The organism is Thiocapsa roseopersicina, from assembly GCF_900106925.1.
Classification (GTDB): Bacteria; Pseudomonadota; Gammaproteobacteria; order Chromatiales; family Chromatiaceae; genus Thiocapsa; species Thiocapsa roseopersicina.
Genome location: NZ_FNNZ01000005.1, coordinates 57,037 through 114,707, shown reverse-complemented (window position 1 = coordinate 114,707; position 57,671 = coordinate 57,037). Strand labels below are relative to the sequence as shown.

Sequence of the window (57,671 nt, the reverse complement as noted above, 5' to 3'; positions counted from 1 at the left end):
GCCCGGTCAAACTGGCTGTATCCGAATACTATGCCTCGCATGGCCGTCTGCCGAGCGCGACGAATTGGCTGACCTTGCTCCGAGAGCTGGGTTTGAGCGCCGACACCGACACGGGCGCGGCATCCGGCAGCTATGTCAAGCGGGTCTGGTGGAACAACACCGCACGCGAGATTCGTATACGCTACGGCTTCGATCCCGTCGACGACAAGGTCATCTATCTGCGTGCGGATTTTAATCCGGCCGGTCAGGCGATCTGGACCTGTTTCGCTCCCGGGGGCAACGAGGGTGTGCCGTCTAAATATTTGCCGGGAAGCTGCCGAGCTTGATCGCCTCGGCCTCGATCTCCCGGTAGGCCGCAGCCAAGCGCTCCACCCAGGCATCGATCTGCGCCGTCGTTCTAAGCCCGTCGTTGCGGATCTCGATCATGACGGCGTGCAGCCCGCGGCCTTCGCCATGCACGGGGACCGTGTAGTCGATGGCCTCCTCGATCGGGTAGGGCTGGTTGTCGCCGACGATGCCGTCCACCCGGTGACCGAGTGCTGTCGACATGAGGGCCGCGAAGCGACGGTCGCGCCAGTGCGAGACACCGACGGGCCAAGGCCGTTGTTCGCCGCTCAAAGCCGGCGTGAAGCTATGGATACTGAGCAAAATGCTCGGGCGATTCGAGCGGGCGTCCAAGAGTCGCTCGATGGCGTCGTGGTAAGACCGGAAGAGGGCCTCGACGCGGGCCGCTCGCGCCTGCGTGGTCAGTCCGAGGTTGCCCGGAACGAGCACGCCTGCACTCTGCTCCGCGATCGATGCCGTGTTGGCGAGCGGGCGGTTGCAGTCGATCACCAGGCGCGAGTAGCCGCTCAGCACCAGCGGCGCATCCAGATGAGCCGAGAGTCCGCGCGCCACCTCCGCGGCACCCGGATCCCAACCGATATGATCCGCCAACTGCTCGGGGGCCAGACCGAGTGAGCCCAGTCGACGGGGTATCCGATTCGAGGCATGGTCGCAGACCAGGACGGCGCTGCCGGCGCCCTGCGCATTGACGATCTCGAAGGCCGGCGGCTCGTCCGGGTCCAACAACGTCGCCGTCCAGCCCCGGGGCGCTGTGCTCATACCTCGTCGGTCCAAACCTTGAAGCTCTTCAACACGTTCGGGCCGAACGCACTGCTGATGGCGACGTCGGCTGCATCCCGGCCCTGTGCGATCAGGATTCGGCCGATGCGCGGGATTTTGTTGCGCGGATCGAAGGTGTGCCAGTGCCCGCCGAGATAGACCTCCATCCAGGCCGAGAAGTCCATCGGGTCCGGCGAGGCGGGTACCCCGATGTCGCCGAGATAGCCCGTGCAGTAGCGCGCCGGGATGTTCATGCAGCGACAGAAGGCGATCGCAAGATGGGTGTAGTCGCGGCAGACACCCTTGCGCTCGTTGTAGGCTTCGAGCGCGGTCTTGGTCGCGCGCGCATGCTGGTATCCGAACTCGATATGGCTGTGGACGTAGTCGCAGATCGCCTGGACACGCGCCCATCCGGGCGGTGTCCGGGAGAAGAGCTTCCACGCGATCTCGGAGAGGCAATCGGTCTCGCAGTAGCGGCTCCCGAGCAGGTAGACCAAGGTCTCCCCGGGCAGGTCCTCGACCGCGTGCTGCATCGCGTCCGCGTGAATCGGATCAGGAAGACCGTTGTCCATGACGAGCGCATCGGCTGAGATGCGGATCTCGCCGGCTGGAGCCACGATGCGGGTGCACCAGTTGCCGAAGCCGTCGCGGTAGGCGGTCATCGGGACCGACGGGCGGGTGACGACTGGGTCGGCCCTGACCATATCGGAGACCCTACTGAAATGGACGTTCAGCGTCAGGATCATGGGTGTCGGCTGGGGACACTCGAAGATCATCTCGTATCCGATCCGGATCTGCATCCTGAACCTCCCGTGGGCATGGAGAGCCCGTCAAAGCGTATGGATGGCGACCTTTAGTCGTCGCCGATGATTGTTCAAGCGCATTCGGAGCAGCGATCGTCAGCATAGCACCGAAATCGTTGCGCTCGATGGCGGCACCGAGTCCGAAGTCGGCCGGACGGATCGCTTGCCGGACGCGCTCTGTGCGATTGCGACGACCGAGACGACATGGGCTGAAAATAGTTACACTCGCCGTCCATAGCGGCTCGTCGATCAGGGCATTTCAATGAAGAACAGGCGTCGCGATGACGGGGTGGTGGGAGCGGGCGAGGCGACGGTATCGGATCGGTCCGGCGGCAGCGAGCCGGTGAAGGCCGATGCCCGAGTCTTCGACAGTCGCCTCGAGGCGGCTCATGAGGCGGCGTCCTATGTCCGGGCGTTCTGCGACGGCTTGGGTTTGGGCGAGGTCGAGCTCTCGCAGGTCGAGCTTTGTGTGTACGAGGCATTCGTCAATGCCGTAGAGCACGCCTATCACAAGCAACCGGGACACGAGGTAAGGGTCGTGACCGAGGCCGACGCCGGCTCTTTGCGGGTGCGTGTCTGTCAGCGTGGTGTGCTGCCGGATGCGGCCCTGGTGGCGTCGACGCCCGCCGGTTTCGACGACCTGCCGAGCGGGCTCGATGCGCTCGATTTCGAGCTGCGCGGACGCGGTATCCGGATCATCAAGTCCATCATGTCCGACTGCGAGGTGGAGTCCGACGGGGACACCGCCTGTTTGCTGATGACGAAGTCCCTTGCGGCGCAAAGGTCCTAGTCGAGACCCGGTCGCTGCGGCGGCGGACGCCAGCTCGCCGGGCGTAGGATGGCGAGCAGACCCCTGAGCAGATAGACGAGATCGCGTCCGATGCGTCTCTGTCGGGCGTAAAAGACGTCGCTCATGAGCTTTTCCTCGAACGGCGCATCCCTAGGGACGTCGAGCTGCGTCGGACCGAAGAGCCCCGCGGGGGCCTCTTCGCGGATCCGCTCCCAATCATCGCCGAGCCCGTCCGCCGCCTCGGGCGACAGGGGCGTGACCCCGACCAGCCGGAGATCGCCCGACGCCACCGCCAGCAGACGCGGGAGTGCCCGCAGGATCGGTATGCGGGTGCGCCACTCCCGGGCGACGAAGTTCCTGCGTGTGGCCTGACCGAACGCGTCGATGTCGCGTTTGTTGCCGCGCAGGGTGATCGAATCGAACCAGCCTCGGTCGCGATTCGGGAGTGCGGCCAGGGCAGCGATCGGCCACAGCGGGAGCGATAGGATCAAGCCTAGGGTTCCGAGCAGGCGGTGGACGGGGTCGGCGATCCCGCCGCTCAAGGTTGCCTGCTTGAGATCGGCCAAGAGACAGGCATCCGTCACCTGAAGGACGGCGCCCGAATCCACTCGAATCATGGTGTTGGCACTAACGATCGCATTGGTGATCTCCACCAGTTCGCCGACATAGGTGTGAGGGAGGATGACGCTGGAGTTGATGGTCGCACGCCGATCGACGATCACGTCGTCGCTGATCACGACCTCGCCCGTCAGCTCGGCGTCGGGTGCGATCCGACATCGGGCACCGACCAGACAGACGCCCTGTTTCAGTGAGCGCGGCGAGACGCGCGATCCGCGCCCCAGCGTCAATCCCAAGGCGGCCTGTCGGCCGGGCAGGATGAGACCGGGCAGGCGTTTCGCGATCGCATCCAGGTTGACCCGGTGATACTCGGCGAGACTCTGCACTGTGCGAACCTGCTCGGCCGCTACGGGGATCCAGGCGGTTTGCGTTGCCGACGCCTCTCGGCGGGTCGGCGGCCAGGATAGCGGGGTCAGGTCGAGCGCACCGGCGCGATGGATCCCGCAGGCGGCGGATACGCCGTCGGCATCGGCCCAGACCGAATCGCCGGGGGTCGTCTCGGCCGCGGAGATCCAAGCGGGGACATCGAAGCCGTGAATCAGGTCGCCGCGCAGCGCGACGATGGGTCCATCCAGGCGTGTACCGAGTCGGTCGATCACCGCAGTCGGGTCCTCTTCACCGCGGGTCAGGGTGTAGGTCAGGCGTAGTCCCCAGCGTGTTCCGTCGCCGATCACCCGCTGGATCTCGTCGGCAAAGGGCGAGACCACGACGAGAATCCGTCGGATGCCTGCTTTGGCGAGCGATTCCAAGGCGTGCTCGATCATCGGCTTGCCGGCGACCGGCAAGAGGGCGACGCTGGTGCGCTCGGTCAGCGGTATAAGCTCGGAGCCGAGACGGTCGGCGAAGAGGACGGCCTGGTCCATATCCATTACCCCGGAAGAAGGATTCGAGAGGGTCTGAAGGGCGTCGGCCACGACGATCGTCGATGTCTGCGAGGTCGCACGGACGCAAGAAAGGTGGGTGTCATGGTCGGAAGCGCTTAATAGGCGCCCCGCCCGAACAACACGGCAGGCACCGTCTGCCAGAGGAGCTTGAGGTCGGTCAGCAGCGACTGGGACTCGATATAGCGCACATCCAGCTCGACCTGCTCGGGGAAGGGGATATCGGATCGCCCCGAGACCTGCCAGATGCAGGTGATGCCGGGTGTGACCTCCAAGCGCCGCCGGTCGGAGAGCGAGTATTCGTCGACCTCTGCCGGCACGGGCGGACGCGGACCGACCAGCGACATATCCCCCTTGATCACGTTCCACAACTGCGGCAGCTCGTCGATCGATGCCTTGCGGATGAATCGGCCGATCCGGGTGATGCGCGGGTCGCGCTGCATCTTGAAGGTGACCCCGCCGGACATCTCGTTCTCGGCCAGCAGCTCGGCCTTGCGCGCCTCGGCGTCCATGTACATGGAGCGGAACTTGTACATGGTGAAGATCTGTCCCCAGCGTCCGACGCGTGTCTGTTTGAAGAGCGCCGGACCGGGCGATTCGAGCCGGATCGCCAGCACCAACAGCCCGAAGATCGGCAGAAGCAGGATGAATAAGGGGCCGGCCAGCAGGATATCCAGGGTGCGCTTGAGCAGATAGGCCGAGCGTACGACCGCCACCCAGGCGAGCCGCTTGGCGCCGATGCGCAATCGGATCAGCCACGCGGGCTGACCCGCGCGGCTGTAGCGGTGCAGGAGCAGCTCTTCCATCGAGGTGTGGCTCGGTCGTTCGTCGCTGCTCGTCATGAGGTCTCGCCGCCTCGCGCCTGTCGCCACACGCGGTAAAGGAATAAGGGGTTGCCGATCACATAGCGTCGCCACATTCGCCCGGGCTCCTGCATCAGCCGCCAGGTCCATTCGAGCCCGATCTCGCGCATCCACACCGGCGCCCGGGGGATCCGGCCCGAGTAGAAGTCGAAGAGACCGCCGACCCCCATGCGCACCGGCGGCGTCAGGCGCGTATGGTTACGCATGAGCCATTTCTCCTGACGCGGCACCCCGAAGGCGACCAGCAGGATGGAGGCGCCCGAGGCGTTGATCCTGTCGATGACGGCGTCCTCGTCGGCCGGGTCGAAATAGCCGTCTTGAACCCCGTCGATGTGCAGACCCGGAAACTGCGCCTGCATGTTCGCCGCCACCGCCTCGGCGATCCCCGGGCGCGCGCCGAGCAGGAACAGCCCGAGTCCCGATCGGGCGGCCCGCTCGCACAGCTGCGGGAAGAGGTCGGTGCCGTTGACGTTGGCCTGCAGGGCGACCCCGAGCATCCGACAACCGATATGGATTCCGATCCCGTCGGGCAGCACGCGCGCGGCATCGAGGAGGATCCGGCGGTACTCGGCATCGACATAGGCGATGTTGAGGCAATCCGGGTTGACGAAGGCCAGCAACCCGGGATCCCCGGCGACGGCGCGAGCCGCGATCCAGTCCACCGCCTCGGGCATGGTGGTGTTGACGATCGGGACACCGAAGAACTCGAGGACGGGAGGCGTGGGTGCCTCGCCTCCGCCGAGAACCTCTCCGATCAGGGAGCGCACCACCAGGCCGGCATCACCCCGCGCGCTCTGCCCGTAGGCATAATCACGGTCGATCAGCGCCTCGGGCGCATAGGCCACACCGGTGCGGCTCTTGAGTCGATAGGGCGAGAAGACACCGGGTCTGACCGTGAAGCGCACCGCCGCCTCGACATCGACCTGTGCCACCTCGAGCGCACTCAAGGGGCGTGGTCCGGCGACGGCCAAGTCTCCGCGCAGGATATTGAGCAGCACCGCGAGATCGCGCCCCGGCGCCGGACCGGCGAAGTAAAGCCGCTCGAAGGGTGCGCGGAAACGCCCGACCAGTGGCTCGCGATCGAAGATCCGACTCGCGCTCGCGTGGGCCACCGCGCCTCGCAGCAACAGCAGCGGAGCGAGTATCACCAGGAGCAACAGCGCGACCGTCAGGTCGAGTGCCCGCGAGAGGAGAACCCCGAGGACCGTGAGCGGCGGCAAGAGGCTCCGCAGCCAGAGTGCGCGCCACGGCCGCTGCCGGCGGCCGAGCGGACCCGGGATCTTCAAGTCGGGCTTGCGCTTCATGATGTCGTCGCCCCGGCGTCGGAACGGGCGTCTGTCCCGGACGAGATCTCCGCACCGGCCGAGGCGCGGGTCGATGTCGCCTCGCCTCGGGAAATGATCCGGGCCGGGACCCCGACCGCGAGACAGCCGTCGGGGACGTCCTGAATCACCACCGCGTTGGCCCCGATCGCAACATCGTTGCCGATGCGGATCGGGCCGAGCACCTTGGCGCCGGCCCCGATGTCGACCCGGTCGCCGATCCTGGGCGCTCCGCGCACCCCGCGATGACGCAACCCCACCGTCACCCCGTTGCGTACCACGCAGTCGTCGCCGAAGACGGCGTCCCCGCTAATGATGATGCCGCCGAAGTGCTCGATCAGGAAGCGCCGGCCGAGCCGCACCTCGCAGGGCAGGTCGATCCCGGTCATGATCTGCGAGAGCACCTTGAGGAGCTTGTAGAGAAAGGAGAATGGCCAGCGCAAGACGCGGTTCTCGATCCCGTAGCGCCAGCGCCCGAAGCGATAGACGAGCATGACCCAGAGCCCTTGGCGTGCCCAGTCGCGTTCGTAGGTCTGCCAGTCTTCACGGATGTTGTCGAACATGGCGTGCTCCCGACTCGCTGCCTACCAAGGTCTCGGCGGCGAGCGACGCCCGCCGGCCGTCTCGCGCCAGGCCCGATCGAGCAGGCCGACGATCGCCGACGACTCGGCGCGCTTGGCTTCGCGCTGCGGGTCGCCGCCGCGGTTTCGCCAGGCACGCACCCGATGCCAGCTCGACTCCAGTTGACGCATCGCCCAAGCGCCGAGCCAGCCATGGTGCTTGCGATAGTAGAGCAGGCCGCTGCGCATCCGCCAGAGTGTGAGCTGTGCGCCTTTGCCGGCCGCACTCATGTCCAGGTCGCCGTGTGTGCGCGAGGACTCGCCGCCGATATGGACCACGACCACATCCGGCCAATAGCGGATTCGCAGTCCAGCTGCGCGGATCCGCCGGCATAGATCGACCTCCTCGTAATAGAGAAAGAATGCCTCGTCGAAATCGCCGATGCGGGTCAGCAGGTTGCGGCGGACGATCGAGAAGGCGCCCGGGACCCAGTCGACGTCGGCCGCTTCCATCGGGTCTGCCCAGGTGCGGTCGAAGCGCCCGAAGAAGCGGCTGCGCGGGAAGCGTGCCGCCAGCCCGGAGAGTGTCAGAAGCTCGATGAGCAACGACGGAAACATCCGGGCCGAGGGTTGCCATTCGCCGTCGCGTCCGATCAGTCGTGCCCCGCCCAGACCGATCCCGGGGTCCGCATCCATGTAGCGCACCGCGCGCTCGAGCGCACCCGGTTCGAGGAAGGCATCCGAGTTGAGCAGGACCAGATAGCGCCCGCGCGCCGATTTGAACCCCAGGTTGTTGGCCGCCGCAAAGCCGAGATTGGTCGCGCTGCGGATCAGGGTCGCCTGCGGGAAACGCTCGGCGACCCGGTCCGCCGAGCCGTCGCGCGAGGCGTTGTCGACCACGATGATCTCGTAGCTGACCGGGCCGACCTCGGCGATCAGGGTCTCGATGCATTCGACAAGCAGGTCGCGGGTATTGAAGGAGACGATGACGACCGAGACGTCGGGTGTGGTTGGATCGGACATCGGCATGGCTCCCCCTTAATCCTTCGGCTCGGTGTCGTTGCGCTCGGTGCGCACCCAGGCTGCATCGGTCCGGGAGGCCCGTCCGATGGCGCGCAGGATGGTGAGCTTCCAGAGGATGTAGAAGGGTGCCGTCGCCAGGGCGAGCAGATCGCGCCAACCGCCGCCCCCGATACGAATCGCCGCCAAGACATGCAGTGCGACCAGGGTCAAACCCAAGAGCGCATAGATCCTGGTGGGTCCAAAGGGCGGTACCAAGGCGACGAGCAGCAACAACACATGAAAAGCCAATGGCAGCAGCAGGAGCTCGAGCAGCGGCTCGGTCAGGCGCCGCTCGCCCGCAAGGATGCGTCCGAGCAGCCGCGGCGACCAGTCGATGATCATCCGGAAACGCCCGCCTTCCCAGCGTGCGCGCTGGCTGGCCCCGCCGCTGCGCGTCATGGGCGCGTCGGTCTGAACCTCGGTCGCCGCGGCGTAGACCACCCGCCGACCGCTGGCGACCAGCCGCAGGTGATATTCCAGATCCTCCACCACGCTGGTCGCCTCGTAGGGCACCGCCGCAAGGGTCTCGCGGGTCAGCCCGAACCCGTTGCCGAGGATGCCGACCGAGAGCCCCCAGCGCTCGCGCCCGCGCAGGCGGAGCACGTTGAAGGCCATCCAGGCGATGCCCATCAGGCGCGCGCGCAGGCTGGACGCCGGGTTGTCGATCCGATAGCCGCACTGGACCGCCGCGGCGCCGCGGCGCATCAGTCGTCGCTGCTCGGTCACCAGATTCGGCGCGACCCGGGTGTCGGCATCGACCACGATGAAGCCATCGAAGGGCTCCTCGAGCAGGATGCCGAAGGCGAAGTCGAGCGCATAGCCCTTGCCGCGGCGCTGCAGATCATGACGCTCCAGGACGCGCGCCCCGGCCGAGCGTGCCCGCTCGGCGGTGTCGTCGGTGCAGTTGTCGGCGATGACCACGACCTCGAAACCCGCATCGCCGGGGTCGCAGGCGCGCAACGAGGCGACGGTTTGCGCAATGCCCTCGGCCTCGTCATGGGCCGGGACCAGGAGGGCGATGCGTCCGATGGGTGTCGTTGTCTTCGGATCGGTTTCGCGCCGCGGCGAGAGGATTCCGCCGAGCGTCAGGAGCAGCAGCTCGATCGTGCCGGGCAGGCTCGGCAGTGCGAGCAGGATGCCGAACAGCATCCAGGGCCAGACAAGCGCGTCGTGCGTCACGGCAGCACCTCCGCCGGGCCCAGGACGACCAGGCTATATGCAGGAACAGTGACCCGGATCCGGTCCTTGCCGATCGCCCGAACGGCGAGGGATTGGGGCTGGACCTCGTCGGCGGTCTCGTTGCCTTTGAACGGATCGGAGGCATCCAGGACGCGCCCGAGGGTCGGCCGTGGGCTCTGCGTATCGGGAAAGCGCAGGGTCAGGCGCCGGGGCTCGGGTGCATCGGAGACGATGGCGACCGACCAGCCCTGCGGGCCTCGGAAAGGTACGACGAGCAATCCGCTGCCCTCGTCGGCCATGGATGTCCGGTGGAGATCTCCGCCGATGACCTGATTGAGCAAGGCGACCGCCCATCCGGTCGGGCGCAGTCGATCGCCGCGGGTGAGGTCGCGCGTGACGCCGAACAGCGGGACCAGGCTCGAGCTGCCTTCGAGCCGCGTGTCGAAGCCGGCGAGGGTATAGACGCACTGGCGTCGTGCGCCGAGCGCCATCGCTTCGAGCAATCGCTTGGCCAAGGCGGGGCCGGAGGCGGCGCCGGTAACGATCGCGGCGCGATCGTCGTCGTCGGCGTCGCCGCGTGTCGTGTGTAGGTTGACCTCGTAGACGGCCAGCTCCTGCTCGGCGGGTTGTCGTGCGACGATCTCGGTCAGACGCCCGCCGTCATCCGCGAACAACAGCTCGAGCGCGCGATCCCGATCCGCCGCATCCAGGCTCGGCAGCATGTAAGGGGCGACGGCGAGGATGTCGGCCTTCGTGCTGGCCGCGGCGACCTTGCCTGCCGAGTAGGGGTTGGCGTGCTGGGCGTTGACGACATGGCGCAGCGCCGGATGGTTGTCGGCGCCCTCTTCGAGTGCCGTGAAGAGTCGGTCGGCCGCGGCGCCGTGGTGCGTGTGGTCTTGGATGCCGGCCGGGCGGAAGATGGCGTTCCAGTTCTCGTTGCCGAATTCGACCAGGACCTGCGAGAACCCGTCGGCCTCGATGCGCTCGGCGAGCCAGGCGCCGAGACGTCGCGCCTCGTCCGTCGTGAAGGTCGTGGGCATGACCAGCCAGGGGTTGGTCCCGACGGTACGGCTGAGATCGAGAAATTCGGGTAGGCCATAGCCATACTCCGCACCGCTGCCCGGTCGATAACGGCTTGCACGTCGGGCATGCGGCTCGGCCAGACGGTTGTCGAGCGTGTCGCCGAGCTGGTTCTGCCAGTCGCGCAGATAACCGGGGCGCAGCTGCTTCAGGGCGGCGACGACCTCCGGGCGGAAGGCGCTCATGTCCGGGTCCAGGGGACTGCCTAACCCCGTGGGCATTTCGTTCTCCGCCGCGATCGGGCCGAGCCAGATGTCGTCGAGATGGACCTGCCCCGGACCGCTGACCTCGATGGCGAGCTCCAGCGCACCGATCTGACCGGCATCCGAGGCATCGAAGGCGTGTTCGATGCGCTGCCAGCCCGGCTCCGGGCGCAGCGTCAGGTCGAGAAAGGGCACCGAGCCGTGCCGTCGAAAGAGGATGCGCACCCGCGGCGGATCGCCGGTCTCGGTGTGGATCCAGAGCGAGAACAACCAAGGCCCCTCGACCGGGAGGAGTTTCCCGGCACGCGCTCCTATAGTGTCGAGATGGCTTGCGAGCCGCAAGGTCGCGCCGGACAAGGGTGTGAGTGCCAGAGAGCGCCGACCGGGGCTATCCGGGGCGATCCGAGCCGGATCCACCTGTACACGCCCCTTGGTGCCGTCGGGCAGCCACCAGTGTGTCGGGGGAAGATCGTCGCGAATGCGTGTCAAGGCGACGATATCTCCGGGGGCGAGTCGATCGTCGAGCCCGTCGGTGATCAGCTCGGGCAGCGCATGGCGGCCCGCGGCGCGCGAGTCGAAGAGGGTCCCCTGTGCACCGGCCGCGGCGCCGGTCAGGATCTCGTAGGTCGCGCCGGACCAGAAGCCGTCCTCGCGGGCGAGCCAGGTCTGATCGTCGCTGAAGCGGTCGTGATCGACGTAGGCAACCCGTACCAAGGCGCGGTCGATGATGCCCTCGAAGCCCGGATTCCCGAGCACATTGCGTCTGAGCTGCTCCGCGCCCCAGTAGGTCGAATGGCCGAGGTTCATCCCGATGCGCTCGACGTTTGCCGCCAAGGGGATGGCCTCGACGCGGGCCTCGACCGAGACCGGAGCAGCGCTCGGGATCCGCGGATCGGTCGGCGCTTCGAGCAGGGACTCGGTCCGGGCGACGCCGGTCCCCGCGATCAGGGCGGCCAGCGCGGCCGCACTCAGCGATCGCAGCGGTGTCATGGCGTCTCTCCCAGGCGGCGCTGCAGGATGTCCGCCAAGCGTCGGGTGTTGGTCTCGAGGTCATACTTGTCGATGACCCGTCGGCGTCCGGCCTCGCCGAGACGGCGGCGACGCTCCGGATCCGCGATCAGACCCGCGATCGCCTCGGCCAGTGCGGCCTCGTCCGAGGGCGCGACCAGCATGCCGTCGACCCCGTCGCGGATCAGCTCGGGATGCCCGGTGATGAAGGTGGTCACGCAGGGGATCTCCATCGCCATCGCCTCCATCAGAACGACCGGGATGCCCTCGGCGAAGCTCGCCAGCGCAAAACAGTCCGCCTCGGCATAGATGGCACGGATGCGATCCTGGTTGACGACGCCTTCGAAGACGACGCGCTCTCCGAGCCCGAGCCGGCGCACCTGCTCCTGGAGCGATGCACGGTCGGGACCGCCGCCGACCAGGCGCAGGCGCACGTCGTGACCCGCACGCACCAGGGCCGCGACCGCATCGACCAGGACGTGCTGCCCTTTGGCCGGGACCAGGCGTCCGACGCACAGGATCTGGAAGGGCGACGGATGCTCGCGAAAGGGCCGTGGGCTAAAAGCGCTTGGGTCGACCCCGAGCGGGGCGATCTCGAGCTTGGACCAGTGCGCGGGCGGCGAGAGCTTCATGAGCTGACTGCGGCAGTAATAGCCGATGCAGCAGATGAAGGCCGCACCCTCGATCTTTTCGGTCAAGCGATAGCCGGGTGCGTCATAGAACTCGTCCGGACCGTGGACCGACATCGAGAATCCGATGGGGAAGATGCGTGCGGCAATGAGCCCCACGGTGGCGGCCGGGGTCGCAAAATGGACATGGAGGTGACCGAGTCCGCGTCCGGTCAGCCAGTGGCCGATCATGACGGCCTCGACGAAATAGAAGAGGCTGTAAACCAAACGCTTGATGTCGGTGCCCCCGAGCCGCAGCGCAAAGAGCAAGCCCTTGGCATAGGCGCCGGGGCGTGCGCGCAGGGTAGCCCAATGGGCATGCACGGCCCCGCGCAGGCCGTCGGCCTTGACGTAATAGGTCGTTGCGGCTTCCTCGCGCTCTTCCGCGGCCAGGTTCTCCGCGGGTCGATCCGGACTGTTGATCGAGGCGACGTCGATGCGCATACCGAGCCCGCGCAGACGGCGAACCTCGCGCAGGATGAAGGTGTGCGAGGCAGCCGGATACTGGCTGACCAGATAGGCCAGCGCCAGAGGCGTGCGTACGGTGTCGTTCATGTGTCTTGCGTCCTTGGCGATTCGAGAGTGCAAAGGTCTGCCGTGGCTCATGAGCCGGATCTGGTCCGGCGCCGGTTGCGGGCTGCGACCGGGTCGGCGAGCAGATCCCGATAGAGCTCGATGGTCGATTCCACCTTTGCGTCCCAGGCGTAGCGCTCTTCGGCGCGGCGGCGTCCGGCCTCCCCGCGCTGTCGCCAGATCTCGGGGTTGCGGACCAGATCGCGCAGTGCGGCGACGAGTCCCTCGACGACCGCCTCGGGTCCTGTCGGCGGCAGCGCCAGACCGACCGCCGAGTCGATGATCTCCGCCGGACCGCCGAAATCCACGGCGATCACCGGACGGGCGCAGGCCATGGCCTCCAAGAGCACGGCACCGCCGGACTCGCGCACCGAGGGCAGACAGAAGACGTGCGCCGCGCGGATCTCCGCTGCCACCTCGGGGGGCGGGAGGTTGCCGGTGAAACGCACCTGCTTGCCGAGCCCGAGCCGCGTGGCCTGCTCGCGCCACTCGCCCGACAAGGGTCCATCCCCGACGATGCAGAGCCGGATCGGCATCTCCGGGGCAAGCCGCGCAACCGCGTCGAGCAACATGCCAACCCCTTTGAAGGGCACCAGACGTCCGACGAAGACCAACCGCAGGGGCTCGCCCGCGACACCCGGCGCGGTCGGCCAGGGTTCAGCCGGAAAGGTTTCGAGCTCCACCCCGTTTTCCAGCACCGGTACGCAGAGGTGATGATAGCGGCGCGGGATGCCGGCGATTGTGGCGCGTGTCGCAGTCAGGATGGCCGTCGCATGACGGGTCCCGCCGGCCAGTGCATCGATGACCCGCCCGAGATGGCGCACCGGGTAGAGCCAGGCCGAGTCCGCGCGGAGGATGTCGCGGAACCCGGGCGGCAGACCCAGGTTGCCGTTCCAGGGTCCAAGCACGACGGGTAGCCCCAGACGGTGAAGGCGTGTGGCCGCGAGCGGCGAGACCGGGGTCGGGGCATGCACGATGTCCCAGGGCATGCTGTCCCGTGATTCTGTCCGGGCGATGCGCAACGCCTCGCGATCGTAGACATAGAAATCCAGCGACGAGACCAGGAAGACCGCATGCTCGCTCTTGGGGAAGATCCGCGAGGCCACCCGATACAGCGGGCCGGCAAACCACTCGGTATCGACATAGAGGATGCGGCCCTCGCCCACCGGCCCGCCGGCCGCCTCGATGGCCGGGCGGTTGCGAACATGGGTGAGCAAGGTCGTCGGCAGCCTGCGAGCGAGCCGGCTGTACCAGTGCCAACCGATCTGCGAGACCGAGCCCATGCCGGGGCCGCATTGGTAGGCGGACAGCAGTAAGCGCGGTCCTTGTGCTGCAGTCATGAGCCTGCCCCTTCCGCCTTTGTTGTTCTCATCCTTCCGTCCGGTCAGTGTAAAACGCGCCCAGAGCAAAATGCGTCATTCTCGTTTTGTGTTCAGCGTCGGAGACGTCCTTGATCTCGGCGAGACGCGGTTTAGATCACTTTTCGATCGGCACCCTGCCTCCGGTGCAGTGCGGACGCTCGTTCAGGTCAATCCGCGGAGATAAGACGTGACACGCGTGTGAATCGGCAGCAGGAGCGCGCCGCCGGAGGTTGGATCGCCGGGGACCGGCGGTCGAATGCCGTCGAGCTCTTCCCAGCGCCGGGCAAGATAGCTGAACCAAAGCGCCGTAGCCTCGCCGGTCGGGATGTGCATGCACACGAGATAGTCGCCGAGACAGCGGCGTGCCAGCGCCTTCGGGGCGCGAGCGGAGCAGAGCAGATAGGCGAGGTCGCCGAGCGGGATGCCCGCGAAGGTCGAGGAGCCCCAGTCGAGCACACGAAAATCCGAACCGTCGGCGTGCGTCAGGCGGATGTTGTAGATGCCCAGATCGCCGTGCTCGAGCACCACCGGGAGCGACGGCGCGAGCCGCTGCAGGTCATCCAGCGCGGCCTCGGCCCTGTGCTGGACGCTGCGGGGCAGGATGCGCCGCGCAACCAGGCGCCGCAGGGGTGCGACGTGACGGGTCTCGATGGTTGCCCGCTCGGGCCGTTGTCGGGTCGTGAGTCCGACCGCCGCCAACCAGTCGGCCATGGCGAGACAAAATCGCGTGCGGCCCCGCAGACGCCAGCGGATCCCGAAAAAGGGGTGGGTCGGCTCGTAGGTATAGGCGAGTGCCCAGCGCCCCGCGACCACGGCGGAGTCGGTCGGGCGGATGACTCGGGCGGCTTCGGCCGGACCCAATGCCTGCTCGATGCGATCGAGCTGCTCGGCCTCGGCGTGCAGGTGCTGCCCGCCCGGAAAGCGCGCGGCCTTGATCAGGCGTCGAGGACGTCCGTCTTCGTCCAGGCTGAAGGCCAGGATCGGGTTGCCGGGCCCGAGGCGACCCGAGGCCAGCAACCAACGCTCCGGAGGCGTCGAGCGGATCGCATCGTCTCCGATGGACGCCAGGGCTCCGCGCAGGGCGGCGAGCAGAGTCGGGTGCGGCTCGCCGCCATCGCGACGATAGAGCGCAATCCCGTGCTCGGGCAGGAGTCGAGCCGCCGCCCCCGGCGACAGACGTGCGCGCAGACCTGTCGCGGAGCGCGAGGGAAAGAGCCGAAGGTCACGCGCGGCGGCCCGCCAGCCGGCGGGATTATCGGGGATCAGCACCCGGAAGGCCGGCCAGTCCGGATAGGCTCGCCAGCGGCCGACGGGTGTCAGATCGGCCGGTATCGCGCCGGCCTTCCGACCGAGGAATCGGCACAGGACACCACCCGGTCGCAGATGACGTCCGGCCGCGATCTCGTCGGAGAAGACGAGGTCATAGGTGCCCTCGGGCGCCTCGATTCGGCGCACGCGCTCGGGTGCCGCAAGGGCGGCCATCGCCGCGAGCGTCGTCTCCTGCAATCTGTCGTGCGGCGGCTCGACGACCAGGTCGATCATGCCGAGCTCCCCGGCGAGATGGGGGAGAAAGGCCGGCTCCCGCGTGCCGAGCACCAGGGTGCGGATCTCGGGCCCGAGCGGAAGGAGCAGCTTGAAGTCGGCGAGACGATAATCCTCGACGCGCGCCGAGGCCCGCAGATCAGTGCTCATTCGGATGGCCTCTCTTGGGTTGACGTCGAGCACCGCCGAAGCGTCCGACCAAGCCCCCGACCTTGCCGGCGACATAGTCTTTTTCGCCCGAATCGAGCTGGAAGAACCACAGCATGGCGGCCTGGAGTGCGCAGTAGGCGATGCCGGCAACCAAGACCAGCAGGACACTGCCCCAACGGTCGTCGCCGACCGACTCGACCCAGGGTCGAGCCAGCAGATAGAGGGCGAATCCGGTCAAATAGGGCCAGAGACCGGGCAGCAGGGCGCCGCGCACGAAACGGGACTGATCCAGCGCCAGGAACCGATTGGTATAGGCCATATAGATCAGCGCACTCAGGATCATGGCCAGGGCAACCGCCAGGGTGATGACCACCACATCGATGCCGAAGACCAGGAAGCCGGCGCCGACCAGGACGATCACCAGCGCAAGCTGCGACAGCGGGTAGATCAGCTCGCGCGCCGGGATGCCCATGCCGCGGTAGATGTTCGAGGCCGGACCGGTCAGGACGTTGAGCTGGAAGGGCAGCGTGAAGCAGGCCAGGATCAGCGGCGCCAGGGCAAATTCGGGGTTCGGCCCGAGCCAGGCGACCATCAATGGCGCGGCGAAGGCCGCCATGAAGCCCATCATGAAGCCCGTCACCAGATTGATGTAGCGCGCGCCCTTCAGATAGAGCCCGAGCAGCTCGCCGCGGCGCTCCTGGGTGTGCATGTAGGAGGTCGCCGGCAGGAAGACGGCGTTCATGGAAGACGGGATCGAGGTCGCCATCACCGGGAATTTCTGGGCGACGTCGAAGAGTCCGGTGGCCTGCACATTGATGAAGAGCCCTGCGATCAGCTTCTCGATCGAGCGCAGGAACATGCCGAGAAAGCCCGAGAGCTGCACGATCCCGCCGTAGCGATAAAAGAGCGCGAGATCGGCCCGGTTGAAGCGCCGCAGCGAGATCCTCAAACCGGGGATACCCCGGAAGCAGAGCCAGACGTTGAGGGTGATCGACACCGCATAGCGGATCGCGAAGGCATACAGTAGGCCGTAGACGCCGAATCCGGCGATCAGGAAGACGACGACCAGCAGGGTCTCGAGCAGGAAGGTCCCGACCCAGACCTGGTTCTGCTGCACGATCCGTTGCAGGCCGGTGAGGACATAGGCAAAGGCGCCCCAGCTCAGCTCGAGCACGAAGACGGCCGCGCTGCCGAAGATGAGCACGAACGCCGTGTCCTGAAGCTCGGGCGAGACAGAGAGGGCCTCGATCAGGGTCGGCAATCCGACCCAGAGGATCCCGAGCGCCACGACGCCGACGAGGCTGACCACCGTCAAACCGGTCGACAGCAGATCGCCGATCCGGTGCTCCTCGCCTTGGGCGTGATACTGGGCGACGTAGCGGATGTAGACGTTGGAGACCCCGAAGGCGCTCATCCCCAAATAGCCGATGAGGATGAAGCACATCGCCCAGATGCCGTATTCCTCCAGGCTGATATAGGCCAGGGTGATCGGCGGGAGAAAGAAGCGGGTGACCAGATAGAGGAGCTTGGCCCCGATCGAGCTGAAGATGTTGCGGCTCACCAGGCGGTTCATACCGCCCGCGTCGAGCGTCTCGCCACGTGCGGCGACAGGGGTGTTGTCCTTGGGTGCAACGCTGTCCGTCATGGCTGTCGGCTCGCTGTGCTGCCGCCTCGGTGATCCGGCTCGGTTGCCCTGAATCCCTGTACTGCTGCCGATGTCGGTGTCGGTCGCCCCAGATCCGTTCCGTACCGGAGTCGCCGTCCGGACGCGACCCTGGCTGCGGACCTAAGGATACATGATGCCGACGGCATCGAGAGGTGACTCATGTCATGACTCGGCGGAACCGATGGGCCGGCGTCGGCTCGGGCGGCGCGGCGGTTTCCGTGCCGATCCCTTCCACCCCGGAGTCCATATAGGCGATGCCCCAGCCGGTGATCAGGAAGAGGAGCGGAACGGTCTGCAGCCCGAGGTAGACGGTGGCGATCGAGAAGCCGATCGCCAGGTAGAGACTCGCAAGGGTAAAGGCCAACGAGCTGCCACGAGGCTCGGCCAGTGGTTGGCGCATGCCGTGCGCGGTCAGACGCACCAGCATGATCAGGATGATTGCGAGCAGGCAGGCCAGCGCGATCAGTCCGTGCATCAAGAGCAGCAGGAGATAGTAGTTATCGATCGACGGCATGCCCGGCACTTTCGGCCAAGCGGTCAGGCCCCATCCGAACCAAAGCTGTTCGGCGGCGATCTCGGAGTACTCGGTCAAGAGCTCCCAACGGTAGGCGGCCGATTCCTGGGCGACCGTTTCCGCGCCCTCGCGCCCGACCGAGACATAGTCGAGGAACCAAACCACACCGGGGATGCCGACGAAGAGGAGGATCGCAACGACGGCCCCGATCGCCGCGACCCGTTGGCGCGAGCGTCCGATCATCACCAGCATCGCCGCCAGGATGGCCCCCATCCAGGGTCCGCGCACCATCGTCATGATGACGCCGGCGAGCAGTCCGAGCGTGATGAGCCGGCCCTGACTGATCGGCAACCACGGGGCGAAGCGGGATTTCGGCTCCCAGGCGCCGCTCCATTCGAGCCAGCGCTGGATGCGGTAGCCGATCACCATCAGGATCCCGGCCAGGATGGCATGACCATAGGGGCCGGCGACCCGTGCGAAACCCCAACGAAAGGTCGTAACCCAGCGCGCCTGACCGGGAAAGAAGGGGTCCAGGATCATGCGCCAAGGCGTGGTGCCGAAGCGAAACTCGTAGACCGAGACCGCCGAGATGATGAAGAGACAGACCACCAGGGTCTTGGCGAACCGGACCCGATTCCCGGCGGGCTCGATCAGGCTTTTTGCGAAGATGTAGGGCAGCACCACCCAGGTCAGCATGTTGAACATGAGGTTCTGGGCATCGCTGTAGCCCGATGCACGGTATTCCGAGATGCTCGCGGCGAGCGCAAAGCCGTAGACCAGGAGATCCATCGCGTGGAAGCGGAAACCGGGCGTTCCGCGCGCGAAGAAGGCGACCGCCGTTCCGACGGCAGCGGCTTGACCGAAGGTCGGGTCCGGCAGCCCCGGGGCGTTCCACCGATAGTATTCCGGCAGCAGGAGCATGGTCGGGAGATAGACCATCAGGAATGCCGCGTGGGGTCCGCGGGTCAGTCCGATCCACGCCGCCAGAAGGCCCGGAATCAGCGCGATGATCGCAAGCACCGGTTCGGCTCGCTCGGGCGAGGCGGGGGCTTACCTCGACGCCTCGACCGGTCGGTCCGTCGAGGCCGACTTGACGACGCGTGCCGGGATCCCGACCGCGACCGCGCCGGCCGGGATATCCTGGGTCACGACGGCGTTGGCGCCGATCACGGCACCGTCGCCGATCGACACACCGGGCAGCACGGTGACCCCGCGCCCGATCCAGACCTGACGCCCGATGGTGATCGGGCGGCTCTCATGTCCGGACCAGCGCAGCGCTCGATCGGTCCCGGTACGATGGTTGGCATCGCGGATACCGCTGTATTCGCCGATCATGCTGCCCTCGCCGATCTGGATCCGCTCGAAGGCGACCAGATGGACCCCACGCGAGATCACCACCTCGTCGCCGATTCGGATCTCGCCCGTCCCTTGGGTCTCGAGGTAGAGGCCGGGGTAGAGATAGAGCTGCCTGCCCAAGCGGATGTTGCCGGTGCCGTGGATCTCGGGGACGCCGAGCACGACGACCGAAGGATCCAGCGGGAACCTGATCCGCTCGCGCAGACGTGTATGACTCCAAAGGCGTCCGAGGGGCTCGAGAAGCCGACGTTGCAGCCGTGCGAGGGGAGTCAGCGCGGCAACCGCGAGACCTTTGATGCCTTTGCTCATTGCGCGTCCTCCAAGGCCTCGTGCTCGACCGACATTCGGATTACTTATACTCGATCAGGCGTCTTCGGCGTCCGGCGCGCCGATCGCGGTAGTAGCTCAACTGGCCGATCAGAATCGGGATCTGCTGCAGGTGCGAGTGCACCCCGTAGAGCAGCCGTGTGACCAGGCTCGGATCCTTCCACTCCACTCGGCGTGCAGTGCGCACGATCAGGCCCAGGTAAAAGGCCACCGGCAACAGCAGCGGCCAGAGGCTCTCCTCGACGACGGCGAGCACGATCCCGCCCAGCGCGGCAAGGATCAGGATGGCCGCGTGGATTCGATTCCGACGAACCTCTGCCGACCAGAGCGGATAGTCGCTGTCCCGAAATCGCGACGCGACCTCCGCATAGGCATGGCCGGCCCGTTCGGCGCGACGCCAATACTGGTCCCAGCGGGTCATCGCCAGATCGTGCAGGGTCATGGGCTGGTCGATATGCTCGATGCGGTAACCCAGCGTGCGCAGCCGCTGGCAGAGCTCCGGCTCCTCCCCGGCAATCAGGCGCTCGTCGAAGCCGTTCACGCGCTCCAAGGCGGCGCGGCGCATGAGTGCATCTCCGCCGCAGAACTCGCTCGGTCCCGGCGGATAGATCCAATCCAGATCCAGCACCCGGTTGTAGACCGACGCCTCGGGATGCAGCTCGCGTCGGTGCCCCCAGACGACGGCGACGTTCGGATCCTTCAGCAGCGGCAGGGCGCTCGCGACGAAATCCGGATCCAGGATGGTGTCGCCATCCAGAAAGAGGATCACCGGCGCCTGTGCCGCGCGCCAGCCGGCATTACGACCGAGCGCGGCGGAGGGCCGTTGCGGATGCACCACGATCACCTGTGCTCCGAGTGCGCGGGCCCGCTCGGCGCTCCCGTCCTTGGAGTCCGAGTCCACGTAGATGATCTCGATCCTGCCGCGGACCCCGCGAATCGCCTGCACGGAACGCAGGCAGCGCATGAGGCGCGATCCTTCGTTGCGGCCGATGACGACGACTGAGAGTGCACAGCCGGATCCGTTCGGGTTCATGTCTCTACTCCATTGAAAAGACGACGATAATCGGCGATGCGCGCTGCAGCGGAGAAACGGGTCGCCAGTTGCCGGTCGCCGCCGGCGACCAGACGATTTAGTGTCTCCGCGTCCGCCGTCTGAAAGGTCGCGAGGCGGCGAGCCAGGTCGTCGGCGTCGTCGGCGCGAAAGCGCAGGCCGCTGATCCCGTCCTCGACCAAGGATCCAGCGCCGCCGCTGTCCGGGACCAGTACAGGGATCCCCGCGGCCATCGCCTCGAGGATCGCGAGCCCGAAGGGCTCGACCGGACAGAGGTGCAGCAGGAGATCGCTCCGGGCCAGCTCTCCGGGCACGTCGTCTGAAAAACCCGCGAAGGTGACGTTCGAGTGGGTCGCGCGAGCCCGATCGCGCAAGGCATCCAGATCCCAGCCCGTTCCGAGAATGCGAAACTCGAGTGAGCTCGGCCCCGCATGGCGGTCGAGCGCGTCCAGCAAGAGATCGACCCGTTTGATCGGATCGACGCGGGAGACGATCAGGACACGGCGAACGCCGGGCATCGCGAACGACGGGCGCCGCGGGCGCGAGGCGACGTCGTCCGAGCCGAGAAAATTCTCGATGACGGTGATTCGGTCGGCACGCACGCCGTTGGCGACAAGGCGCTCGCGCACATAGTCCGAGACCGCGACGAAGCGGACCCCGGTCAGGTTGAGCACCTTCTTTCGCCCGTAACTGTCGCGCTCGTCGGTACCGCCGTGCACCATGTGGATGTGCACGCCGCGCCGCCGATAAAGCGCGTTCAGGGCGACGAAGAGGAGCGAGTGGGTGACCGCCGTCGCGGCAAAGGAGACCGCGCGGTGAGCGGAGAGCTCGCGGCGCAGCACGCGGGCGAGATCCCGCGGGCTCGTGAAGGCGATGCCGGGGACGCCGCGTCGCCGCGACTCGGCAAGGACCGGGCCGGGCGGCGCGCAAAGCAGCGGATCGATCTCCGCTCCGAGACCCTCCAAAGTTGCGAGGGCCATCCGCTCCGTGCCGTAGAGGTTGCCACTGTGAAGAACGTACAAGAGCCGGGGCGTCATCGCGTTCCCCTGGTCGGGATGTCGTTTGGGGTTGTCTACGGTATTGCGATCGATTTCGAGTTCGGCTCCGTTCGAGCCGGTCGGCCGGCATCGCGCGTCGCCCCATCATCCGCGACCGGAGCCATCTCGCGAGGCCGGTCGATTCAAACTCGGCGAGCAATGCCGATCGGCGGCGCGAATAGAGCGCGGCGGGAATCCGCGTTCCGAATAGTAACAGAACGCGAACCGCGCGCCCCTGTCGGGCTGAAGTCCGACCCCGGGCCGGTTGCTCGGAGGGGATGTGGTCTTCCGGGAATCGTCTTCAAGACGGGATGGTCATGTAACCCGGCGTGGGCGGGGTCGTCGCCGACCCGGACATCCGGGCCGACTCGGGCGGGTGGACTGCCGGCTTACTGCCCCCAGCCGAACAGCAGGCTGACCTCGTCGCCGCCCGGCGCGATGGCGACGTCCGGATGGTCCGTGCGCAGGCGAATCCTCACGCCCCGATCGCTCTCGATCCAAAGATCGTCGGTGCTGACCTCCGTCTCCGAGGGGTCGGCCAGTGCCGTGACGAAGATGCCTTCGAGATCCATCAGATCGGTCAGGCCGTGGACGTCTCCTGTCACGGTCACCGTGACACCGGCCGCCCCGCCGATGCCCAAGCCGTTCACCCTGACCTCGTAGACCTCGTCGCCGTAGGTCAGAATAGCCCGTTCCAGCTTTGCGCCGGAGGCCTCTTTGAGACGGATGGGCTCGAACGCGAGCAGGCCGACGGCGCTCGGCGAGGCGCCCGAGGCGCCCGCGGCGATCAGCAGGGCGAGTGCCGCCCCGGTCCATTGCTTGATCGATTTCAACGTCATCATGGGGTTGAATCTCCCGAGTATCCGTGAGTGGGGTTATTCGGCGTAGGCGATCACGTTTTCGCCGACGACGAGGTCAAGGGTGTCCTGCCGATCGGCCGTCCGCACCACGACCACGACCTCGTCGAGGTGAGCCGGCAGCTGCAGCTCGCCGACGTAGCGGCCGTGTGCGTCGGTGAAGGCATTCTGCAGCAGCCGCATGCCGTTTGCTCCCTTGCTGTAGATGCTGAGCAGCGCCGGGTTGCCGTCGTTCAGCGTCAGGGCGATGTCCACCTCGGTCCAGCGGCCGGTCTCGTAGCGGAATCCGGGATCGGGCTGAAGCGCGTCGATGTCTGCGCGGACCGAGGCGCTATAGAGGGCTCCGGCCAAGACGAGGAGCGTCAGGCCAATGTTCACCGGCGAGATCGAACGGGGGCGGCTGAAGGTCATGGTTGCAGTCCTATGGGCAAGTTGAGAAGCGTCGATAGGAAATATGCATGTTCCGTGCCATGTTCTTTGTTGCTCATAATCATCTGTTTTACAAGATGATATCTTGCGCGAGCGCGATCCATGTGCAGGGTGTGCGCAGGCCAGGCTGCCAGATCTGCAGCGCGTCGGGGGTTGGCCCTGCCGGCGTGGCAGTCGCTTGCGGTCGGATCTCGCCGGATCGGTCGGGAGGCCATCACCGGTCTGATGAGTGACAGGCTGCTCTGCCAATTCGGCAGAGATGTCGGGGGTCTCGGCGGATCTCCGGCTCCGATGCGTCGCCCGGGGAAGCCGTATGATGTTCTCGCTCGATACGGCTCGGTCATCGGGCGAAGGAGACCCCGTGCGAACCAGGGTTCAAGCCTTCACGTACCCGAGTCGATCGCTCATGGCTCTCATCGGGTTTAGAAGCCCTTCCCTTGTTTCGATTCGGACGAAAGGATCAGTCATGACCGACCACATCCTGCTGGTGAGCACGGACAAACAGGCCCGCCTCGACATGCCGGAGGTCCTGCGTCGCTTCGGTTTTCAGGTCACCGCCGTTGGCGACGGGAGCGACGCTCGGCGCCTCTTGTCCTCCGATGTGCCGGACTTGATCCTGTTGGACGATCCTTGGCCTAAAGACGTGGGCGCCGACATGATGGAAGCCTGGGCACAGGATCTCCCGATCCTCGTCCTCTGCGGCGGGGACGGGATGGAGGCTGCCCTGCAGGCTCTGCGTCTCGGGGCGACCGAGTTTCTGGCCAAGCCGGTGGACCCGGAAGAGCTGGCCGGTGCGGCGCGACGGATCATCGACAACGTCCTTCTCTACCGGCGCGGCGAGTTCTACACCAGCGTGCTGCGGCACGAAGCCCCCAGCCTCTTGGTGGGCGAGAGTGCGCTGTTGCGGCGGCTGCTGGCCAACCTCGCGGCCGTGGCGGCGACCGAGGCGACCGTCTTGATCCTCGGCGAAAGCGGTGTCGGCAAGGAGAAGGTCGCCCAGGAGATTCATCGCCTGAGCCCGCGGGCCGAGGGTCCTTTGGTGGCGGTGGACTGTTGCTCGCTGCCCGAGACGCTGTTCGAGTCGGAGCTGTTCGGGCACGAGCGCGGCGCCTTTACGGGCGCGGCCCAGCGCAAGCCCGGGCTGATCGAGCAGGCGAAGGGCGGAACCCTTTTTCTGGACGAGATCGGCGAGATTCCGGTCCCGATCCAGGCCAAGCTGTTGCGCGTCCTGGAAACCAAGCGCTTCCGTCGTCTCGGTGCCGCCACCGACATCCAGGCCGAGGTACGGATCGTGGCCGCCACCAATCGGGACCTCGACGGGATGGCCCAGCGCGGCGAGTTCCGCCAGGATCTCTTGTATCGCCTCAATACCTTCGTGGTCTCGGTGCCGCCGTTGCGCGAACGACGCGAGGACATTCCGCCGCTCGTGCGGCACTTTCTCTCCCATCCCGGGCTATCCCAACGCATCGCCAAGCGCACAAGCGAGTCGGCCATGCAGCAGTTGGTCGCCTACGACTGGCCGGGCAACGTCCGGGAGCTGCGCAATATCGTCGAGCGGGCGATCATTCTGTCCGGCAACAAGCTGAAGATCGATTCGGAGCATCTCACCCTCGCTCGCACGCCCGCGAGCGCGCCGAGCGGCGGCGTGACGCTGACGTTCGATCACGAGCCCAGCCTCGCCGAGATCGAGCGGCGCTATCTGCAACTGCTGCTCGAGCGCCACGAAGGGCGCCGGTCGACGGTCGCGCGGGTATTGGGGATCGGCGAGCGGACGCTTTATCGGCTGCTGGCCGATTTGAAGGCGTCTTCGGAGCAGGATCAGGAGCGAGGGGTGAGGGGTGAGGGGTGAGGGGTGAGGGGTGAGGGGTGAGGGGTGAGGGGTGAGGGGTGAGGGGTGATTAAGCCGACGGCTGATAGCTTGTTGTCGCTCATTTTGTTCCACAAGAATCTCTCGGAGTTATCCGCGCCGACCTTGCCGGATTTGTCCACCGCTGTTGCAGGTGCCTGCCGACCAAACGGTCTTGGCTCGGTTCAGGCGACGCTAACGGCAGCAACCGGCCGAAGCTCGGCGTAAGTCTCGTCAGCGACTGCTCGACGCGCGTTGCGGTCACTCACGACTCTGAGTTTGGGCGCGCGCTTACGACCCCTTGCTGCCACTGGCATGACCCCAACCGGCGGAAGGTCTGCCCCAGCAACGGTCACTGGGATCGGATACGGCGATACCCTGGAGTCGACCAACAGCTGCCCCTCGTGTCATCCATTGGAGTGACCGCAGCCGGGCCTAAAGCGGCCACTGGACAGACCGAGTACGAGCGGCAGTTCTTCGGCCAAACCCGCCGGGAGCCGCGCTGCTCTTCGCGATGTTCCCGTTCACCTGGACTTCCTCATGCCGGGAAACACCGGCTCCCGGCACTCTCCAAGAGCCCCTTGACGACGGTCCGCTTCGACCACACGGTCTTCTGAGGACGCGACAAGCGGGACTCGGCGGCCTTCCTCGCCAAGACCTCCTTCGCGCCGCGCAGGCGGAGGCGGTGACCCCGCTCGAACACGACGCCTTCGCGAACGCGCTGATCGGCCGCTGCAGCAGTGCGCCTAGACGCCATAAGCCGCCTTTTCGGTCGGGGTGCGTCACGGTGGCGTTCCCGGCGGCCGCACAGGTCCACCGCCAGTGCCGTTCGCGGACGAGACTGTCGCAAGATCGGAAGCTTCAGACGATCGAGCGCGCGATCGAGGACCTGATCACGGCCTCCCGGGGCCGCGAGTAGAGGTCGATCAATCGGACCCGGACGGGGCGTTGCCTCGAGAGATGTCGCTATGTTTATGATCGAGGACTTCGACGAGATCTGCAGCCGGCGAATGGGAACGTGCCTCGGGGCCTTGAACAAAACGGTCCGCTCCTACGTCCGGTCATGTGCGCGGTAGGCGCGGGCATGAGTCTCGCAAGCATGGCTCGGGTGGCGCTCGCGATCCCAACTGCGCTGATTGGCGTAGGCTGCGGGAGCGGCTACGCGCGTCCCGGCCAGCGCTCGGCCGTCCTCGGCGACGGCGATCCGCACGGGAATGCAGATCTCGATCTTCGAGGTCGTGGGCTCTCGCCCTGACCGTCCATGAGCAACTGGTTTCCGAACGGCGACGACTTGAACCGCCAGCCGACGGAGGAGGATCTCCTCCGGCTACAGGCGACGACCTTGCTCTACTATCTGCACGAGTCGAACCCCGCCAACGGCCTGATCCGCGACAAGACGGACCCGGCCGCCCCGGCCAGCATCGCCGCGGTCGGGCTGGCACTGGGGAGCATCCCGGTGTTGATCGAACGCGCGGTGATCGCGCGCGAGTTCGCGCCGGAGCTGGTGCTGCGACCCCTGCGCTTCTTCCGCGACAGCCCGCACGGACCGCAGCCCGACGCCACCGGATACCGTGGCTTCTACTACCACTTCCTGGACATGAAGACCGGCCGCCGCGTGTGGCAGTGCGAGCTGTCGACGATCGATTCGGCCTTCCTCTTCGCCGGCATGCTCACCTGCGCCGCCTACTTCGATGCCGACACCGAAGAGGAACGGGAGATCCGTCGTCTCGTCGACGCGCTCTACGGCCGCGCCGATTGGCAGTGGGCGCTAAACGGCGGCGCCGCGGTGTCCCACGGCTGGCGTCCGGAGACCGGCTTCATCCCGCACACCTGGCGCGGCTACGACGAAGCGTTGCTGGTCTATCTGCTCGGTCTCGGCTCGCCGACCTTCCCGCTGCCGCCGGAGACCTACACGGCGTATTGCTCGACGTACCGGTGGAAGGAGATCTACGGTCGCGAGCTGCTCTACTCGGGGCCGCTGTTCACCCACCAGCTCTCGCATCTCTGGATCGACTTTCGCGGCATCCGCGACGCGTTCATGCGCGAGCACGGCAGCGATTACTTCGAGAACAGCCGCCAGGCCACTTACATCCAACAGGAATACGGGCGGCGCAATCCGCTCGAGTTCGCCGGTTATGGTGAACACTGCTGGGGCATCACGGCGACGGACGGCCCCGGCTTCGAGACGCGCCGCGTGAACGGCATCGAGCGACAGTTCTACGGCTACTACGCGCGCGGCGCGCCCTACGGTCCCGACGACGGCACCATCGCGCCGTGGGTCGTGGTGGCGTCGCTGCCGTTCGCCCCGGAGATCGTCATTCCCACCGTCCGCGCCATGGTGCAGCTCGATCTCGGCGCCGAGAAGCGCTACGGCTTCAAGCCGTCCTTCAACCAGACCTGTGCGGTGCCCGAGAGCCCGACCGGCTGGTGGGTGACGCCCTACCACTTCGGCATCGACCAGGGGCCGATCATCCTCATGATCGAGAACTACCGCACCGGCCTGATCTGGAACCTGATGCGCCGATGCCCGTACGTGGTCGCCGGATTGCGCCGCGCCGGCTTTGTGGACGGGTGGCTCTGACCAGCCGGAGAACCCGTTACCACCGTCCGGACGTCGCCGCTTTCGACAGGACCGTCGGACGTGCCCATGTCCGTCGCGAACCGCCCGGTCGAACCTGTCGTGACCGCGCCCCGGTCGATCACCGGCGCCGGTAATACTGCAGGAACATGCCGACCGTCTCCTCCACCAGGTCTTCGGCGGGGATCGCCAAGCTCTCTCGACCCAGCAGCCAGGGCCACAGCGAGAGCTCGTTGATGGCACCCATGAACTGGTGAGCCGCCAGCAACGGATTGCGGCAGTTCAGGATGCCCATGGCCGTGAGATGGGCGAGATAGCGCGTGAGCCGCTCGTTTTGCGGCTCCATGACGGCGGCGAACGCTTGCGCGATCCAGGGAAACTGGCGCGCGTCGGCCACCAGCATGCGCAGGAAGCCGAGGTACCCCGGCTGCATGTGAAGTCCCAAAATCGCGTGGGCGATCAGACGCAGCACGTCCTCGACATCCCCTTGGGTTTCGATGCCCGGCGGAAACGCCCCCTCGAGCTGGTCCGACACCCCGCGCAGCATCTCCCGGAAGATCTCCTCCTTGCTGGCGAATTGGTTGTAGAGCGTGCGCCGTGCCACGCCGGCGGCCTCGGCCAGCTCGTCCATACTGACGGCGCCGAAGCCGCGCTCCAGGAACAGGCGCTCGGCGGCCGCGACGATGGCCCCACGCGACGGGCTTCGCCGGACCCTCGGGCCGGCTTCGGTTGCTTCAACGCGAACATCCATACGAAATCCTTGTTGCACTATTTAGTGCATTTAACTATACTCATAAATGTAAGACTTGGCAAGGGCGGGCCGCTCCCGAGGCGACCCACGCTGCGGCAGCTTGCCCTTGCAGAACGCTCCCAACCTCTTTCCTGCGGACGGTCCCGGCCATGTTCAATTCTCTGCCCCTATCCAACGCTCGGATCCTGGCGGCCGCCTTCATGGCCGCAACCCTTGCGGGCTGCCAGGAGAACGTACCACCCACCGCCCAACCCCGGCCCGTGCGAACGGTCACCGTAGAGCACGGGGCGGAAGGGGAGACCGTCTCGCTGTCGGGCCAGGTCCAGGCCAAAGACCATGTCGGGCTCGCCTTTCGTTTGGACGGGCACATGACCGAGCGGCCCGTGAATGTCGGCGACGTGCTCGAGGCGGGCCAGGTCGTGGCGCGGCTCGATCCCCGGATCGAGGAGAACACGCTGCGCTCGGCGCAAGCCAACCTCGCCTCGGCCGAGGCGCTGCTCACGGAGACGCGCCTGACCTTCGAGCGGCACGAGAAGCTCTTGAAGACCGGCGCGACCTCGCGTGACGCCTACGACAAAGCCCTGCAGGCCATGTTGGGTGCCCAAGGTCAGGTCGACTCCGCTCGCGCACAGGTCGGCATCGCGCAGGAAAACCTGGGCTACACGGTCTTGTCGGCCGACGCCCCCGGTCAGGTGACCGCGGTCGGGGCCGAGCCGGGCGAGGTGGTTCGCGCCGGGCAGACGATCGTCGCGCTCGCGCGCCAAGGCGGGCGCGACGCCGTCTTCGACGTGCCCGAGCGGCTCATTCGGACCGGTCCCCGCGACCCGGTGGTGGACATCACCCTCAACGACGATCCCGAGGTAAAAGCGACCGGCCGTGTGCGCGAGCAGGCGCCCCAGGCCAATCCCGCCACCCGGACCTTCGAGGTCAAGGTCGGCCTGATCGATCCGCCCGAGGCCATGCAGCTCGGCTCCACCGTCACCGGCCGCATCCGGCTGACCGCACCCCCGGGGGTGGAGGTTCCCGCGAGCGCACTGACCGAGTCGGAGGCTGGCCCGGCGGTGTGGGTGGTCGATCCGCATGAGCGGAGCGTGTCGCTGCGCCCGGTGAAGGTCCTGCGCTACGACGTCGCGAGCGTCGTCGTCTCGGAAGGACTGGAACGCGGCGACGTCGTGGTGACCGCCGGGGTGCACGTGCTGCACCCGGGTCAGAAGGTGAGCCTTTCGGAGCCCGCCCCATGAACAGCCTCAACCTCTCGGATTGGGCGATCCGGCACCGCGCCCTGGTGACCTATTTCATGCTCCTCGTCGTGATCGCGGGGATCTGGTCATACCTGCGCCTCGGACAGAGCGAGGATCCGGACTTTACCGTCAAGACCATGGTGGTCCAGGCCGCTTGGCCGGGCGCCACGGTGGGCGACACGCTCGAGCAGATCACCGACCGCATCGAGAGCAAGCTGCAGGAAACACCGAGTCTCGATTATCTGAAGAGCTACACGACGCCCGGCCAGGCGACCGTCTTCGTTTACCTGAAGGACTCAACACCCCCAGCCGAGGTGCCCGATATCTGGTACCAGGTGCGCAAGAAGGTGGGCGATATCCGCAACACCCTCCCGCAGGGGGTCGTCGGACCCGGCTTCAACGACGAGTTCGGCGACACCTTCGGCATCGTCTACGGTTTTACCGCGGACGGCTTCACCCACCGGGAACTGCGCGACCGCGTGGTCGAGGTCCGCAAGCAGCTTCTCCAGCTCTCGGACGTCTCGAAGATCGACATCCTCGGGGCTCAGGACGAACGCGTCTATGTGGAGTTCTCCACCGAGAAGCTGGCGGGCCTCGGGCTGGACCGTTCCGCGCTGATCGCGGCCTTGCAGGCCCAGAACGCCGTGACCCCCGCGGGCGTGGTCCAGACCGGGGACGAGAAGATGCTCGTGCGGATCTCGGGTGCGTTCGAGTCGGAGCAGGACATCCTGGCCGTCAACTTCGTCGCGGACGGCCGCACCATCCGCCTGGCGGACATCGGGCGCGTCACGCGCGGCCCGGCCGATCCCGCGCAGCCGATCTTTCGCGTCAACGGACAGGACGGCATCGGGATCGCCATCGCGATGCGCACCGGCGGCGACATCCGCGCGCTCGGGCGCAACGTCGCGCAGGCCATGCGCGAGATCGCCGCGACCCTCCCCGTCGGCATCGAGCCGACGCTGGTCGCCGACCAGCCCGCTACCGTGGAGCATGCGGTGGACGAGTTCCTCAAAGCCCTCTGGGAGGCCATCGCCATCGTCCTCGTGGTCAGCTTGGTCAGCCTGGGTGCCCGCGCGGGCGCCGTGGTGGCCGTCTCCATCCCGCTCGTCCTCGCCGTGGTGTTCGCGTCCATGCTGGCGCTGGATATCGGTTTTCAGCGCATCTCGCTCGGCGCACTGATCATCGCCCTCGGCCTGCTGGTGGACGATGCCATGATCACGATCGAGGCCATGGTGACGCGCCTCGAGCGCGGCGACGACAAGACGCAGGCCGCCGCCTTCGCCTACAGCTCGACCGCCTATCCGCGGCTCACCGGTACGCTGGTGACGATCGCGGGGTTCGTCCCCATCGGCTTCGCCGCCAGCGCCGCGGGCGAGTACACCTTCACGATCTTCGCCGTCGTTGCCATCGCGCTGATCGCCTCCTGGATCGGTGCGGCCCTGTTTGCCCCCTTGCTCGGTGTGTGGATGCTCAAGAAGCCCGAGACGGCACACTCCGGGGAGCCCGGCCGGTTCATGCGCGCGTTCCGCCGCTTCCTGGCGGGGGCGATGCGCGCGCGCTGGGTCACCATCGGCGTGACGCTCGCGCTGTTCGTCGCCGCGCTTTACGGCACCCGCCTGGTGCCGCAACAGTTCTTCCCGTCCTCGGACCGGCCCGAGCTGCTGGTGGACATACAGCTGCGCGAAAACGCCTCGATCGACGCCACGCAGGACGCTTCGGCCCGGCTGGACACGTTGCTGGAAGGCGATGAAGACGTCGCGCGTTGGAGCACCTACGTGGGGCAGGGCGCGGTGCGCTTCTATCTGCCTCTGAACGTGCAGCTCCCGAACGATTTCTTCGCTCAGGCGGTCGTCGTGACCAAGGGGTTGGACGAGCGCGAGCGGGTGAAGGCGAGACTGGAGAGCGCGCTGGCGAACGACTTCCCCGGCGTGGTCGGCCGGGTCTATCCGCTGGAGCTCGGCCCGCCGGTGGGATGGCCGCTCCAGTACCGGGTGAGCGGACCGGAGCCGGAGCAGGTCCGCGCGATCGCCTTCCAGGTCGCCGAGGTCGTGGCGAACGACCCGCGCGCCCGCAACGTCAACTACAACTGGATCGAGCCGGCACGCACGGTGAGGGTCCGGGTCGACCAGGACAAGGCCCGCCAGCTGGGCTTAAGTTCTCAAGCCCTGGCCGAGGCGGTGAACGCGGCCATGTCCGGTATTACCGCCACCCAACTGCGCAGCGGCATCTATCTGGTCGATGTGTTGGTACGGGCTTCCTCCGAGCAGCGCATGTCGCCGGCGACGATCCGAACCCTGCAGGTGCCGCTGCCCAATGGGCAGAACGTCCCCTTGAGCCAGATCGCCTCGATCGACTACGGCCTGGAACATCCCATCGTCTGGCGCCGCGACCGCAAACCCACGGTGACCGTTCAGGCCGACGTCGCGCCCGGTACGCAAGCCGCCACGGCGGCTCAGGCGCTGGCACCTCGGATCGACGCGCTCGCCGAGCATCTGCCGCCCGGGTACCGCATCGCCGTCGGCGGAAGCGTGGAGGAAAGCACCAAGGCGCAGGTGTCGGTCGCACTGGCCGTGCCGCTGATGCTGGTCCTGACGTTCACGGTGCTGATGATCCAGCTGCAGAGCTTCAACAGCCTCTTGCTGGTGCTCAGCGTCGCCCCGCTGGGGCTCATCGGGGTCGTCGCCGCACTGCTCCTCTCGGGCAAGCCACTCGGCTTCGTGGCGATCCTGGGCGTGCTCGCTCTGACCGGCATGATCATCCGCAACTCGGTGATCCTCATCGACCAGATCGAGAAGGAAAAGGCGCAGGGGCTCAATCCTTGGGACGCGGTCATCGAGGCCACCGCGAAGCGCTTCCGACCGATCCTGCTGACCGCGTCCGCCGCCATCCTCGGCATGATCCCGATTGCGCCGACCGTCTTCTGGGGTCCGATGGCCTACGCGATCATGGGCGGCCTGGCGGTGGCGACGGTGCTGACGCTGGTCTTCCTGCCGGCGCTCTACGTGGCCTGGTTCCGTATCCAACCGGAGGCTTCCGCCAGTGCCGCGGCCGCGGCATAGGGTGTCTGCGGGGCAGGGAAGCCATGCCCCCGCCGAAAACCGCCGCGTCTCCGCGGCACGGATCTGCACTTTATCGTGAACCGCAAACCGCTCAATGGGAGGTCACAATGATCGACGAATCGAAGACGGAGGATCAAGGGATCGCCGTGGTACTGATGGAGCGCTTCGAGCGCTGGACGCTGCCGCTCTTGCTGGACATGGAGGAGAGAGTGAACCGCGGGGAAACGCTGGGCCGCTTCGACATCGACTTCCTCGCCGAGGTGCTGAAAGACGCCCAAGCGATCAAGCCGCGCGTGGACCGGTTATCCGAGTATCAGCCCCTGTACACGCGCGTCGTCGCCCTGTGCGAGGAGATCACCGAGAAAGGACTGAAAAACGAGCAGGCCGGGAACGGGTTCGGCACACCCGACTAGGTGCCTGCAAAAGGGCAGTCGACCTTCTCTCGCGACCTCGCTCCCGCAAACGCGCCTCGGAGACCGACGATGGCTGTGCCCGAGCAACATGACAATCGCATCCGCCGACTCGTGGGCCGAGTCGCCCCCGGTCTCGACGCCTTTTCCCGCTACCGGGTGTCGTGGCTGCCCGGCGACATCGCGGCGGGTCTGTCGGTGGCGGCCGTTGCCCTGCCGGTGGGCATCGCCTATGCCGATCTGGCGGGTGTGCCCCCGGTTATCGGCATCTACGCGGCCATCTTTCCGCTGTTCGCCTATGCGCTGTTCGGCTCGTCGCGCCAGCTGATCATCGGCCCCGATGCGGCGACCTGCATGATGCTGGCCGCCGCACTCGGGCCGCTCGCCGGCGGGGACCCCGAGTACTATCGGGCGCTTGTGATCGTCATGAGCCTGATCGTCGGACTCATCTATGTCGTCATGGGTGTGGCGCGGCTGGGTTTCATCGCCGGTTTTTTGTCTCGGCCGATCCTCGTGGGCTATCTGAACGGCATCGCCCTGCTCATCATCGTCGGTCAGATGGGCAAGCTCTTCGGCATTTCGGTCGCGGCCGACGACTTCTTCCCGCAGCTGTTGGAGACCTTGGCAAAGCTCGGCGATGCCCACCTGCCGACCGTGACGCTGGGCATGACCCTGCTGATCGGGCTGGCCGCGCTTCGCCGCTTTTTGCCAGGGGTGCCCGCCGCTTTGGTGGTCGTCGTCGTGGGCATCGGTCTTTCGGCCGGACTCAATCTGCAGCAGCTGGGCGTCGCGGTCGTCGGCAGCGTGCCGGCCGGGCTGCCGGAGCTCTTCCACATCCCGATTCTCCCCGTCGAGGACTACCCCACACTCGTGCGCGATGCGGCCGGCCTGGTCCTGGTGAGCTTCACCGGCGGCATCCTCACGGCGAAGAGCTTTGCGCAGCGCAATCGCTACGAGATCGACCCGGATCGGGAACTCATCGCCTTCGGCGCGGGCAACATCGTCTCGGGGCTCGCGCAGGGCTTCCCGGTGACCGGGACGGATTCCCGAACCGCGGTCAACGATGCCATGGGCGGCAAGAGCCAGCTGGTGGGGGTCGTGGCCGGCGGGGTCATGCTCTTGAGCCTGTTCTTTCTCACCGAGCCGTTGGCCTATGTACCGACCACGGCCCTGGCCGCGGTCATCGTCGTCGCGGCCGTGGGCCTGTTCGATGTTGCGACGCTGCGCGAGCTGTCTGCCATGAGCCGGGTCGAGCTCGGCTTTTCGCTCGGAACCACCCTCGGCGTGCTGGTGCTGGGGGTGCTGCCGGGCGTCCTGCTGGCCGTGGTGCTGTCCCTGCTCTTGTTGCTGATGCTCACGTCCCGGCCGACCGACGCGGTCTTGGGTCGCGTGCCGGGCATGAAAGGGTATCACCACCGCAAGGACTATCCCGAGGCCCGGACCCTACCGGGTCTGCTCCTGTATCGCTTCAACGCCGATCTGGTGTTCTTCAACGTCGATTACTTCAAGGCTCGGCTGCTCGCCGCCATCGCCGCATCCGAGACACCCGTGGAATGGGTGGTGATCGATGCCAGCCCGATCAACGTCATCGACAGTACCGCGTTGAAGCAGGTCGAGCAGCTGATCGACGAGCTCGCCGCCAGGGGGGTCGTGTTCGCCGTCGCGCGCCGCAAGCATGCGGTCCGGCGCTTGTTCGAAGCCTCCTGGGTGGACGTGCGCAGGGAGCTGACCGACGCGTCCAACTACCCGACCCTGACATCGGCGGTGGACGCCTTCAACGCCCGTAGTCGGCGGGATGCCGAGGGGTGAAGCCCCGCGCGTTGCCCTGAATGCGCCGGGGTGTTGAGCCAGTCTCGACGGCCGGTGCGCGCCGCACGCTCGGGCCATGCCTGTTGCCCGGACCATCGATCTCGCCCGAGGCCATCGCGTCATGAATAAGCAACGGAATCCGGACAGGCAGACCGCAGCTCATTTCGGCCGCGCGGTCGGAGACTTTGCCGGCTCCGAGGTGGGCGGCAGGGCCAAATGGATGTTCGCCGCGCTGCTCCTACTGCTGTTCGGGATCAACGGCATGAACGTCCTCAACAGCTACGTCAACCGAGACTTCATGACGGCGATCGCGGACCGTCAGGAGGCCGAATTCATCCGCCAGGCCCTGTTCTACATCGCGGTATTCGCGGGCTCGACACTCCTCTCGGTGATCTCCCGCTTCACCGAGGAGCGGCTCGCCCTGTTGTGGCGGGAGTTCGTGACGGGACGGGCCATTCGGCGGTACCTGACCGACGGGGCCTACTACCGGCTGGACATGTCCAGGCAACTGACCAACCCGGACCAGCGGATCGCGGAGGACGTGCGCGCGTTTACCGTCACCACCCTGTCCTTTGTGCTCATGATGCTCAGCAGCAGTTTCACCGTGGTGGCGTTTTCCGGGGTGCTCTGGTCGATCAGCCCGCTGCTCTTCCTGGTCGCCGTGCTGTATGCCGCTACCGGCTCGCTGTTGACGATTGTCCTTGGCCGTCCGCTGGTCGGACTCAACTACGATCAGTCGGACAGAGAGGCGAATTTCCGCTCCGGCCTCATCCACGTCCGGGAGCACGCCGAATCGGCGATGATGGCCCGTTCCGAGGATCGGCTCGAGGAGAGCCTGCGGGATCGCCTGGCCTCATTGGTGGGCAACTTGCGCCGGATCATCGGCATCAACCGGAACCTGGGCTTCTTCACCACGGGCTACAACTGGATGATCCAGATCATTCCGGCGCTGATCATCGCCCCGGCCTTCATCGACGGCCGGGTCGAGTTCGGGGTGATCACCCAGTCGGCGATGGCCTTTGCGACCCTTGTGGCCGCCTTTTCCCTGATCATCAGCCAGTTCCAGTCCATTTCCAGCTTCGCCGCCGCGGTCGCCCGGCTGGAGTCGCTGGTGGAGGCCATAGAGGCGCCCGAAAGCATCCCCGGTCCGGCCCTGTCGACCCGGGAGGAGGCCGAGCGCCTGGCCTACGAGGGACTCGGTCTGCGTTCGCCCGAAGACGGCCGGCCGTTGCTCAGGGACCTGTCGGTTTCGGTCCCTTTCGGCACCAGGGTGTTGGTTGGCGGTGTGGACCAGGCCGCGAGCCTGGCCCTGTTCCGGGCCACCGCGGGTCTGCGCGTGGAAGGAGAAGGACGCATTGTCCGACCGCGGGCCGACGACCTCTTGTGCCTCGCCGAGCGGCCTTACCTACCGCCGGGCACCTTGCGCCAAGCCCTGGTGCGTACGGCGATGGAAGGCCAGGTTTCCGACGAGCGGATTCTCGGACTGCTCCGCCGATTCGCTCTTCAGTCGGTCCCGGCGCGGGCAGGAGGGCTCGACACGCCGCAGGAGTGGTCGACGCTGCTTTCGCTGAGCGAGCAGCAGCTGCTCGCCGTCGTCCGCGTCATCCTCGCCGCACCGCGCTTCGCGATCCTGGATCGTCCGGAAACCGCCCTGAGCGAGGAGCGGCTGCAAGGGGTTCTCGAGGCGCTTTCCGAGGCATCGATCACCTATCTCTGCTTCGGGAGATCCGACGTCCCGCAAGGGCTCTTCGACGCGATCCTCGACATCCACGCGGACGGCAGCTGGACCTGGACCCTACAGGAGGGTACCGCATGTCTCGTATCATGATCTTTGGTGCAACGGGATCCCTAGGTCGCCATGTGCTTCGCCAGGGGTTGGCCGCGGGGCACCAGGTCACTGTCTTCGTCCGCACCCCGTCGAGGCTGCCGCTCGAGACTCTCGAGACTCCGACTCAGGTCTCGGTGCACCAAGGCGATCTCGGCACGCTCGCGCCCCTTGAGATCGCGCAGCTCATCGAAGGACAGGATGTGCTCGTCAATTGCGCTGGCCACGTCACGGACGGCCAAACCTTCGTCGACATTATCGACCGGCTCGTCACCGCCGTGGAGTCACTGCCGAGGGCCGCGCAGCCCGTCTGCTGGTTCCTCGCGGGGGCGGCGCTCCTGGATATCGACGAATCCGGCCGCAGAGGCATCGAGCTGCCCCGACTCAAGTCGATTTACTGGCCACACGGAGTCAATTTCGAGCGCATCGGTCGGTCGGGCCTGGACTGGCGGCTTCTCTGTCCGGGGCCCATGGTGGAAGAGTCCGCTCTTGGATTGAACAGACTGCGGATCTCCCTGGATCGTTTGCCGGTTGCGGTTCCGACGTTTGCTCGCGCACTCCCTGGCCCATTGTTCCTCCCGATCTTTGCGTACTTGATCCCGCAGATGATCGTGCCGTACGCCGATGCAGCAGCCCTCATGCTGGCCAACCTCGATCCCGGCAATGCCATGTCACGGCACCGCGTCGGGCTCGCGCTGCCGCTCGGCATGCGAGGCAAGAAGGCGCAGTGGGTGACCAAACCAGGAAATGTGAATCAGGCATGACCATCGATGTCTTTGGGTTGCTCGGCGACAACCCGATCCTATTGATCTTCACGGTCATCGGCCTCGGTTATCTGGTCGCCAAGATCCGGATCGCCGACGTCCCCGCGGGACCGGTCATCGGCGTCCTGCTCGTGGGCCTGCTGTTCGGGCATCTCGGATTCGCGGCACCGCCGGGGGCGAGCGCCTTCGGGTTCGCCTTATTCATCTTCTCGGTCGGCATCCAGGCCGGACCCAGTTTCTTCAGCGCCTTCGCGGCCGATGGCGCGAGGTACGTAACCCTGGCCTGCGTGGTGGCGGTCACGGCCGTTGCTTTGAGCCTCGTCCTTGCCCGGTTCATGGGGCTCGAGTACGGGTTCGGCGCCGGAATGCTCGCCGGTGCCCTCACGAGCACGCCGACCCTCGCCGGCGCTCAGGATGCCGTCAGAAGCGGCCTGGGGAGCTTGCCGGAGGCGGTCTCGCAGGCCAAGGCGCTGGAGAACATCGGCGTCGGATACGCCATCACCTATGTCTTCGGGACCCTGGGCATCATCCTCGTCGCGCGCTTCGTTCCGCGCATCGCCGGCATCGATCTGCCTGCCGAGGCGGCCAAGCTGGAGCGCGAGCGCGGACTGCGGCGTGAGCGCCGCCGCGGCCACGGGGGTAGCCTGCCGATCGTCCGTGCCTACCGTCTACCGACGGACATGGCGGGAAAGACGGTAGCGCAGGTCGCTGTGCAAACCGGGCACCTTCAAGGCAAGGTGCTCCGGATCAAGCGCGGTTCCGCGCTCTTGGAAAGTGCACCGGACCTGGTGCTCGAAGCGGGCGACCTGGTCTCGGTCATCGCCGGCATCGGCGTGCACGAGGGCGCGCGGGGAAAGGACGCCGAAGAGGTCCTGGATCCGGATCTGCTGAACTACCGGGTGACCACCCGCGAGATCGTCGTGACCGATGTCAAGGTCGTCGGCAGGACCCTGAAGGATCTCGACCTGCCGAGCGCTTACGGCTGCTTCGCCACGGGGCTTACGCGCGCGTCGATCGATCTGCTCGTCGACCCCGACCTGCCCTTGCAGAAGGGCGATCGCCTCGAAGTCGTGGGGGAGAAGGACAATCTGCACCGCCTGGCCGAAACGGTCGGATTCGTCGAGCAGGACCTCGAGAAGACGGACCTCGCCACCTTCGCGTTCGGCATGATCGCCGGCACCGTGCTTGGCCTGGTCACGTTGACACTGGGCGAGGTCTCGATCGGTCTCGGAACGGCGGGCGGACTGCTCGTCGTCGGGATCATGATCGGCTACCTCGGGTCGGTCATGCCCACGTTCGGGCAGGTCCCCGCGGCGGCCCGCTATGTGTTGATGGAGCTCGGGCTGATGCTCTTCATGGCCGGTGTCGGACTGAATGCCGGCGGCGGCATCGTCGCGGCACTGGCCTCTGTCGGACCCCTCGTCATCCTCGGCGGCGGTCTCGTGACCCTGCTGCCGCCGCTGATGGCCTATCTCGTCGGACGCCGTCTGCTGCGCATGAACCCGGCCCTTCTGCTCGGCTCCATCACCGGCGCCATGACCAGCACGCCTGCCCTGAATGTCGTCACCGAGGCGGCACGCTCCGGCGTGCCGGCCCTGGGGTACGCCGGCACCTACACCTTCGCCAACGTCCTGCTCACGTTCGCCGGTGCCCTGATGATGCGTCTGTAGCCTTGGAGTGAAGAGCATGCGCGAGCCCCCGACGCGATATCCGAGGCGAATCCCGGTCGTCCGAGCCTGGTGGCCCTTGATCCTGCTGATGGCGCTTCTGCAGGCGTGCACCACCGGGCCCGCGCGCAACGCCGTACCCGACGGCCAAGCGCAGACGGCCGGTATCCCTGGGATCGAGCGCGCCAGGGCGTGGGGTGACGATCCGCCGCTCTGGCTGGATCCGTCGCTCTTCGCGCTGTCCGATGCCGAGGTGCGGGCGGAATTCCCCGGCATCTATGGCCGGCCGCACGACTATCTCGCGATCTCCGGCGGCGGCTCCGACGGGGCCTTCGGTGCCGGACTGCTCAACGGCTGGACCGCCGCCGGGACCCGCCCGGAATTTACGATCGTCACCGGAATCAGCACGGGAGCACTGATCGCACCTTTCGCCTTCCTCGGCCCCGAGTACGACGCCGCGCTCAGGGGGTTCTACACCCGGTACGCGACCAAGGATCTCCTGCGCAAGCGCTCCTGGATCGAGATCCTCGGCACGGAGTCCATCGCCGATACCGCGCCGCTGCGGGACAAGATCACCGAGCTCATCACACCCGAGGTCCTCGAGCGGATCGCCGCGGAGGGCCGCCGGGGACGCCGGCTCTTCATCGGGACCGTCAACCTCGATCAGGCGCGCCCGGTCGTGTGGGACATCACCGAGATCGCCGCGAGCGGGCAGCCCGGTACGCCCGAGTTGATCCGCGACATCATGCTCGCCTCCGCCTCCGCCTCCGCCTCCGCCTCGGTCCCCGGTGCCTTCCCGCCGGTGCACATCGCGGTCGAGGGTGCCGATGGTCGGCGCTACGAGGAAATGCACGTCGATGGTGGCACCGCCACGCAGGTCTTCCTCTATCCCCTTGGCCTGGACTGGAAGCGGGTACTGCGCAAACTCGAGGTCCCCGGCACGCCGAAGGTCTACGTCGTGCGCAACTCCAAGATCATGCTCGACCCCGAGGCGGTTCCGCGCCGGCTGCCGGCGATCGCCGAGCGCTCGATCTCCTCGCTGATCCGCACCCAGGGCATCGGGGACATGTATCGGATGTTCCTCGGGGCGAAGCGCGACGGCCTCGACTACAACCTGGCCAGCGTGCCGGAGGACTTCCCGGGGAAATCCGCGGAGCCGTTCGATCCGGTCTACATGAGCGCCCTCTACGACCTCGGCTACCGCCTGGCCAGGGCGGGCTATCCGTGGGCCAAGACCCCACCCGGAACCGTCGTGACCGAGTGACCATGGCGAGTACGCCGTCACTCGAGGCTGCCGCGCGCGAGGGCGATCTCGGACTACTCGTCGTCCGGATCGTTGTCGACTATCTCGGCTCGGTAATGCCACCTTCTGGCGGTTACGGCGGTTTGTCGCGAGCGGCTTGACCCGCCTTCCGCTTCCAATTGCTTGACCGGCTGCTTGTACAGACACACCTGACGTTCGTCCCGAACGAACGAGCGTCGGCAACGGGTGGGGACTTGTCACTCGATGAAGCGCGATCGACTTTCCGCTATCAGGATGGACCCGTCGCTCGCTTGCGGTCGATGGGAGACGGCTCCTGGGACAACTGAGTCGCTCTCCGAGAAAACCGCAAGCGGCGGCAATGCGTCCGGACCGGTCGCCCATGACGAGGCGCCCAGTGGCAGATCCGGGTCGATTTCAACCCTTGCGAATACCCCTTGGACGTTGTCGCATCATGGGATAGCTGGCTGATGGCGAGGTGGGCGAATTCTGGAAGTTCGTTACGAAATAGTTTTGGAAACAACACGCGGCTGACGGGTGGGGGCAGGCGGCAGGCTGCGGGCCTTTGGCGAATGGGCATCCGCGAAACCGGGAGGCCCACCCGCCGACACCGTCGATCAATCGCTTGCCCTAAGGCTGAAACAGCAGTCCCTCGTTGGTGTTGCCGAGATACCAGTTCTCTGTCGCCCTTCCGCCGCTTTCGGCCCAGGTGGCGAAGTCCGGGTAGGCGTCCGCCACGTCGTTCCATTCCGCCGGATATTTCCAGTCCTCGGGTACGTCGAGTGCCCAGGGGAGGTTGTCGGCGGTCCGGTAGAAGCGGCCCTCGGCCGGGTTCGAGGCATCATCGCCCGTGCCGAAGAGCTTCGGGTCGGCCTTGTCGGTCGGCGGCCGATCCACCAGATGGATCTCGCGGCCCCGCTGACTCCTGTAGATGAAGGGGTTGTAAGGAGCGGCGCCGAGGCGAGACGTGCTGACGGGTTTACTGAAGTGGATCTCCGCCGTCAGTTGCACGGGCGGACGCCGCGTGCAGTTGTCGATCGTGTTGAAGAAGCTGCACGGCCAGCGTTCACCCGTCTTGGCCAAGTCCGGCAGTTTCGGCGCGAGGATGAAGACCGCCTCGCGTTGGCCGGACTCGGCCGGCAGGGCGACGGGCGCCCGATCGCCGATCGCGAGCTTGGTCGTCGCGGTGTCGATCAGGCTGCGCTCGATCCCGGGCAGATGGATGCCGAACCCGGTTTGTGCCGTGCCGCCGCGTGCGGTGATCTCGTAGGTCAGCTTCAGATCGGTCACCTCGTTTTGGGCGTTCAGGGTTTCGATGATCCGATAGGCCATCACGACGTCGTTCATGTCGAAGTCGCCCTTGCTCGGCCAGTTGTCTTCGAACGCCAGGTATCCGAAACCGGTGGCGCTGGGATAGAAGCGTCGCGCCGCCCGCTTCGGGTCCAGCGGAAAGGCGTCCAGATCGTCGCTGATGCCGTCCCCGTCCGTGTCCTTCACTTCTTTTGTCAGGGATTGGACCTGGCTGCGATCGACGGCGGAGAAGGGCGTGACCTTGATCGCGATCAGGGCGTCGTTGAAGTCGTGGTCGCTGTTCGACCAGGTCCGATTCATGTCCTCGAATCCCAGCACCAGGAGCTCGTCTTCCGGCTTCGAGAGCAGGACCGTGTGAGCGTTGAGGTTATTGGCACCGGGCGGTTCCGGATTCAGCGCCTTCAGGGTGTGAAAGATCATGCTGGCAGGCTGATTCGGATTGACCCCGCTGCCTTTCCAGCCGTCGGCGACCACCGTGAAGCCGACGGCCGTGCCGGCCTTGAATTTTCCGAGCTCCACGGCATCGCCGAACTTCAGCAGCGGCAGCGAGAAGTTCGGGAACATGACCTTCGGGTTGAGCGCGCTCGCCGAGGTCGGCGTGTTGGCGGGATCGAAGGTGAAATACCCGAGCGAGTTCCGATAGCCGGCGCCTTCATAGACGAAGGCGACCGTGATCTCCGCGTCTTCGAGCAAGGTGATGTTGGCTCCGAGATCGTCGGTGATAAGCTTGGGATCGTTCTTGCGGATATCCCGGCTTTCCGGCAACCGTGTGTGGATCTCGTTCAACAGGTCGGGCGGTATCCGTTTGCTGAAGTCGACCAGCGTCTTGGGGACCCCGTTGGTATCGTAGCCGCCGACATGGGACCAGGTTACCGCCAAGCCGGGTTGGGCCGCAGCGCCGAGGGCAATGGCGGCCAGTGAGGTCAAGAGAGGATGGCGAACGTGCATCGATGGACTCCTGCAGTCGAGGCGTTGAAAATCTCGATTGAGCAGTACATAACTCGTGCCACCGGAGCACGTGGGTCGCGGAAATCCCTGGGATGATGTAAAAAATACGATAAATCATAATCTTGGGTTTTCGAGAGCGACGACTCCCTGACGGGCGAGTGAAGTCCCGGTCCACGCGCGCCTATGGTTTCACTGGCGCCGGTCGCGTCGATCCTGTCCCAAAGAGAAACCAGGGCATTGATTTTAATAAGGAGGGTTGTTTTTCGCGCCGTTGTGGGAGACATGAGTCGGCTTCGGTGGATCCGAAGCCATCTGCCGTTTCGGCAGACTTCGACCTGAAGTGTGTGCCGGAACGGCAGTCGGCATGCTTGGCGATGCGCTCGGGGGCGTCGAGGGCGAGCGCGATCCAGAGCGAGATCCTCTCAGCGGTGGTTGTCTCTTTCGGCGCCTGGTTGGCCTTTTGCGACGATGGCCTTTCGGTATTCCTTCAGGATCTGGCCATAGTAGCCGCCACCCATAAAGACGGTCAGGCCGGTCATGATCAGCCCGACCGCCGGCGGCGCGGCCTTCTCCAGGCGCGCGGCGGAACCTTTGACCTCGCCGATCTGCGCCAGGCGTGCTCGCACCACCAGCCAGGTCGCGTCGCAGATCCCGGCCAGGTACTCGGTGTCTGCGGAGAGACGAATCGGCGCGGCGTCGATGAGCACCATGTCGTAGTCCGTACTCAGGCGATCGAGCACGCTGGGGAGATGGCTGCAGTCGCTCAGGTGTCCGTTCTCCGAATCCCCGGTGCGGATCCGGTCGGGTAGGTTCTCGTCGCTCGGCACGATCGTGAGGGTCGGATCCAAGTCGTCCGACAGGATGTCGAGCAGGCCGGGGCGAGCCTGGGTCGTTCGGTAGCGGGCATCGGTCACGAAGAGGTTCGCTTCGACCACGACGACCCGCAGACCTTGGCGGTCGAGCTCGCGTGCCAGATCGAGAACGATGGTGGTTGCACCGCAGCCATGGCGAGCCGCCGTCACGAGGAGACGACGCACGCCGTTCGCGCTGTGCTCGCGTCTAAGCGCTTGGGCGAGCCGTCGCATTTGGTCGGCGAGCAGGGCGCGATGCGCGGGATCCTGCGAGGGCTCCAGGAAGGCGGCCAAGGGAGGGAAGCCCAGGAGCGACTGCACCTGCCGACTCGTCTGTACACGCCGGTCGAGCAGGTCGACCGCGATTGCCGCCACCAGGCCCAAGATGCCGCCCAGCGCGGCGAAGATCACTGCGAGCTTGGTACGCCCGCCGCTCACCGGAAGGATCGGCGGCATGGCCCAAGTCGAGACCCGGATGAAGCCGGGCGCGCTGGCCTCGATCTCCAGGAACTCGACGCGATCGTCGATCGCATCCAACGCCTTGCGCTCGCGTGCGATCTCGTTGCTGACCTCCAGCGCATCGTTGTAATGAGTCGCGAACCAGGCGGCCTGGTCCTGTTGCCCGCGAAGCTGCGCACGCAACACCTCCTCCACCGCGGAACGTTCGCGTACGCGCGCCCTGCGCTCTTCCAGAAGCATCGCTGATTTCTCGGCGATCAGCTGCGCCGAGGCGCTCTTGACCTCGTTCTCCAGATCATCGAGCTCGCGCTGCGCGATGCGTCTGACCGGGTGGTTCTCCGTGAGTCCGGTGGTCTGCTCGAGGACCTCGCTGCGCCGCTTGTAGAGATTGGCCTTGAGGCTGTTGAGTCCGGGGTCCTTCGAGGCCAGCTCGCTCGCCGCGGCGGTCAATGCCGACCGGGCTGCCTTGCCGCCCGTTGCGGCGTCGTAGGTCGCCAGCTCGGCATCCGCCGAGATGCGCGCGCGCTCGGCTTGGAGCAGGGCGCTCGTGCTCTCGATCAAGAGGGTGTCGTAGGGGTTGAGTGCACCTTCGACGAAGGTGGTGACCCCGAGCGTCTGGGCGAGCTCGCCGCGTCGCTCCGTGAGGGCCTGGATCCGAAGCACATGCGCCTCGCGGCGTGCCAAGAGGACCTCGATGCGATCCTCGCCGGCGTAGATCTCCTCCGTTTTCGCCTTCTCCAGATAGACCTTCACGACGCTGTTGACGATCTCGTCGAGCCCGTTCGCATTCTCCGACTCGAGGCTGACGGTAATCAGATAGGTATCGCGGACATCGCGCACCTGAAGTTGCTGCTGAAGACGCTCGGCGGCCTCGCGATCGGATTCGTCGGGCTCCTGCCAGAGGCCGAAACGGCGCTCGCCGAGCCGCGCGAGTGCCTCGAGCACGATGTCGTACCGATTGATGGTGCGCGCCTGCTGCTTCATGAACTGCTGAAACTGGGTGAAGGACTGGAATTCCAGCTCCTTGGAGTCCTCCAGGATATTGGCGAAGCGCGGGGCGACATAGATGACCGCCGTGGCGCGATAGACCGCGGTGCCCTTGATGTAGGCGACATAGGTTCCACCGACCGCGACGATGAACGCAACCAGGATGACCAGGAGCTTGTGATTCCAGATGCTGTCGAGCGGCTGGAAGGCACCGGAGGAGACGGGTTGGGCGGGCGGTGCGCTCATGGACGAGCCACCGCGTCTTCGCGCGGCCGATGCGGCGCCGGGCTGTAGACACGGGGTTTCATCAATCGCCGCTCATCAGCTGATTGATGATCAGAATCGAGCTGAACGGATTGAAGTTTTCCAGAATGTAGCCGATCTGCGAGATGCCGCTGCGCGGCACATAGACGATGTCGCCCTCTTTCATGGCGACGTTCAGCCCCGGATCCGGTTTCAGGATCTCCATGAAGGAGAAGCTGAAATTGACCCGATCCGCCGGGCGGATGACATGGATGCGATTGAGGTTCGCATCCCGGGTCGGGCCACCGGCCTGACTCAGGGCATCGAGGAATGACATCTGCGGCGTCAGTCGATAGACGCCGGGTGTCTCGACTTCGCCGAGGACATAGACCGGTGTGTCGGTGGAATCCGGGATATAGACGATATCGTTGCGCTGCAATCGGATGTTCAGCGACAGGTCGCCGGTGAGCAGGCGCGCGACATCGACCCAGAGGATGCTGTCGCCGCGAATCACGGCGCAGCGCGTCAAGAGCTGCTCGGGACGCAGGAGCGGCAGGCCACCGGCTTGGGCCAGCGTTTCCAGTAGATTCGGCGGGGTGTCGAACTGCAGGACGCCGGGATTCTCGACACGCCCGAGGACCACGATCCGATTCGAGCCGTAGCGTGTCACGCCGACCGTCACCGACAGATCGAGATAGTAGGGCGCGAGCGCCTCGACGACCCGCGAGGCGGCTTCTTCGCGCGTCAGACCGCCGATGAGGACCGGGCCGGCAAAGGGTATCGTGATGATGCCGTCCGGGCCCACCAGATGCGGCCCGGAGATTTCGGGGCGAGCCGCCACCGAGACGACGAGCTCGTCGCCGGGACCAAACCGATAAACCGGCTCGCCGGCTTGCTCGAACTGCTTGAGGAGCTCGAAGCTCGATGCCTCGATCCGGCGTTCAGGCACCTCGAAATCGGATGCCGACGCCGGGGTGGATCCGGGGACGATCTCCCAAGCGCCACATCCGCTCAGGATGGATGCCCACAGAAGGGCGAGCCCGATTCGGATCACGCGATGCGAAAATGGGCGCAGGCGCCGGATTCGGCCCGATCGCCCGATCTCGCTCGCGTGCTTGATCCCCTTCATCCCGACGGGTGTGTTCCCGGCACTCTCGATCTAGCCCATTCGCGCGGCGGCGACCTCTGCGTCGTCGAAGATCTCGAAGACTTGCTGGAGGCGGGTCAGCTCGATGAGCGCCCGCACCGATGGCGTGAGTCCGGCCAAAGAGACGTTGCCGCCGCTGCCGCGCGCCGCCTTGAGTGCGGAGATCAACACCGAGAGGCCGCTCGAATCGCAGAAGGTCAGCTCCGCGAGGTCGAGGACGAGGCGCGCGTCACCCCGCTCCAGAACCTGGAGGATCTCTTGCCGAACGGCCGGTGCCTCGGCGGCGGTCAAGCGTCCGGCGATGGCGACGCTGTCGACATGGCCGATCTTTCGATGGGTAACTGTTGCCTTCATCCTCGTAAGCTCCAGCGGTCGGGCAGTGATTCTCGCCTCGGGATCCGTGCGTTTGCAGGACGCCTGCCGAGCAGGTTGTCGTGCGCCCGAATCAGGTCGGCGTCCATGGTTGGGATCCCTCCTCGAGACATTTCTCCAGGGTCTCCTTGGCGCGCGCAAACTGGACGTGGGCCGCAGCCGCCTCTGCTGCTGCGCCGTCGAGGACCCCCGAGCGACCGAGGGCCTCCAGATGCTTGGCGCGATCCGAGAGGGCCAGCGCGCCGAGGGCCGCGGAGCTTGACTTGAGCGTATGAGCGGCCCGGTAGACCGCATCGGCATCGCCCCGGGCAATGCCTTGATCCAATTGATCGATCAGGTCGGCTGAGTCCTCGAGGAAACGCCGCACCAAGTCGGCAAAATCATCTTCCATCAGATCACGGATGTCGTCGAGTACGGTTGTGTCGATGACGGTTTCGATCCGATCTTGTCCTGAGCCTGACATGCTGTCCATCCGGTACTGTTGTGGGCTTGGCGCGAGACACCTAGGGCGCCGTGTGGGCGATCCGAGGGCCTGCACTGACCCGATCCACCCGGCCGCTCGCTGATCCGAGCCGTCTCGATGTCGGTGGTGCTCGGTCGCGGGGCGAGGGCGCTCGCATCTAAGGATAGCGCTCTGCGCCGACGTTGGGCAGTGTCCTTGTTCACCCTGTCCCACTTTGCTCTCCGTGGCAGCGGAGCCGAGTCCGAGCCCCGGTCCGATCGGTCATCGCCGCTGGAGGACCAACAGCGAGATGTCGTCCTCGATCTCTCCCGCTCCGCGCCAGACCCTTAGAATCTCATCTACACGCGTCGTCAAGGTTGCCGGAGGCGTATCGCTGCAGTCGCCGGCCAGGCCGATCAGGCGCTCGAGCTCGAAGCTCTCGCCCTCGGCGTTGCGAGAATCCGTAATGCCGTCCGAGTAGAGGATCAATCGGTCGCCGGACTCCAGCGTGAAGCCGACCGAATCGTAGGGGACCCCTTCGAGCATCCCGACGGCAAACCCGCCGTGTCCGACCTGCTCGACGCGTCCGTCGCGCCGCGCCAGCAGCGGATGAGGGTGGCCCGCTTGACAGAGCTCGCCGTGCCCCGATTGGGTGTCGATGTAGCCGTACACCATTGTGAAATAGGGTGCGATGTCGCCGGACTGGAAACGCCGGTTGAGGTCGGCGACGACGGCATCCGGGGCCCTGACGCGGCTTTCGCCTCCGGGCGGCGCGATCAGATGACCTTCGCCGAGCTCGGCGGACATCGTTCGACTCAGGGTGACCGACATCATCGCCGAGGGCACGCCATGCCCTGCGACGTCGAGGTGATAAAATCCCAGATCGCGGTCGTTCAAACGGAAAAAGTCGAAGATGTCGCCGCCGATCTCGGTGGCGGGCAGGAACAGCCAGGCCAATGCCACGGCGGGCGACACGTTCGGATCCTTCGGCAGGAGGCTGGCCTGCAGGGCCGCTGCGGCACGGAGATCTTGCTCGATCCGATCGAGTGCGGCATGGAGCTTGCGGTTGGTCTCTTCGAGCTTGCTGTTGCGGGAGGCGAGTTGGCTTTCGAGGCTCAAGATGCGTTCGGCTGCACGCAGACGGACGCGCAGCTCCTCGAAATTAAACGACTTGGTCAGAAAATCATCGGCACCCGCGGTCATGCCCTCGATCAGGTCGTCCTTGTCGTCCCGGGCGGTCAAGAGGATGAAGTAGATGTAATGGTCCCACTGCCCGGCGCGTATCCGTATGCAGAGCTCCAATCCGTCGACCTCGGGCATCATCCAGTCGCTGATGACCAGACGGATCGTCTCGCGCTCGAGGATCTCCCATGCCTCGCGTCCGTTGCTGGCCGTCACGACCTCATGCCCCCAGCGCTTGAGCAGGCGCCCGAGGATCTCCCTCGCGTCGCTTGCGTCGTCGGCAATCAGGATACGCATGGCGGCTGGTCGGTCTCGCCGAGGATTTGGTCAAAGCGCCTTATACCATAGGCGCGCAGCTCAGGATTGCGAACGGCTTACCGCGGGTGGGATCGATCTGCGGGTCCTGTCTCGGGCGTGCTTGTGGGAGCACGTCCGAGACAGGTTCCGTCAGCCGTCCAAGGACTCGGGCGTGACCGACGTCAGTTTCCAGATGTCGCGGTTGTACTCCGCGATGGTGCGGTCCGAGGAGAAATGACCGCTGTGGGCGGTGTTGAGGATGCTCATGCGCAGCCAGCGTTCACGGTCACGATAGGCCGCCGCGACCTGCTCCTGGGCGTCGATATAGCTGCGGAAGTCCGCCGCGGTCATCCAGGGGTCATGGGCGTTGCGGATCGAGAGGATGATCTGATCGAAGATGCCCCGCTCGAATTGGTTGAAGTGTCCCGACTCGAGCAGACTCATGACCTCGAGAAGTGCAGAGTCGCCGGCGATGATGGCGTTGGGATCATAGTGAGAGCGGCGTGCCTCGACCCCGGCGGCGGTCAGGCCGAAGAGGAAGAAGTGGTCGTCCCCGACCTGCTCGCGGATCTCGATGTTGGCCCCGTCGAGTGTGCCGATGGTGATGGCGCCGTTCATCATGAACTTCATGTTGCCCGTGCCGGAGGCCTCCTTGCCGGCGGTCGAGATCTGCTCGGAGAGGTCCGTGCCGGGCGCGATGATTTCCATCAGCGAGACGCAGTAGTCCGGGATGAAGGCGACCCGCAGCAGGCCCTCGGTTTCCGGATCGCCGTTGACCACGCGGGCGACGTTGTTGACCAGCTTGATGATCTGCTTGGCCATCTGGTAGCCGGGCGCTGCCTTGCCGCCAATCAGGACGCAGCGCGGCGTCCAGTCCCGCGTGTCGCCGCGCTTGATGCGGTTGTAGAGATGTATCACGTGCAGGACGTTGAGCAGTTGTCGCTTGTACTCGTGGATGCGTTTCACCTGCACATCGAAGAGCGCATCGACCGGGAACGAGACTCGGCAGAGCTGCTCGACCGTGACGGCGAGACTGCGCTTGTTGTCCTGCTTGATTCGATGCCAGCGCTCGCGGAAATCCGCATTCTCGGCATACGGCGCGAGACGCTCGAGCTGGCCGAGATCACGCACCCATTCGGTGCCGATGGTCTCGTCGAGGAGCTCGCGCAGCCCGGGATTGCACATGGCCAGCCAGCGACGAGGGGTCACGCCGTTGGTCTTGTTGTTGAATTTTTCGGGCCAGAGCTCGTAGAAGTCGCGGAAGAGTCCTTCGACCAGCAGCTGTGAATGGAGCCCGGCGACCCCGTTGACCGAGAAGCTGCCGACAATCGCCAGATAGGCCATCCTGACCTGTGACTCGTACCCTTCCTCGATCAGCGACATGCGTCTTTGGCGGTCGTTGTCGCCCGGCCAGCGGGTCGCTACTTCGGCGAGAAAACGGGCATTGATCTCGTAGATGATCTGCAGAATACGCGGCAGCAGGCGCTCGAAGAGCCGCACGGGCCAGCGTTCGAGCGCCTCGGGGAGCAAGGTGTGGTTGGTGTAGGCCATGGTCTTGCGGGTGATGGCCCAGGCCTGCGTCCATTCGAGACCGTGGTCGTCCATGAGTTGACGCATCAGCTCCGCGACCGAGACGGCGGGGTGCGTGTCGTTGAGCTGGAAGCAGTTCTTCTCGGCAAATGTGCTGAAGTCGGGCCCGTGCAGACGGATCCAATCGCGCAGCACGTCCTTGATGCTGGCGCTGGCCAGGAAGAACTGCTGGCGCAGGCGCAGTTCCTTGCCGTTCTCGCTGGCATCGTTGGGGTAGAGCACCATGGTGATGTGCTCGGCAGCGTTCTTTTGCGCAACCGACTCGGGATAACTGCCCGAGTTGAACTCGCCGAGATCGAACTCGTCGGTCGCGGCGGCCTTCCACAGGCGCAGGGTATTGATGGTGCCGTTGCGATAACCCGGGATCGGGATGTCGTAGGGCACGGCGAGCACGTCGTTGGTGTTGACCCAGCGCACGACGTGGCGCCCGTCGTTTTCCTTGTGGGTCTCGGTGTGGCCGCCGAACTGGATGCGTTGGGTGAACTCGGGGCGCTCCAACTCCCAGGGGTTGCCGTCGCGGACCCAGTGGTCGGGCTCCTCGATCTGGTTGCCGTTCTCGATCAGCTGGCGAAACATCCCGTACTCGTAGTGCAGTCCGTAGCCCCTGACGGGAAGCTGCAGGGTGGCGCAGGAGTCGAGAAAGCAGGCCGCGAGCCGGCCGAGGCCGCCGTTGCCCAATCCGGCGTCGGGCTCGTTGCCGGCGATCTCCTCGAGCGCAATACCCAGGTCGTACAGCCCCTTGGCGGCCGCATCGCCGACGCCGAGATTGAGCATCGCATTGGAGAGGGTGCGTCCCATCAGGAACTCGAGCGACAGGTAATAGGTGCGCTTGCAACCGGCCTCTTCATAGGCGTGTCGGGTGCCTTTCCAGCGCTCCATGAGACGGTCGCGCAGGGCGATGGCGAGCGCCTTGTACGGATAATAAGCGGACTGGCAGTCGCGATCCCGCCCGAAGGTATAGGCGTAGTAGTGCTGGAAATCGCGTGCGATGCCCTCCGGGGTCATCGGCAGCGGGGGAAGGTCGAAAAATTGCTCGTTCGGTCTGGCACTGATGAGATTTTTGAACGGTGACATGGCGCCGCTGGATCCTTGATCGGTTGGGGTTGAGCTCGGGCCGAGGTGCCGAATCGCGTCGGGTGCGAGAGGCATGACAGCTCGGTCGAGCGGGATCGGTCGCTGAGTGAAGGTCTCCTTGACGGTCTCGTCGGGTCAATTAAGCAACTATCGAGCCTGGTCTATCGCCTCGTTGACCTCGAGCCATGCCTCCTCCGTGGCTTCCAGGTCGGCGCAGACCTGGCGTTGCTCTTCGAGCAGCGCGAGCAATCTGACTTTCGCCTCCGGGGCGTAGAGGTCTGGATCGGCGAGTGTTTGCTCGAGTGCTGCGCGGCGGGTTGCAAGCGCTTCCATGCGTTTCTCCAGTGTTCTCTCCCGTTGTCGCAACGGCTGCAGTGTCTGACGCGATTGCGCCGCCTGACGACGCTGTTGCTTACGGTCGCTGCCGTCGGTTGCGGCGACCGACTGCGCCCCGGTCGGGCGCGTCGCCGCGGAGCCGCGACTCGGGTCGTTGTTGGCCAGCCAGGCCGGGTAGTCGTCCAGATCTCCGTCGAACGGTCGCACCGCACCGGCGTCGACCAGAAGCAGCGTGTCGGCAGTGACCCGCAGTAGATGACGGTCATGGGAGACCAGTACCAAGGCCCCATCGAAACCCTGGAGCGCCTCGGTCAAGGCATGCCGCATCTCGAGGTCCAGATGGTTCGTCGGCTCGTCGAGCAGCAGCAGATTGGGCCGCTGGCGGATGAGCAGCGCGAGCACCAGCCGCGCCTTCTCGCCGCCCGAGAGCGGCCCGACCGGGCCGAGTGCGCGATCGCCTTCGAAGCCGAATCCGCCCAGATAGCTGCGCAGGGCCTGCTCGGTCGCGCCCGGATCCTGACGTCGTAGATGGCCGAGCGGGCTGTCGTCCAGATGCAGTTGGTGGATCTGGTGTTGCGCGAAATAACCGATCTTCAGGGCCTGGGCACGTTCGAGACGCCCGCTCGACGGGGTCAGCTCGCCCGCCAGGACCTTGATGAATGTGGATTTGCCGGCCCCATTGCGCCCCAACAGTCCGATGCGATCTCCGGGGTTTAGGCTGAGCCCAACGCCCTCGATCACGGCCCTGTCGCCGTAGCCGGCCACGATCTCGTCCAGGCGCAGCAAAGGCCGCGGCAGGTTTTCGGCCGGGGCGAACTCGAATCGGAAGGGTGAGTCCACGTGGGCCGGTGCGATCAACTCCATGCGCTCGAGCGCCTTCAAGCGGCTTTGTGCTTGGCGCGCCTTGGTGGCTTGGGCGCGGAAGCGCTCGACGAAGCTGCGCATGTGCGCGATCTCGCGCTGCTGACGCTCGCTCGCGGCCTGTTGCTGGGCGAGCCGCTCGGCGCGCTGGCGCTCGAAGGCCGAGTAGTTGCCCGCATAGAGCGTCAACCGCTGACGCTCGAGATGCAGGATGTGCCCGGTCACGGCATCGAGAAAGTCGCGATCGTGCGAGATCAAGAGCATCGTGCCTGGATACGCCTTCAACCAGCCTTCGAGCCAGATGACGGCGTCGAGGTCCAGGTGATTGGTCGGCTCGTCGAGCAGCAAGAGGTCGGAGCGGCACATGAGGGTGCGCGCCAAGGCGAGACGCATCCGCCAACCGCCCGAGTAACTGTTGACCGGGCGGCGCTCGTCGCCGGGTGCGAAGCCGAGCCCGTGCAGAAGTCGTGCGGCACGGCTTTCCGCCCCGTAGGCGTCGATCGCCTCCAGTCGTCCCAGCAGCTCGCCCTGTTGCAGGCCGTCGCCGACCGCCTCGGCCCGAGCCAGCTCGGCCTGGATGCGCCGCAGCTCCGCGTCGCCGTCCAGCACGAAGTCGATGGCCGCGCCCTCGCTGTCCGGGGTGTGCTGGGCCACATGGGCGACCTCCCAGCCGGCCGGGATCGTGGCCTGGCCGGCGTCGGCATGGAGATCTCCGAGCAACAGCGCGAAGAGGCTCGATTTGCCGCAGCCGTTGTAGCCGACCAACCCGACCTTTTGGCCCGGATAAACGGTGACGTCGGCACCCTCGATCAAGAGGTGTGGGCCGCGTCGCAGGCTGAGTGATTGGAGCTGGAGCATGGTGTCGAGTCTAAACCGCGCCTAGCGCGGTACGTGATGTTTGTGGATGGGACCGGCCCCGACAGACTTGAGGATTGTTGGAGCTGGTGCGGTTTAAGGTTTCGAAAAATAAGAATATCAAACCGCGTCTCCACCAAGGGTGGTGAAGCCCCCAAGGCCGAATTCATCATGAGACCGATGCATGTCGCTCTGGACGCGGTTCAGGTGGGTGCCGGATTGCCGCGGTCGAGCCGACGGTAGCCGATCGCTTCGCCGAGATGTCGTTGCTCGATCCGCGCGAGGCCGTCGAGATCCGCAATCGTTCGGGCCACCTTCAGGATACGGTGGTAGGCCCGCGCCGATAGGGCCAGGCGGGTGATCGCCTGTTGGATCATGCGTTGCCCGTCGGGCTCCAGGGCGCAGTCGCGCTCGATCTCGGCGGGTCCGAGGACATGATTGGCCTTTCCCGCTCGCGCAATCTGGCGGGCGCGTGCGTGATCCACCCGCTGTCGCACGAGCGCTGTCGTCTCGCGCGTCTCCGACGCGGACTCGCCGAGCCGAGAGAGGTCCAGCCGAGGGACCTCGACGTGCATGTCGATCCGGTCGAGCAGCGGTCCCGAGATGCGTCCGCGATAGCGTCCCACCTGCTCAAGGGTACAACGGCAGCGCCCGCTGTTGTCCCCGAGATAACCGCATGGACAGGGGTTCATCGCCGCAACCAATTGGAATCTCGCCGGGAAACGCGCCTGCCGCGCGGCCCGCGAGATGTCGATATGACCGGACTCCAAGGGTTCGCGCAAGACCTCCAGGACCTTGCGGTCGAACTCGGGCAGCTCGTCGAGAAACAAGACCCCTTGGTGCGCGAGCGAGATCTCGCCGGGTCGCGGGTTGCTGCCCCCGCCCACCAGCGCAACGCCCGAGGCGGTGTGGTGCGGCGATCGAAACGGACGTTCGCGCCAGCGCGCCGGGTCGAACAGGTCGCGGTCGCTCACCGAGCGGATCGCCGCTGCCTCCAGCGCCTCGTCCTCGCTCAACGGCGGCAAGAGTCCGGGAAGCCGGTTCGCCAACATCGACTTTCCGGTGCCGGGCGGACCGATCAACAGCAGGCTGTGGCCGCCCGCTGCAGCGATCTCCAAGGCCCGCTTCGCATGCTCCTGACCCCTGACCTCCGCGAGGTCGGGATACGCGGGCTCGACGAAAACCCGTTCGCCCGGCACGAATGTCGGCAGCACACGGGTCCCGTTGAGATGCTCGCAGACCTCCATCAGGTGCCGCGCCGGTCGGATCTCGAGCCCTGAGACCAGCGACGCCTCGGCGGCATTCTCGGCCGGCAGGATCAGCTCACGGCCCGCCTCGCGCGCCGCCACTGCGACGGGCAGGACGCCGTTGACCGGCCGCAACCCGCCCGAGAGCGCCAGCTCGCCGATCCATTCGTAGCGGCCGAGCTGCTCGGTGGCAATCTGCCCGGAGGCGCCGAGGATGCCGAGCGCAATGGGAAGATCGAAGCGTCCACCCTCTTTGGGGAGATCCGCCGGTGCAAGGTTGATGGTGACCCGACCGATCGGAAACTGGAACCGGCCGTTCAGCAATGCGCCGCGCACGCGGTCCTTGCTCTCTTTGACCGCCATCTCGGGCAGTCCGACCATCGAAAGATAGGGCAGCCCTCCGGATAGATGGACCTCGACGGTGACGGCAGGGGCATGAATACCGACCCGCGCGCGGCTGTGCAGGATACAGAGGGCCATGGCCCTGCTCGGGATCGGTGCCTCAATCCGCTCCTGGTCGCCCGGGTGCGAGCGCGCGCTCCAGCTCGGCAATACGCGCCTCGAGCACCGCCAGCTTCTCGCGGCTGCGGGCCAGGACGGCGGACTGGACGTCGAACTCCTCGCGGGTGACCAGGTCGAGCTTGTCCAGGCCGGATTCGAGCGAGGCTCGGAGATTGCGGCCGATGTCTTCCTGCAACATCTGGATGCCTTTGGGCATCGCCGATGCGAGGCGCTGGGCGAGATCGTCGAGCTGTTTAGGATCCAACATGGGGTTTCCTCTGTGCTGCGGTCTGTGCTTGACCGGTGGGTCCGGCGTGGATGCGGCGATGCGAAGGCCGATCCGGCGATGATTCCATCGCTCCGAATGCGGCTGCCATTATAGGACGGGCCGCCGGGCAAGTGCGCCGGCTTTCAGTCAAGGGCTGTATCGGCGCGCGTTTTTGGTGCGGCCGCTCTCCGGGCTGCGCGCTTGCGCACCTCGCTGGTGCGAATCGCTGTTGCGAGTTTGTCACATGATGCCGAAATACCTCTTTTTAGTGGGTGCACCGGGCATGGCACGCTATCTGCTTTCACGACATTACACCGTCACAACCGGCAAGGTCACTCGGGCACCAGCCGGTGTTTTTCAACCTCAACAAGCAAGCCCGCATCATCGAGAGGCACACAGCAATGACAACACGACGCATCGGAACCGTCCTGGCGCTTGGGGCACTGACCATGAGCGCCGGCACCTTCCAGATCGCCGCGGCCGACGAGACGCACAATTTCAGCGCCAATGTCGGTGTGGTCAGCAACTACCTGTTCCGTGGACTGACGCAGACCGACGACGGGCCCGCGATCCAGGGCGGACTCGATTACGAGCACAGCAGCGGTTTCTATGCGGGAACCTGGCTCTCCAACGTCGATTTCGGCGACGGCGTCGAATACAACGTCGACTTCGACGAGAAGACGTTCGATGTCGTCGAGACCTCTAATTCGCCCGGCTACGAGCTCGACGGCTATTTGGGCTTCAGCAAGGCCATCAACGACGATCTCAGCTTCGACGTCAATGCCATCTATTACGCGTACCCCGATGGTCGGGATTTGGACTACGCGGAGATCGGGGGCAGTTCGACCTGGAAATGGCTTACGCTCGGATTGGCGTACACGGTCTATGGTCAAGCCGACGATGCTCCCGGCGTGCCTTCCGGCGAAGCGCTCTATGTCGAAGGCGATTGGTACTACTACGCAGGCCTTGAGTTTGCGCTGCCTTATGATTTCGGGCTCGGCATTCGCGGCGGCTATTATGACTTCGATTACAACGACGGCGGAAACGACTACGGTCATTGGGGTGTGACAGTCAGCCGCGAGGCAGGTGACTTCGGCACCTTCAGCTTGAATTACGACCAAGTCGGACGCGATACCTACGACGACGACCCGCAGTTCTGGGTCGGCTGGTTGAAGGAATTCTAGACCAGGCCGCCTCGCATTCGCGATTCCAATCCCTCGGCCAAGGGCTTGTCGCCCTTGGCCTCTACAGGAGCTCAATTGCAATGAAACTGGTTGCAGCCATCATCAAGCCGTTCAAGCTGGACGACGTCCGCGAGGCACTCGGGGATATCGGCGTGTCCGGTATCACCGTCATCGAGGTCAAGGGCTTCGGTCGCCAGAAAGGACATACGGAGCTTTACCGCGGTGCCGAGTATGTCGTGGATTTCCTCCCCAAGATCAAGGTGGAGATCGCGGTTGACGACGCGATGGTCGAGAAGGTGATCGAGGCCATCAGCAGCGCAGCGCGGACCGGCAAGATCGGCGACGGGAAGATCTTCGTCTTCGAGCTTCAACAAGTGATCCGCATTCGCACCGGTGAGACCGGATCGGACGCGCTCTAACCGTCGCCGAGAGGATCTCAATGATGTTCAAAATTAAACCGCGACAACTCGTGATCCCTGCGATGGCGGGTCTCTCGCTGCTGACGCCTACCCTCGCGCTCGCCGAGGAGCTGCCGGTTCTCAACAGCGGGGATACGGCCTGGATGTTGACCGCGACGGCCTTGGTCCTCTTCATGACCATTCCCGGCCTGGCACTCTTTTACGGGGGCTTGGTTCGTGCCAAGAACGTGCTCTCGGTATTGATGCAGTGTTTTGCGATCACTGCACTCATGACGGTTCTTTGGGTTATTTACGGCTACAGCATGGCCTTTTCGACTCAAGGAATGGAACAGGGCGCCATCAATCTCAATACCTTCATCGGCGGATTCGACAAGGTTTTCCTCGCGGGAGTGACCCGAGAGAGTCTGACTGCGGCAATCCCGGAAACGGTCTTCGCGACCTTCCAGATGACCTTCGCCATCATCACCCCCGCGCTGATTGTCGGTGCCTTCGCCGAGCGCATGAAGTTCTCGGCGCTGCTCTGGTTCATGGGGATCTGGTTTACTGTCGTGTATCTGCCGATCGCGCACATGGTATGGGGCGGCGACGGTGCGCTCATGTGGGATTGGGGCGTTCTCGACTTCGCCGGCGGGACCGTGGTCCACATCAACGCCGGTATTGCCGGCTTGGTCGCCGCGATCGTCCTGGGTAAGCGCAAGGGTTATCCGACCACCGCTATGCCGCCGCACAATCTGACCTACACCGTCATCGGTGCCTCGATGCTTTGGGTGGGTTGGTTTGGCTTCAACGCAGGCAGTGCGGTTGCGGCCAACGAGAGCGCCGGCATGGCCATGCTCGTGACCCAAATCGCCACCGCCACCGCGGCACTCGCCTGGATGTTCT

46 protein-coding genes (2 of these 46 only partly in view) are annotated in these 57,671 nt (G+C 65.8%); 16 read left to right on the top strand and 30 right to left on the bottom strand.

The window, feature by feature from the left end; all coding sequences use genetic code 11:
• Positions 1–326: the 3' portion of a pilin gene (locus BLV04_RS07575; protein WP_093029681.1), read on the top strand. 148 nt of this gene lie to the left of the window's left edge; the window shows 326 of its 474 coding nt (coding positions 149–474); the start codon falls outside the window, past its left edge; it ends in the stop codon at positions 324–326.
• On the opposite strand, the gene BLV04_RS07570 is transcribed toward BLV04_RS07575, so the two are convergent.
• Both BLV04_RS07570 and BLV04_RS07565 read right to left on the bottom strand, forming a co-directional pair.
• Entirely contained in the window at positions 295–1,104 is an 810-nt protein-coding gene (locus BLV04_RS07570) for an N-formylglutamate amidohydrolase (protein ID WP_093029679.1), read from the bottom strand. The two genes, BLV04_RS07575 and BLV04_RS07570, sit on opposite strands and share 32 nt — an antisense overlap.
• Entirely contained in the window at positions 1,101–1,904 is an 804-nt protein-coding gene (locus BLV04_RS07565; RefSeq protein WP_093029677.1) for a transglutaminase-like domain-containing protein, read from the bottom strand. Before BLV04_RS07565 ends, BLV04_RS07570 begins: the two co-directional genes overlap by 4 nt.
• A gap of 265 nt (positions 1,905–2,169) precedes the next feature.
• Here BLV04_RS07565 and BLV04_RS07560 point away from each other — a divergent pair, with 265 nt between their 5' ends.
• A complete protein-coding gene (locus BLV04_RS07560; RefSeq protein ID WP_093029675.1) occupies positions 2,170–2,697 on the top strand; it encodes an ATP-binding protein in 528 nt (175 codons plus the stop codon).
• Here BLV04_RS07560 and BLV04_RS07555 read toward each other — a convergent pair.
• The 17 genes from BLV04_RS07555 to BLV04_RS07480 all read right to left on the bottom strand — a co-directional run bounded on the left by BLV04_RS07555 (position 2,694) and on the right by BLV04_RS07480 (position 22,986).
• A complete protein-coding gene (locus BLV04_RS07555; protein ID WP_139191877.1) occupies positions 2,694–4,229 on the bottom strand; it encodes a nucleotidyltransferase family protein in 1,536 nt (511 codons plus the stop codon). The genes BLV04_RS07560 and BLV04_RS07555 overlap by 4 nt on opposite strands.
• Before the next feature lie 65 nt (positions 4,230–4,294).
• Positions 4,295–5,038 (bottom strand): sugar transferase, encoded by a 744-nt coding sequence (locus tag BLV04_RS07550; protein WP_093029671.1) that lies wholly within the window; start codon positions 5,036–5,038, stop codon positions 4,295–4,297.
• The gene (locus tag BLV04_RS07545; protein WP_093029669.1) at positions 5,035–6,363 is read right to left on the bottom strand and encodes a WecB/TagA/CpsF family glycosyltransferase; all 1,329 of its coding nucleotides are present in this window, start codon (positions 6,361–6,363) and stop codon (positions 5,035–5,037) included. Before BLV04_RS07545 ends, BLV04_RS07550 begins: the two co-directional genes overlap by 4 nt.
• Positions 6,360–6,944, bottom strand: coding sequence for a serine O-acetyltransferase (locus tag BLV04_RS07540; RefSeq protein ID WP_093029667.1), 585 nt, complete (start codon positions 6,942–6,944; stop codon positions 6,360–6,362). Before BLV04_RS07540 ends, BLV04_RS07545 begins: the two co-directional genes overlap by 4 nt.
• Positions 6,945–6,965: 21 nt before the next feature.
• Positions 6,966–7,964 (bottom strand): glycosyltransferase family 2 protein, encoded by a 999-nt coding sequence (locus BLV04_RS07535; RefSeq protein ID WP_093029665.1) that lies wholly within the window; start codon positions 7,962–7,964, stop codon positions 6,966–6,968.
• A 15-nt stretch (positions 7,965–7,979) separates the two neighbouring features.
• The gene (locus tag BLV04_RS07530; protein ID WP_175534537.1) at positions 7,980–9,182 is read right to left on the bottom strand and encodes a glycosyltransferase family 2 protein; all 1,203 of its coding nucleotides are present in this window, start codon (positions 9,180–9,182) and stop codon (positions 7,980–7,982) included.
• Positions 9,179–11,455, bottom strand: a complete 2,277-nt coding sequence (locus BLV04_RS07525) for a hypothetical protein (RefSeq protein WP_093029663.1) — start codon at positions 11,453–11,455, stop codon at positions 9,179–9,181. The genes BLV04_RS07530 and BLV04_RS07525 overlap by 4 nt, the downstream gene beginning before the upstream one ends.
• A complete protein-coding gene (locus BLV04_RS07520) occupies positions 11,452–12,696 on the bottom strand; it encodes a glycosyltransferase family 4 protein (protein WP_093029661.1) in 1,245 nt (414 codons plus the stop codon). The genes BLV04_RS07525 and BLV04_RS07520 overlap by 4 nt, the downstream gene beginning before the upstream one ends.
• 47 nt (positions 12,697–12,743) lie before the next feature.
• Positions 12,744–14,054: a glycosyltransferase family 4 protein gene (locus tag BLV04_RS07515; protein WP_093029659.1), complete on the bottom strand. Its 1,311-nt coding sequence runs from the start codon at positions 14,052–14,054 to the stop codon at positions 12,744–12,746.
• A gap of 183 nt (positions 14,055–14,237) precedes the next feature.
• Entirely contained in the window at positions 14,238–15,767 is a 1,530-nt protein-coding gene (locus BLV04_RS07510; RefSeq protein ID WP_175534536.1) for a phosphotransferase family protein, read from the bottom strand.
• The gene (locus tag BLV04_RS24340; RefSeq protein WP_139191875.1) at positions 15,757–17,412 is read right to left on the bottom strand and encodes an MATE family efflux transporter; all 1,656 of its coding nucleotides are present in this window, start codon (positions 17,410–17,412) and stop codon (positions 15,757–15,759) included. Before BLV04_RS24340 ends, BLV04_RS07510 begins: the two co-directional genes overlap by 11 nt.
• Positions 17,413–17,590: 178 nt before the next feature.
• Positions 17,591–18,967, bottom strand: coding sequence for an O-antigen ligase family protein (locus BLV04_RS07505; RefSeq protein ID WP_093029655.1), 1,377 nt, complete (start codon positions 18,965–18,967; stop codon positions 17,591–17,593).
• A gap of 30 nt (positions 18,968–18,997) precedes the next feature.
• On the bottom strand, positions 18,998–19,612 hold the full coding sequence (locus tag BLV04_RS07500; protein ID WP_093029653.1) for an acyltransferase: 615 nt from the start codon (positions 19,610–19,612) through the stop codon (positions 18,998–19,000).
• Between the two features lie 40 nt (positions 19,613–19,652).
• Entirely contained in the window at positions 19,653–20,663 is a 1,011-nt protein-coding gene (locus BLV04_RS07495) for a glycosyltransferase family 2 protein (protein WP_093029651.1), read from the bottom strand.
• Complete coding sequence (locus tag BLV04_RS07490; protein ID WP_245731783.1) at positions 20,660–21,661, bottom strand: glycosyltransferase family 4 protein; 1,002 nt, start codon at positions 21,659–21,661, stop codon at positions 20,660–20,662. Before BLV04_RS07490 ends, BLV04_RS07495 begins: the two co-directional genes overlap by 4 nt.
• A gap of 446 nt (positions 21,662–22,107) precedes the next feature.
• Positions 22,108–22,560: a hypothetical protein gene (locus BLV04_RS07485; protein WP_093029647.1), complete on the bottom strand. Its 453-nt coding sequence runs from the start codon at positions 22,558–22,560 to the stop codon at positions 22,108–22,110.
• Positions 22,561–22,593: 33 nt separating this feature from the next.
• Positions 22,594–22,986 carry a hypothetical protein gene (locus tag BLV04_RS07480; protein ID WP_093029645.1) on the bottom strand — a complete coding sequence of 131 codons (393 nt, stop codon included), beginning with the start codon at positions 22,984–22,986 and terminating at the stop codon, positions 22,594–22,596.
• Positions 22,987–23,470: 484 nt separating this feature from the next.
• Between BLV04_RS07480 and BLV04_RS07475 the strand changes: the two genes are divergently transcribed.
• From BLV04_RS07475 to BLV04_RS07465, 3 genes are all read left to right on the top strand, one after another.
• Complete coding sequence (locus tag BLV04_RS07475) at positions 23,471–24,853, top strand: sigma-54-dependent transcriptional regulator (RefSeq protein WP_175534535.1); 1,383 nt, start codon at positions 23,471–23,473, stop codon at positions 24,851–24,853.
• 1,081 nt (positions 24,854–25,934) lie between these two features.
• The gene (locus BLV04_RS24850; protein ID WP_175534534.1) at positions 25,935–26,105 is read left to right on the top strand and encodes a hypothetical protein; all 171 of its coding nucleotides are present in this window, start codon (positions 25,935–25,937) and stop codon (positions 26,103–26,105) included.
• Between the two features lie 87 nt (positions 26,106–26,192).
• Entirely contained in the window at positions 26,193–27,431 is a 1,239-nt protein-coding gene (locus tag BLV04_RS07465) for a glucoamylase family protein (protein ID WP_217633669.1), read from the top strand.
• A 118-nt stretch (positions 27,432–27,549) separates the two neighbouring features.
• Here the strand turns inward: BLV04_RS07465 and BLV04_RS07460 are convergent, their stop codons facing one another.
• On the bottom strand, positions 27,550–28,179 hold the full coding sequence (locus BLV04_RS07460; RefSeq protein ID WP_093029636.1) for a TetR/AcrR family transcriptional regulator: 630 nt from the start codon (positions 28,177–28,179) through the stop codon (positions 27,550–27,552).
• A 149-nt stretch (positions 28,180–28,328) separates the two neighbouring features.
• Between BLV04_RS07460 and BLV04_RS07455 the strand changes: the two genes are divergently transcribed.
• The 8 genes from BLV04_RS07455 to BLV04_RS07420 all read left to right on the top strand — a co-directional run bounded on the left by BLV04_RS07455 (position 28,329) and on the right by BLV04_RS07420 (position 40,218).
• Positions 28,329–29,420, top strand: coding sequence for an efflux RND transporter periplasmic adaptor subunit (locus BLV04_RS07455; protein WP_093029634.1), 1,092 nt, complete (start codon positions 28,329–28,331; stop codon positions 29,418–29,420).
• Entirely contained in the window at positions 29,417–32,479 is a 3,063-nt protein-coding gene (locus BLV04_RS07450; RefSeq protein ID WP_093029632.1) for an efflux RND transporter permease subunit, read from the top strand. The genes BLV04_RS07455 and BLV04_RS07450 overlap by 4 nt, the downstream gene beginning before the upstream one ends.
• A gap of 107 nt (positions 32,480–32,586) precedes the next feature.
• Positions 32,587–32,892, top strand: a complete 306-nt coding sequence (locus BLV04_RS07445; protein ID WP_093029630.1) for a hypothetical protein — start codon at positions 32,587–32,589, stop codon at positions 32,890–32,892.
• Between the two features lie 69 nt (positions 32,893–32,961).
• Entirely contained in the window at positions 32,962–34,698 is a 1,737-nt protein-coding gene (locus BLV04_RS07440; protein ID WP_093029628.1) for a SulP family inorganic anion transporter, read from the top strand.
• Positions 34,699–34,819: 121 nt separating this feature from the next.
• Entirely contained in the window at positions 34,820–36,526 is a 1,707-nt protein-coding gene (locus BLV04_RS07435) for an ABC transporter ATP-binding protein/permease (RefSeq protein ID WP_093029885.1), read from the top strand.
• Complete coding sequence (locus BLV04_RS07430) at positions 36,511–37,287, top strand: NAD(P)-dependent oxidoreductase (RefSeq protein ID WP_093029626.1); 777 nt, start codon at positions 36,511–36,513, stop codon at positions 37,285–37,287. Before BLV04_RS07435 ends, BLV04_RS07430 begins: the two co-directional genes overlap by 16 nt.
• Positions 37,284–38,957: an aspartate:alanine exchanger family transporter gene (locus BLV04_RS07425; RefSeq protein WP_093029624.1), complete on the top strand. Its 1,674-nt coding sequence runs from the start codon at positions 37,284–37,286 to the stop codon at positions 38,955–38,957. The genes BLV04_RS07430 and BLV04_RS07425 overlap by 4 nt, the downstream gene beginning before the upstream one ends.
• Positions 38,958–38,973: 16 nt before the next feature.
• On the top strand, positions 38,974–40,218 hold the full coding sequence (locus BLV04_RS07420; protein ID WP_217633668.1) for a patatin-like phospholipase family protein: 1,245 nt from the start codon (positions 38,974–38,976) through the stop codon (positions 40,216–40,218).
• A 627-nt stretch (positions 40,219–40,845) separates the two neighbouring features.
• Here the strand turns inward: BLV04_RS07420 and BLV04_RS07415 are convergent.
• The 10 genes from BLV04_RS07415 to ubiK form a co-directional block, all read right to left on the bottom strand.
• Positions 40,846–42,474, bottom strand: coding sequence for an LruC domain-containing protein (locus BLV04_RS07415; RefSeq protein WP_093029622.1), 1,629 nt, complete (start codon positions 42,472–42,474; stop codon positions 40,846–40,848).
• Positions 42,475–42,896: 422 nt separating this feature from the next.
• On the bottom strand, positions 42,897–45,017 hold the full coding sequence (locus tag BLV04_RS07410) for a GumC family protein (protein ID WP_093029620.1): 2,121 nt from the start codon (positions 45,015–45,017) through the stop codon (positions 42,897–42,899).
• 61 nt (positions 45,018–45,078) lie between these two features.
• A complete protein-coding gene (locus tag BLV04_RS07405; protein WP_093029618.1) occupies positions 45,079–46,143 on the bottom strand; it encodes an SLBB domain-containing protein in 1,065 nt (354 codons plus the stop codon).
• 30 nt (positions 46,144–46,173) lie between these two features.
• A complete protein-coding gene (locus BLV04_RS07400; RefSeq protein WP_093029616.1) occupies positions 46,174–46,515 on the bottom strand; it encodes an STAS domain-containing protein in 342 nt (113 codons plus the stop codon).
• 91 nt (positions 46,516–46,606) lie between these two features.
• Complete coding sequence (locus tag BLV04_RS07395; protein WP_175534532.1) at positions 46,607–46,996, bottom strand: Hpt domain-containing protein; 390 nt, start codon at positions 46,994–46,996, stop codon at positions 46,607–46,609.
• 261 nt (positions 46,997–47,257) lie between these two features.
• Positions 47,258–48,454: a PP2C family protein-serine/threonine phosphatase gene (locus BLV04_RS07390; protein WP_093029612.1), complete on the bottom strand. Its 1,197-nt coding sequence runs from the start codon at positions 48,452–48,454 to the stop codon at positions 47,258–47,260.
• 150 nt (positions 48,455–48,604) lie between these two features.
• The gene (locus BLV04_RS07385; protein WP_093029610.1) at positions 48,605–51,118 is read right to left on the bottom strand and encodes a glycogen/starch/alpha-glucan phosphorylase; all 2,514 of its coding nucleotides are present in this window, start codon (positions 51,116–51,118) and stop codon (positions 48,605–48,607) included.
• Positions 51,119–51,265: 147 nt separating this feature from the next.
• Positions 51,266–53,173 carry an ATP-binding cassette domain-containing protein gene (locus tag BLV04_RS07380; RefSeq protein ID WP_093029608.1) on the bottom strand — a complete coding sequence of 636 codons (1,908 nt, stop codon included), beginning with the start codon at positions 53,171–53,173 and terminating at the stop codon, positions 51,266–51,268.
• 200 nt (positions 53,174–53,373) lie between these two features.
• On the bottom strand, positions 53,374–54,897 hold the full coding sequence (locus BLV04_RS07375; RefSeq protein WP_093029606.1) for a YifB family Mg chelatase-like AAA ATPase: 1,524 nt from the start codon (positions 54,895–54,897) through the stop codon (positions 53,374–53,376).
• A gap of 22 nt (positions 54,898–54,919) precedes the next feature.
• On the bottom strand, positions 54,920–55,186 hold the full coding sequence (gene ubiK / locus BLV04_RS07370; RefSeq protein WP_093029603.1) for a ubiquinone biosynthesis accessory factor UbiK: 267 nt from the start codon (positions 55,184–55,186) through the stop codon (positions 54,920–54,922).
• A 401-nt stretch (positions 55,187–55,587) separates the two neighbouring features.
• On the opposite strand from ubiK, the gene BLV04_RS07365 reads away from it, so the two are divergent.
• From BLV04_RS07365 to BLV04_RS07355, 3 genes are all read left to right on the top strand, one after another.
• Complete coding sequence (locus tag BLV04_RS07365) at positions 55,588–56,370, top strand: TorF family putative porin (RefSeq protein WP_093029881.1); 783 nt, start codon at positions 55,588–55,590, stop codon at positions 56,368–56,370.
• A gap of 80 nt (positions 56,371–56,450) precedes the next feature.
• Positions 56,451–56,789, top strand: a complete 339-nt coding sequence (glnK, locus tag BLV04_RS07360) for a P-II family nitrogen regulator (RefSeq protein WP_093029601.1) — start codon at positions 56,451–56,453, stop codon at positions 56,787–56,789.
• Positions 56,790–56,812: 23 nt separating this feature from the next.
• Positions 56,813–57,671: the 5' portion of an ammonium transporter gene (locus tag BLV04_RS07355; protein ID WP_217633673.1), read on the top strand. It continues 479 nt past the right edge of the window; the window shows 859 of its 1,338 coding nt (coding positions 1–859); its start codon is at positions 56,813–56,815; the stop codon falls past the right edge of the window.

Bases quoted from the DNA above. Each gene is read 5' to 3' on its own strand.
- BLV04_RS07570 (WP_093029679.1), bottom strand. From the start codon at position 1,104: ATGAGCACAGCGCCCCGGGGCTGGACGGCGACGTTGTTGGACCCGGAC.
- BLV04_RS07565 (WP_093029677.1), bottom strand. From the start codon at position 1,904: ATGCAGATCCGGATCGGATACGAGATGATCTTCGAGTGTCCCCAGCCG.
- BLV04_RS07560 (WP_093029675.1), top strand. From the start codon at position 2,170: ATGAAGAACAGGCGTCGCGATGACGGGGTGGTGGGAGCGGGCGAGGCG.
- BLV04_RS07550 (WP_093029671.1), bottom strand. From the start codon at position 5,038: ATGACGAGCAGCGACGAACGACCGAGCCACACCTCGATGGAAGAGCTG.
- BLV04_RS07545 (WP_093029669.1), bottom strand. From the start codon at position 6,363: ATGAAGCGCAAGCCCGACTTGAAGATCCCGGGTCCGCTCGGCCGCCGG.
- BLV04_RS07540 (WP_093029667.1), bottom strand. From the start codon at position 6,944: ATGTTCGACAACATCCGTGAAGACTGGCAGACCTACGAACGCGACTGG.
- BLV04_RS07535 (WP_093029665.1), bottom strand. From the start codon at position 7,964: ATGTCCGATCCAACCACACCCGACGTCTCGGTCGTCATCGTCTCCTTC.
- BLV04_RS07525 (WP_093029663.1), bottom strand. From the start codon at position 11,455: ATGACACCGCTGCGATCGCTGAGTGCGGCCGCGCTGGCCGCCCTGATC.
- BLV04_RS07520 (WP_093029661.1), bottom strand. From the start codon at position 12,696: ATGAACGACACCGTACGCACGCCTCTGGCGCTGGCCTATCTGGTCAGC.
- BLV04_RS07515 (WP_093029659.1), bottom strand. From the start codon at position 14,054: ATGACTGCAGCACAAGGACCGCGCTTACTGCTGTCCGCCTACCAATGC.
- BLV04_RS07510 (WP_175534536.1), bottom strand. From the start codon at position 15,767: ATGAGCACTGATCTGCGGGCCTCGGCGCGCGTCGAGGATTATCGTCTC.
- BLV04_RS24340 (WP_139191875.1), bottom strand. From the start codon at position 17,412: ATGACGGACAGCGTTGCACCCAAGGACAACACCCCTGTCGCCGCACGT.
- BLV04_RS07500 (WP_093029653.1), bottom strand. From the start codon at position 19,612: ATGAGCAAAGGCATCAAAGGTCTCGCGGTTGCCGCGCTGACTCCCCTC.
- BLV04_RS07495 (WP_093029651.1), bottom strand. From the start codon at position 20,663: ATGAACCCGAACGGATCCGGCTGTGCACTCTCAGTCGTCGTCATCGGC.
- BLV04_RS07490 (WP_245731783.1), bottom strand. From the start codon at position 21,661: ATGGCCCTCGCAACTTTGGAGGGTCTCGGAGCGGAGATCGATCCGCTG.
- BLV04_RS07485 (WP_093029647.1), bottom strand. From the start codon at position 22,560: ATGATGACGTTGAAATCGATCAAGCAATGGACCGGGGCGGCACTCGCC.
- BLV04_RS07480 (WP_093029645.1), bottom strand. From the start codon at position 22,986: ATGACCTTCAGCCGCCCCCGTTCGATCTCGCCGGTGAACATTGGCCTG.
- BLV04_RS07475 (WP_175534535.1), top strand. From the start codon at position 23,471: ATGACCGACCACATCCTGCTGGTGAGCACGGACAAACAGGCCCGCCTC.
- BLV04_RS24850 (WP_175534534.1), top strand. From the start codon at position 25,935: ATGAGTCTCGCAAGCATGGCTCGGGTGGCGCTCGCGATCCCAACTGCG.
- BLV04_RS07460 (WP_093029636.1), bottom strand. From the start codon at position 28,179: ATGGATGTTCGCGTTGAAGCAACCGAAGCCGGCCCGAGGGTCCGGCGA.
- BLV04_RS07455 (WP_093029634.1), top strand. From the start codon at position 28,329: ATGTTCAATTCTCTGCCCCTATCCAACGCTCGGATCCTGGCGGCCGCC.
- BLV04_RS07450 (WP_093029632.1), top strand. From the start codon at position 29,417: ATGAACAGCCTCAACCTCTCGGATTGGGCGATCCGGCACCGCGCCCTG.
- BLV04_RS07445 (WP_093029630.1), top strand. From the start codon at position 32,587: ATGATCGACGAATCGAAGACGGAGGATCAAGGGATCGCCGTGGTACTG.
- BLV04_RS07440 (WP_093029628.1), top strand. From the start codon at position 32,962: ATGGCTGTGCCCGAGCAACATGACAATCGCATCCGCCGACTCGTGGGC.
- BLV04_RS07435 (WP_093029885.1), top strand. From the start codon at position 34,820: ATGAATAAGCAACGGAATCCGGACAGGCAGACCGCAGCTCATTTCGGC.
- BLV04_RS07430 (WP_093029626.1), top strand. From the start codon at position 36,511: ATGTCTCGTATCATGATCTTTGGTGCAACGGGATCCCTAGGTCGCCAT.
- BLV04_RS07425 (WP_093029624.1), top strand. From the start codon at position 37,284: ATGACCATCGATGTCTTTGGGTTGCTCGGCGACAACCCGATCCTATTG.
- BLV04_RS07420 (WP_217633668.1), top strand. From the start codon at position 38,974: ATGCGCGAGCCCCCGACGCGATATCCGAGGCGAATCCCGGTCGTCCGA.
- BLV04_RS07415 (WP_093029622.1), bottom strand. From the start codon at position 42,474: ATGCACGTTCGCCATCCTCTCTTGACCTCACTGGCCGCCATTGCCCTC.
- BLV04_RS07410 (WP_093029620.1), bottom strand. From the start codon at position 45,017: ATGAGCGCACCGCCCGCCCAACCCGTCTCCTCCGGTGCCTTCCAGCCG.
- BLV04_RS07405 (WP_093029618.1), bottom strand. From the start codon at position 46,143: ATGAAGGGGATCAAGCACGCGAGCGAGATCGGGCGATCGGGCCGAATC.
- BLV04_RS07400 (WP_093029616.1), bottom strand. From the start codon at position 46,515: ATGAAGGCAACAGTTACCCATCGAAAGATCGGCCATGTCGACAGCGTC.
- BLV04_RS07395 (WP_175534532.1), bottom strand. From the start codon at position 46,996: ATGTCAGGCTCAGGACAAGATCGGATCGAAACCGTCATCGACACAACC.
- BLV04_RS07390 (WP_093029612.1), bottom strand. From the start codon at position 48,454: ATGCGTATCCTGATTGCCGACGACGCAAGCGACGCGAGGGAGATCCTC.
- BLV04_RS07385 (WP_093029610.1), bottom strand. From the start codon at position 51,118: ATGTCACCGTTCAAAAATCTCATCAGTGCCAGACCGAACGAGCAATTT.
- BLV04_RS07380 (WP_093029608.1), bottom strand. From the start codon at position 53,173: ATGCTCCAGCTCCAATCACTCAGCCTGCGACGCGGCCCACACCTCTTG.
- BLV04_RS07375 (WP_093029606.1), bottom strand. From the start codon at position 54,897: ATGGCCCTCTGTATCCTGCACAGCCGCGCGCGGGTCGGTATTCATGCC.
- ubiK (WP_093029603.1), bottom strand. From the start codon at position 55,186: ATGTTGGATCCTAAACAGCTCGACGATCTCGCCCAGCGCCTCGCATCG.
- BLV04_RS07365 (WP_093029881.1), top strand. From the start codon at position 55,588: ATGACAACACGACGCATCGGAACCGTCCTGGCGCTTGGGGCACTGACC.
- glnK (WP_093029601.1), top strand. From the start codon at position 56,451: ATGAAACTGGTTGCAGCCATCATCAAGCCGTTCAAGCTGGACGACGTC.